Source organism: Alteromonas sp. MMG017, assembly GCF_018100795.1.
Classification (GTDB): domain Bacteria; phylum Pseudomonadota; class Gammaproteobacteria; order Enterobacterales; family Alteromonadaceae; genus Alteromonas.
Genome location: NZ_JAGJDY010000006.1, coordinates 115,344 through 173,014, shown reverse-complemented (window position 1 = coordinate 173,014; position 57,671 = coordinate 115,344). Strand labels below are relative to the sequence as shown.

Below are 57,671 nucleotides of genomic sequence, written 5' to 3'. Positions count from 1 at the left end.
CACTGCATGGCTGAGCAATCAAGTAAAACAACATCAGCTGAGCATTAATGCTGCTGGAATGAAAATGATTGCCGATTTTTGCGAAGGGAATCTATTAGCAGCAAAACAAGAAATTGATAAGCTTGCCCTACTTTACCCGCAGCAGTCTGTGTCTGAAGCGCAAATTGAACGAGCGATGGTCGATCAATCTCGCTACAACGTGTTTCAGTTAGTGGATGTTATGCTAAGCGGCGACGCCAATCGCTGCGTGAAAATGCTTTACCGCCTAGAGAGTGAAGGACTAGAGCCAAATATTATTATTTGGGCGCTCATTCGTGAGTGGGAAGTATTGTGGAAGTTAAAAAGTGCTGCCGCTAATGGTGAAGCAATTCAATGGCAAAAGTTTGGCATTTGGCGTAACAGGCAAGGCTTCTATCAAAGCGCGTTAAATCGCCTTAGCATAGAACAGCTGCTACAAATTCAGGATGCCCTTACCCAGGCCGATTTAGCGTTTAAACAAAACGTTATTTCACGCCCCTTCGTAAAGCTTTGCCATTTATGCATGATGTTTATGGCAATGGGTATTTTTCACCTTCCTTTGATGGAAGCTTAAGTTCTTGGCTATTTGCGCCATTTTAGGGGGCACTTTTAACCCGCCCCATTTAGGCCACGTTTCTCCTGCGCTTCATTTACTGTCAGAATTGAATATTGATGCATTAGGTTTAATGCCCTGTAAGCTTGCGCCGCATAAAGCCGTGGCTGTTAGCGAAAAGCATCGGGTAAACATGGTGAAGCTGTGTTGTGAGCAAGATAAACGCTTGTATCCAGAGCTTATCGAACTCTCGCTTCCCTCGCCGTCTTACACAGTAAAAACCCTTCGTGCATTAAAAGAAAGAGACAATAAGACAATCTGTTTTTTCATTGGCGCCGATTCCCTGTATAATCTTAAGTCTTGGTTTGAGTGGGAGCGTTTGCTTGATTTCTGTCACCTAGTGGTAATGCGTCGCGACAGCGATACGTTTACACCACCCGATGACTTAGTTGAGTGGTTAAAAGCCAACAAAACAGAGGACGTTCTGCAACTTCATGCTCAGCCTAATGGCTTAGTATTTCTTGCAGATACCCCATTACACCCTGTTTCATCAACGCAATTGCGCAGCGCCGTTCAAACGAACGCATCATCGACATTGCAAGAAACACATTTGAACGAAACAGCATTGCATGACGCAAAGTTTCAAGCCACGAAATTAATAGCAAAGTGGCTGCCCACGGCAGTCGCAGACTATATTCATACACATCGGTTATACCAAGAATTATCAAATAAGTGAGGAAACACTTGGAGAGTCAACAACTCAAGCAGTTCGTAAAAGATAAAGTAGACGACATGAAAGGCCGCGATATTATAGAACTGGATGTTCGTGGCAAATCAACCATTACCGACACCATGATTATTTGCTCTGGTAACTCAAAGCGCCATGTTGTTGCTATTGCTGAAAATGTAATAGTAGAAGCTAAAAGCGCAGACGAAGCACCAACAAGCGTTGAAGGCAAAGAAACTGGCGAATGGGTATTAGTAGATTTTGGCGACGTAATTTTGCACGTGATGCAAGATGAAACCCGCGATTTCTATCAGTTAGAGAAGCTGTGGTCATAACAAAGCCAACCGCAGACTTATAAGAAAGGCTGCGGTCAACTTTGTTGGTAGTTTGATGTACTAAAGGATTTACCCACTGTGCGTATACAAATTGTCGCCGTAGGTACAAAAATGCCCGCCTGGGTCACCACAGGGGTAGATGAATTCCTTCGCCGCTTCCCCGCCGATTTGCCGGTAAGTTTCACCGAAATTCCCGCTGGTAAACGGGGCAAAAATGCCGATATTAAACGCATTTTAGAAAAAGAAGGCGAACAAATGCTCGCTGCTATTCCTAAAGGTAACCGAGTAGTGACATTAGAAGTTACCGGTAAACCTTGGGACACCCCAACATTAGCCAAACAGTTAGATAATTGGAAAATGGATGGCCGAGATGTCAGTCTTTTGATAGGTGGGCCTGAAGGTTTAGCGCCTGAATGTATTGCTGTGTCTGAACAAAAATGGTCACTATCGGCACTTACCCTACCTCACCCACTTGTAAGAATTATTCTTTCTGAAAGTTTATATCGCGCTTGGTCTGTTACTCAGAACCACCCATATCATCGCGAGTGAGAGAATAGCCTTTTATGCATCGCAAGCGCCAAGCAATTCGAGACCACTCGGCCGAAGCAAACTTATTTGCAAGACGTGCGTCTATCGCCTTTATTATAGTTGTAATGATGTTAGGCGTGGTGCTGAATAACCTTTATTCCCTGCAAGTTGAACAACACGACGTTTACCAGACCCGTTCAAACGGAAATCGCATCAAGGTCTTACCTGTTGCGCCAAACCGGGGGTTAATTTACGACAGAAACGGTATATTGCTTGCGGAAAACCGTCCCGTGTTTAGCTTAGAGATCACGCCTGAGCAAACCAACGATTTAGACGCCACCTTAGATGGCTTAACCCAATTAATGGGTATCACCCCCGAGGAACGCGAAAGCTTTAATAGCAGCTTAAAAGGCCAACGACGCTTTAAACCCATTGCCCTTCGTACCAAATTATCTGAAGTAGATGTTGCGCTGTTTTCTGCCAGCAAACATTTATACCCAGGGGTACAAATTGAAGCACGTCTAGCGCGTCATTACCCCTATAAAGAAGCCCTTACCCATGTGTTGGGTTATGTGGCTCGCATCAATAAGAAAGACCTTCAAAAGTTAGTAGAAGCGGGCCAAGAAGATAACTATGCCGCCACCCACGACATTGGTAAATTGGGGGTGGAGAAATACCACGAAGAGCTGTTACACGGTTCCGTTGGCTACCAACAAGTGGAAGTAAATAACCAAGGCCGGATAATTCGCGTGTTAAACGTAGACCCTCCTGTGCCCGGTAAAGACATTGTATTAAACATCGACCTTTCGCTACAAATTGCTACCCAGCAAGCACTGGAAGGTCAGCGCGGCGCAGTCATTGTGAGTGATGTAAAAACAGGGGGGGTATTGGCGTTATTTTCAAACCCCAGTTACGACCCGAACTTGTTTGTGCACGGTATCAGCAGAAAGAACTACGCTGCCCTGCTCAACTCCCCTGATCGCCCATTAATAAACCGCGCCACTCAAGGTCAGTATCCGCCAGCATCCACTATTAAACCGCACCTTGGCTTAATTGGACTTGAAGAAGGCATAATTACCGAAGAATATACTATTCAAGATAATGGCCGCTATCAATTACCCAATGTATCGCACACGTGGCGAGACTGGCGAAAGTGGGGCCACGGCGAAGTAGATATTGCCAAAGCAATAGAAGTGTCCTGCGATATCTATTACTACGACTTAGCGTATAAGCTGGGTATAGATAAAATCAGTGAAGCCATGTACGAATTTGGGTTTGGTGATTTTACCGGTATCGATTTATATGAAGAATCTGATGCGAATATGCCTAGCAGGGGCTGGAAGCGTGCGAGATTTAACCAGCCTTGGTATATCGGCGACACCATTCCTGTGGGTATTGGGCAAGGGTTTTGGTCTACTACCCCTATTCAGTTATCGCACTCAGTGAACACCTTGGTTAATCGTGGCGAGCGTATTATTCCGCAAATTATTCGCGGGTTCATGCATGAAGATAGCTCGGTAGAAATTATTCCACTTAAAACCCTTCGGCCTATCGAAATTAAAAATCAGCATAATGTCGATATTGTACTTAATGCCATGCACGACGTGGTGCATGGTAAAGAAGGTGGTGCTCGCCATACCTTTGCCGATGCCCCCTATCAGTCTGCAGGAAAAACCGGTACTGCACAGTTATTTTCTGTGGGGCAAGATGAAAAATACGACGCCGAAAAAATTGATGAGCGTTTGCGAGACAATGCCATGTATGTAGGCTTTGCTCCTTTTGAAAACCCAGAGATTTCAGTGACAGTGGTGCTTGAAAACGCCGGAGGCGGTAGTAAAAATGCCGCTCCTGTAGCCAAAAAAATCATGGACTTCTATTTTCGTGATCGGGTTTTCGACACCGAAATTAGCAAGGTTGACGAATAATGAAAAAGAACACGCTCAACCCAAATAAAACCAGTTTCTTACAGCGTATCCATATTGATGGCTGGCTGTTTTTAAGCCTGTTAGTGCTAATGTCAGTGGGGCTGGTAACGCTATATTCCGCCTCAGGACAAGACACCGGCCAAGTAGAACGCCAAATTACGCGCTTAGCACTGAGTGTGGCCGTTATGTTCGGTATTGCACAAATTCCCCCTGGCGCATTTCGCCGGCTGTCGACTTACGCTTATATTGCCGGGCTGCTAATGCTTATCGCGGTATTGTTATTTGGTGACATGGGTAAAGGCGCCCAGCGCTGGCTCGACTTAAAATTTATACGTTTTCAACCTTCAGAGTTAATGAAGCTTGCCGTGCCTATGATGGTTGCCTGGTATATTAGCCAGTTTACCTTGCCCCCTCGCACCATGAATATTGTGGTGGGCTTTTTAATGGTGGCTATTCCAACGGTGCTTATTGCCAAACAGCCCGATTTAGGGACATCGCTGCTTATCGCTAGCTCGGGGATCTTCGCTATTTTCCTTGCCGGTATGAGTTGGCGGCTTATCGGTTTTGTTGCTCTGTTGCTAGGTGGTTTTGCGCCCATTATGTGGTTCTTTTTAATGGCAGAGTATCAAAAGCAACGGGTGTTAACGTTTTTAAACCCAGAGAGCGATCCACTCGGTTCGGGTTACCATATTATTCAGTCGAAAATTGCCATTGGCTCAGGTGGCGTAGATGGAAAAGGCTGGTTACAGGGCACCCAATCACAATTAGAGTTTTTACCCGAACGACATACCGACTTTATTTTCTCGGTTTTCAGTGAAGAATTTGGCCTTACTGGGGTTATTGTTCTGCTGGTTATTTACCTTTGCGTTATTTTACGTGGGCTTATTATTGCCAGTCGCGCTCAAGACGCCTACTCTAAATTACTGGCAGGCAGTATTACCTTAACCTTCTTTGTTTATGTGTTTGTAAACATGGGAATGGTATCTGGATTACTGCCTGTTGTAGGGGTGCCATTACCTTTAGTGAGTTATGGCGGCACTTCCATGGTGACATTAATGGCCGGCTTTGGCATGCTAATGTCTATTGCCACTCAAAAACGACTAATGTCTCGATAATATGCGCACACTACTGTTGATACTGTTTGCTTCATTCATACTCGCTGCGTGTAAATCAGCGCCTACTGGCCGCTATACTCAACATCAAGATACTGCCCCAAACCATGTGGCAAAAGTGCCTGAAACCTTAGATGCAGTCCCCAAGTATGAAGCTTATAGAATGTTTAACAGCCGCCCTTATAAAGTGCTCGGTAAACATTATACGCCGCTTACATCCGGTAAAGGGTTTGAAGAAGTAGGTTACGCCAGTTGGTATGGTCAGAAGTTTCATGGCCATTTAACCTCAAACGGTGAAACTTATAATATGTTTGCCATGTCAGCAGCCCACAAAACGCTTCCGCTGCCTTCTTATGTGCGTGTGACTAATTTAGATAACAACAAACAAGCCATTGTTCGCGTGAATGATCGTGGCCCATTTCACGATAATCGGATTATCGATTTATCTTATGCTGCGGCGGTAAAATTGGGTTATCACAATAAAGGAACGGCAAAAGTAAAAATTGAAGTCATTCACTTTGACCCAGACAATAATGTTACGGTTGGTATAAGCCCCACCGTGACTTATGATGAATACCTTGGCATTGCACCTCTTCCCTCAGCACCAATACCTTCATCAGAAGTGGCCGCGAATGCGTCTGTACAAAGCGATAACCTTCCACAAACGTCAATGTCATTAAACGGCTACTTTATTCAAGTGGCAGCGCTATCGAATCAGAAAAAAGCCGAGTCTATTTCGAATGTCCTATCTGCGCTTTATCAGGTGCCTACACACATGCCAGTGGTAGGCAATGTGTATAAACTTCAGCTTGGCCCAATTGAAGATGAAGCCCTCGCTCACGAATTACTAGAGCAACTTAAACAAAACGGCTACCCGCAAGCTTACAAGATAAAACAAACCTTATAAGCGCCCGTTCAAAAAAGCACCACAACTATGGCAGCAATGTGGCGAAACGCGTTTCAAATCTGTCATTTATGGCGCTTTTTTGTTGTTTCGTAGCCTAATCTCTATTAACAGCTAAACTTTTTGGTTTAACCCTAGTCGAACTATGCGCCTTACGTTAGAATTCTAAACTAAGTAGTAGTATTAACTGTATAGCGTGCCTGCTGTGCAGTTTTAAACGGATAATAAACGGTCAAAGAAAATAAAATCATGCTCAGAATAATTCAACGCGCTAAACCGTCTTTTCTCTCCTTCGCTTTTATGCTTTTCAGTGTGCTAGCACTGTCAGCTAATGCAGCAGTGGTTACTCCACCCGCTCCATCTGTAGCGGCGGGAGGCTTTCTTTTAACCGACTTTGAAACCGGACACGTAATCGCGTCGAAAAACGCAGACATGCAATTGGCACCTGCCAGCTTGACTAAAATCATGACCATTTATGTTATTGGTAAAGAACTGCAAGCCGGTAACATTAGCCTTTCTGACGAAGTAACCATTTCTGAAAATGCATGGGCCAAAAAATTCCCAGATTCTTCAAAAATGTTCATTGAAGTGGGTACACAAGTTACGGTAAGCGATTTATTACGCGGAATTGTAGTGCAATCAGGTAACGATGCTTGCGTAGCGATGGCCGAGCACGTTGCTGGTTCACAAGCCGCATTTGCCAGCATGATGAATGCCCACGCGCAAGCGCTTGGTATGACAGGCTCACACTTTGTGAATGCACACGGTCTTCACGACCCTGACCATTACACCACACCTCGTGATATGTCATTAGTGTCTCGTGCGCTTATTGCTGAAACCCCTGAAATGTATAAAATTTACAGCGAAAAAGAATTTACATTTAATGGCATCAAGCAATATAACCGTAACAGCCTATTATGGGACAAAAGCTTAAACGTTGATGGTATTAAAACTGGCCATACGTCAGACGCGGGTTACAGCCTTATTACTTCAGCATCACAAGGCGATATGCGCCTAATTTCTGTGGTTATGGGTACCGACAGTGAAAGAGCCCGTAAAGTAGAAAACAAAAAGCTACTTAAATATGGCTTCCGTTTTTATGAAACGCTAACGCCTTACAAAGCTGGCGATAGTTTTGTAGCACACCGCATTTATATGGGCGATAGAGAAACTGTAGACCTTGGAATTAACCAATCTACCCCCATTACCATTCCACGCGGCCAAGCGGCTAACTTGGAAGCCAATTTTGAACTAGATAAAAAACTAGAAGCGCCACTGGCTAAAGGCCAAGTTGTAGGCACACTTTTCCTTCAACTTGAAGGCGAAGATGTTGCTAGCTACCCCCTTGTCACTTTGCAAGAAGTGAAAGAAGGCAGCATGCTAAACCGCATTAAAGATTACATTATGCTGCAACTGGGTTTCGACGAAGCGTAACATTACGCATCGCTACACTAGTTCAAGGGCGGCCTGATTGGTATAATCGGGCCGTTTTTGTATTTAATGATTGTATAAAAAGGATATCGCATGGATACCCGTTTCGATGAACTTCTAGATTTTCCAACAAATCAAACATTTAAAGTAATGGGCATTGCCCATGACGATTTACCTAATCACGTAATTGAGTGCTTACAGCAGCACGCGCCAGGTGATTATTCACCTGCAGTGAAGCCAAGCAGTAAAGGTAATTACCATTCTGTATCGGTAAGTGTACGAGTTACCAGCAAAGAGCATATGGAAACTATTTACACTGAACTGGCTAAGTTAGAACTTGTAAGAGTCGTACTATAAGTGAGCACCCTAACCGACTCTGTCATTATTCGGCAACTTGGCAGACAAAGCTACGAGCCCACATGGGCTGCCATGAAAGCGTTCACGGATGAACGTGACGATACGACTGAAGATGAAATTTGGCTGGTTGAGCACGACCCTGTATTCACACAAGGTCAAGCAGGCAAAGCTGAACATATCTTGATGCCCGGTGACATTCCCGTGGTACAAGTCGACAGAGGCGGTCAGGTAACCTACCACGGCCCAGGCCAGCAGGTTATTTATCTTCTTATTAATATTCGAAGACGCAAGCTAGGTGTACGTCACTTAGTGACTGCGATGGAAGACGCTGTGGTAGGCTTGATGGCTAAATACGGTGTTACCGCCTACCCTAAACCCGATGCACCTGGGGTTTATGTAGATGAGAAAAAAGTCTGCTCATTAGGGTTAAGAATTCGTCACGGTTGCTCATTTCATGGTTTGGCATTAAATGTTAATATGGACTTGTCACCGTTTCAGCGCATTAACCCATGTGGTTATGCAGGTATGGAAATGATTGATACCGCCAGTCTGAATGGCCCTGATTCGATAAGTGTTGCCGGTGAAGTTCTTACCGACTTACTACTTGAAGCGCTTTCCATTACGGAAAAACGACATAAAGAAGGTTTTGATGAGTAACGCACGACCTGTAGCTGGAGTTAAACTCCGCGACGACGAAAAAGTAAAACACATTCCTGTCACCATTATTCCTACTGAAAAGGAAGAAATGCTGCGCAAGCCTTCGTGGATCAAAATTAAGCTGCCACGCAGCACAGATAAAATTGACCACATTAAGAAGACATTAAGAAAGAATAAACTGCATTCTGTGTGCGAGGAAGCCAGCTGCCCTAACTTAGCTGAGTGCTTCAACCATGGTACGGCAACCTTTATGATTCTGGGTGACATTTGCACCCGTCGTTGTCCGTTCTGTGATGTTGCCCACGGTAAACCGCTACCGCCAAGCGCGGAAGAGCCAGAAAAGCTAGCGAAGACCATTGCTGAAATGAATCTTCGTTACGTGGTAATTACCTCGGTAGACCGCGATGATTTGCGTGACGGTGGTGCACAGCATTTCGTTGATTGTATTAACGCTATTCGCGAGCACAGCCCGACTACTACTATTGAAGTGCTAGTACCGGATTTCCGTGGCCGTATGGATCGCGCATTAGAAATTTTCAAAAATGGTGTTCCTGATGTGTTTAACCACAACTTAGAAACCATTCCGCGCTTATACCGCGAATGCCGCCCTGGTGCGAACTACCAGTGGTCTCTAGACTTACTTAAGAAGTTTAAAGCGCAGCATCCTGATATTAAAACCAAATCAGGCTTGATGATGGGCATGGGCGAAGAAAACGTGGAAATTGAAGGCGTGCTTCGTGATTTACGTGCTCATGACGTGGACATGTTGACCCTTGGCCAATACTTGCAGCCAAGTCGCCATCACTTCCCTGTTAAGCGTTACGTTCACCCTGATGAATTTGATGCATTAGGTGCTTACGCCAAAGACATAGGCTTCACTCATGCAGCCAGTGGCCCTATGGTTCGCTCTAGTTACCATGCAGACCAACAGGCAGCAGGTAAAGAAGTAAAATAAATATAAAAAAAGCGGCTTTCACAGCCGCTTTTTTATTTGCCTTTCTTTTTACTTAGCCAGTTATCAACTTACTCGCCTTGGCTTTTAGATTTTACCTCGTCTATCCACATCGACATTTTGTCACTTAAAATAGGCATTGGCATTGCCCCATCGGTCAGTATATTGCTGTGGAACGCTTTGATATCGAAGTCGTCACCTAAGGCTTCAGTGGCTTGATTACGCAAATGTCTAATATGACGCTCACCCACTTTATACGCTAACGCTTGACCGGGGATAGAAATATAACGCTCTACTTCCGCAACCGCATCAGACTCAGCCATAGAAGAATTCTCAAGCATATACGCAATAGCCTTCTCACGGCTCCAGCCCTTGGCATGCAACCCAGTATCGACCACTAAACGCATAGCACGAAGCTGTTCATCGTTTAAGCGCCCGTACCACATGTAAGGGTCGGTAAACATACCTAGCTCTTTTCCTAAGCTTTCAGCATACAAAGCCCAGCCTTCACTAAACACGGTATAGCCGTTGAATTTTCTAAACAAAGGTAAGCCTTCCACTTCTTGCTGAATAGCAATTTGGAAGTGATGACCAGGCGCCGCCTCATGAATACTCAAGGTTTCCAAACTAAATTTAGGTTGGGCTTTAAGGTCACGGGTATTGATATAGAAAATACCAGGTCTGCTGCCATCTGGTGCAGGAGACATATAACTGGCTGCGGCCGAGGACGCTTCACGATACGGCTCTACCGCTTTTACAATATAATCGGCTTTAGGAAATACGCTGAAAAGTTTAGGTAACCGAGCGTCTATATCCGTTTTAACATCGGTATAGGCTTTTATGAGGGCTTCATCAGATTCAAAGTAGAACTTATCGTCAGTACGAAGGTGATCGAAGAACGCCGCTAAGTCGCCTTCAAAGCCTACGGTTTCTTTAACCGCTTTCATTTCACCTAATATGCGCGACACTTCAGATAACCCAAACTCATGCACTTCATCGGCACTTAGCGGCAAGGTAGTGTTGTCTTTAATTTTGTATTCGTACCAGGCCTTTCCATTAGGTAAATCTGAATAGCCTACCGTAGCGCGTGTATGAGGCATATATTCCTCAACCACGAAATCGTGTAGTTTTTGATAAGAAGGTACAATCATTTCCATAATCATGCCTTCGTAAGCTGCGGCTAAGCGCGCTTTCTCATCATCGCTAATATCTTCATTTTGCTCGAGCTGTTTTACAGGTCCGTAGAACACACTCTCAGAGGCTTTCTTCACAACATGAGCGCTTAATTGCGGTACCATTTTTTCGGTGATAGCGGCCGGTAATACTACCCCTTCCTCAATCCCTTTTGTCATATACAGAATTACGCTATCGATAAATTCGACGTAGCCTTTAGTACGTGAAATGAAGTTTTCATAGTCTTTAACTGTCGCGAACGGCTGCGCAGATTGGCCAGAGCCCAGCATGGGGAAAAAAGTATGCACGCCATACATTTGATTAATTGGCATGTACTGGCTACCAAACTGATAACCGGCAATGGCATGTTCTCTGTCACTTTTGAAAATATGATAGCTGATCCAATCTTGCCCAGTAAGTTTAGACGCATCAATAGCATTAATGGCTTCTAAATAAGTTTGCTCATGCGCCTTTGATTTAGCAATAACCGCCTCGCTCATGGGCTCGTTAAACTTATCGTTGTAATCGCTTACGCCATAAAATGTCGCCATCACAGGGTTTCGTTCTAACGACTCGTTGAAATATTTAAGCGTTAGGGCGGCTAATTTTTCTGCCTCTGTTTTCTTTGCCTCAACGTCTGTGATGTCTTTGGCATCACTAACCGCAGACTGCAATTGTGTAGAAACCGCCGTACCATCTTGCTGATGTGCTACGGCTGGTAAAGCCATTAAGGCACTTACGATGGCAGCACTGAGTAAACTTATCTTCATTGTTTTCATTATAAAAAATAACCTGTCGTGTATTTATTATTAATTTACGGCCTAATATTGCCTGTTTCCCCCCATTGATTACAAGGTTTTTGCGCGAACAGGATGACTTTACTTTACGGGCTGTTAGAATGCCGTCATTCTGCCTAAACCCACAAAAGAAGTAAGGTTACGCAATGCGTAAACATATCTATATTGCCTATACAGGCGGCACCATCGGAATGAAGCCATCAGATCATGGTTATATTCCTGCAGCAGGCTTCCTTGGCGATACTTTGAATGACATGCCGGAGTTTCATCGCAGTGAAATGCCATTATTCACACTGCACGAGTACGATAACCTGATAGATTCATCGGATATGGATCCTTCTGACTGGCAGCGCATTGCCGACGACATTGCAGAAAACTACGATAAGTACGACGGTTTCATCATCTTGCATGGCACAGATACCATGGCGTATACCGCTTCGGCACTGAGTTTTATGCTGGAAGATTTAACCAAGCCGGTGATAGTTACGGGGTCGCAAATTCCTCTTGCAGAGCTGCGTTCTGACGGCCAAGTTAATCTGTTAAACGCGCTGTACGTTGCAGCTAACTTCCCTATTGCAGAAGTGGGTTTGTTTTTTAATAACCGCTTATTACGGGGAAATCGCAGTCGCAAGGTAGATGCTGATGGTTTTAGTGCCTTCGACTCACCCAACTTCCCCCCTCTTCTTGAAGCGGGTATTAATATACGCGTTAAAGCAGGTGAACTTGCTACAGAGTCGGATAAACCCCTTAAGGTTTCCAGTGTAACAGCCCAACCCATTGGTATGGTGAGCTTGTACCCTGGTATTTCCTCAGAAGTCCTTAAAAACACCCTACAGCAACCTGTTAATGCACTTATTTTATTAAGCTACGGCGTAGGTAATGCACCACAAAACCCAGCCCTCATTGCTCAATTAGAATATGCGCGAGACCGACAAATCCCCGTGCTTAATTGCACCCAGTGTATGCGCGGTCGCGTGAACATGGGCGGATATGCTACAGGGCATGGTTTGCAGGAAGTGGGCGTGTTATCTGGCAGCGATATGACCCCAGAAGCCGCATTGGCAAAATTGCATTACTTATTAAGTAAGAATCTGCCGTTTGAAACCATTAAAGCCAAGCTTACCCAGAACCTCTGCGGCGAGCTTAGCGAATAGGAATACACCATGACCACATCTTATAGCGGTGCGCTGAGAAAAATGCACACCCATGCTGACGACAACAATACGGTTAACTACCAGCTTCCTATTGGAGAACATAAGGTAGATATAAACCCTGTTATCGGACAGAAGGTTTCCCTTGATTTTACGGGCGACATTAACTGCGTACATTGCAATAGAAAGACCAAGAAAAGTTTTAGCCAAGGTTATTGCTACCCTTGCTTAATTTCATTAGCTCAGTGTGATAGTTGCATTATCAAGCCTGAAAAATGTCACTACCATGAAGGGACATGCCGAGAACCTCAATGGGGCGAAGAGCACTGTTTTAGCGAGCACTTTGTGTACTTGGCTAACACAGGCAATGTAAAAGTGGGGATAACTCGCCACGTTACCGATGGAGTATCGTCACGTTGGATGGATCAGGGCGCTACTCAAGCCACCGTCATGTTACGCGTAACAGACAGGCTCACTAGCGGCCTTGTGGAAATGCTTTGCAAAGAACATATTGGCGATAAAACCAATTGGCGCACTATGCTGAAAAGTGCGCCAGATCAGGTTGATTTACTAGAGCTTAAAGCCACTATATTGTCGAAAATTGCTGATGGTTTAGCAGAAATTCAGCAGACAAAAGGGATACAAGCGGTATCTGAAGCCGATGGTGAAGTGCATAACATTCATTACCCTGTTGATACTTATCCTGAAAAAATAAAATCGATTAACTTAGATAAGACGCCAGAATTTGAAGGTGTACTCACTGGAATCAAAGGGCAATATTGGATGCTAGATGGCGACCGTGTTATCAACATCCGTAAATACGCCGGCTACAATGTAAATCTGCATGTAGGATAAAATCTGGCTTAAAATCTAGGCTGAAATGCAGGTTAAAAAGAGGCTTAAAGTGTAATACATAGCTTTCCCGCTCGATCCGTGCAGATAAAATTATCTTATCTGCACGGTTAGCTTTCTACCTAAGCCTGTAATGAAAAGCCTGAAACGCAAAGTTTGCTACATTAACCATGTAAAACCCTATAACACTGGGCGTGAAGCGGAAGCCCAGCTCTCAAGTGATTAGCACGCCAATACTGAAAGTTAGCGCCAGTATTCGAAGTAGTCAGATGTATCACGCTCTGGTTTTGCTGCTGGTTCAAACGCTGGCGTACCTAAATATAAAAACCCAACAATTTCGTCGTCATCGCTTAAATCAAAACCACGCTTTACCGTATCGCAATGGGCATAACTCCCCGTTCGCCACATGCCATTGAACCCCTGGGCTACCGCAGCCATTTGCATTGCCATCACCCCGCAAGACGCTGAAGCAATTTGCTCTACGCGTGGCACTTTTTCATGCTCAACATGTTTAGCAATGGCCACCACAATCATAGGCGCTCGATGTGGTAACTGCACTGCCCGCTCAATTTCTTTTTCAGATTTATCGTTATCGATAGCTGATTGCTCGTATAAGCTGCCTAGTTTATCTAAGCCTTTCCCTTCACAAACAATAAAACGCCACGGTGTTAAACACGCATGATCGGGGGCACGAAGTGCAGCTTGCATGATGTTTTCAAGCGCATCACCTGACGGCGCAGGTGCATTAAGTCTAGGTTGAGAGCTTCTGTTAAGCAGTAACGTAAGTGCATCCATTTCAGTATCCTATTATCGAACAAAGCGTTATAGGAAGATCCTACGTTCTATAATGAGAAAAGACCAGCATAGCTGGTCTATTTCAAGGCCAAATTACCTAAAGCCGTTATCTTGTAATTTAGGGCGAAAGAAATAATCAATACTTACATAGCGACCACCACCATAGAAAAATAGCACCAGTAACATGACGAAATAGGTAGCACCGAATTCAATACCGTTGTTTAGCACCACCAAACTGCCACTGGAAGTAAGCCAATCATAGTTTCCATAGGTTTGCAGTAGAGATTTTGCAGCACTAAGTTTCTCTGGAGCAGCCATCACACTGTCGTTCATTAAAATAGTGCCATCGGCTAACCAAGAGGATGCATCAGCAATGGCCAACCACCCATTGTCGATGTGTACCGTAAATATGGCCACTAACATGGTTACCATTAACGGAATAGCGACTAAGCGTGTAAGCAAACCAAACAGTAAAAATATTCCGCCGACTAACTCAGCGGCCGTGGCTAAAAAAGCAAGCACGAGCGGGAATGGTAACCCCAGTCCGTAGTCTTCATTACCAAACCAGTCAACGATGGACGAAAAGCTACTGGCTTTGTTCCAACCAGCCTGAATCATTACAGGGGCTAAATAGAGCCGTAACAACAGTAATGGTACGCCATCTGCCACACTGAGTTTTTTAAAGAGGTTCGCGTATAATTGCTTTATCATTATCAAGAGCCTTGTTATTGGGACTTCGTTTTTAACGTCTAGTTATAGGAACGTGATGAAGTGAATAAACTTTCACTTAACAATAGAAAACAACCTCAAAGAACGCAAAAATCATCACCGCTTAAGCGGTTGTTCGTTCGTGGGCACAAAAAAGTAGGTTATAAAAAAACCACTGGCGACTTGATGATGCAGCTAAGCGCGAATGATCATAAGCACATCGCTGAAGTGATTGCACAATGGCTCACAGATGACGAGAATGCCCATAAGTGAGTGACTTTGCGGTACAATCACAAACAATTACAAATAAGTTAGCGATCTAGTTTCGATTCGGTAACATAATAGAGTTAAACAAACAGAAGGTAATGTAATTTATGGCTGCCAAAGGAAACTGGACTAAATCCTTATTTATTGGCCTGTGGACGGTTTTAAACTTCACCCGTAAGCTTTTTTTCAATGTCATTTTTCTGGTGATTTTTGTTGGCATAATCATCGCGATTACCTCTCAAGAAGACGACCAGCTTACGGTAAAAGCGAATAGTGCGCTTTTACTTACCTTGAACGGACAACTCGTTATTGAAAAAGAAAGTGTCGATCCGTTTGAACAGTTTTTACAAGATGCCATGGGTTCAGAGCCTGACAATCCAGAAGTACTTGTGCGTGATGTGGTAAAAGTTATTGAAAACGCTAAGCAAGACCGACGGATTAAAGCATTAGTATTAGACCTTCAAGGTTTATCTGGCGGCGGTTTAGATAAACTTCGCACGGTAGCGCGAGCCATCAACGATTTTAAAACCTCTGAAAAGCCTGTGTATGCCATTGGTGATTATTACACCAAAGAACAGTACTACCTTGCAGCGCATGCGAATAAGGTTTATCTCAATCCTATGGGTTCATTACTGCTAGATGGCTATGGTCGTTATGGCATGTATTTCAAAGATTTCTTGGAAAAGCTTAAAGTGACTACGCACATTTTCCGTGTAGGTACTTATAAGTCTGCCGTAGAACCACTTATTCGCAACGATATGTCTGAAGCAGCTAAAGAAGCTGAGCGTAAATGGTTAGACGGTTACTGGCAGCAATATAAAGAAGACGTTGCCGCTGCCCGTGGCATTCCGCTTTCCAACTTTGATGAAACACTAGAAGGCTTGTTGGCTAAGTTTGAACAAGCTGGCGGTGATTTTGCCAATTACGCTTTACAAAATAATTGGGTAGATGCACTTAAAACCCGTGAAGATGTTCGCGTAGAACTTACTGGTCTTGTGGGCGAAAACGAAGACAATCACGGTGTTAACGTCACTCACTTTAACACCTACTTAAAAGTCGTTAATCCTCCCCTACCTTCTATCAACAGTGACCTCGACCAAGTTGCGATTGTAGTAGCAAAGGGCACTATTTTAAACGGCAATCAAAAAGCCGGCACCATTGGCGGCGACAGTACCGCACGCTTATTGCGTAAAGCACGTTTAGATGAAAACGTGAAAGCAGTAGTACTGCAAATAGATTCGCCAGGGGGCAGCACATTAGGTTCAGAGATTATTCGCCAAGAAGTACTTGAGTTGAAAAACGCAGGTAAACCGGTTGTGGTTTCTATGAGCACGTATGCTGCATCAGGCGGTTACTGGATTGCAGCAAACGCTGACCGCATATTTGCTAGCCCAAGCACTATTACTGGCTCTATCGGGGTATTCGGTATGTTTATGACATACGAAAACTCGCTTGATTACTTAGGCATTCACAGTGATGGCGTTGGCTCGAATGAACTAGCAGGCTTTTCAGCAGTACGCCCTCTTGCGCCAGAATTTGGCCAAATTTTGCAACGTAATGTTGAAACGAGTTACGGCAACTTCCTATCTTTAGTATCGAACGCTCGAGATATGACGGTAGATGAAGTAGATGACGTTGCACAAGGTCGTGTATGGATTGGTACCGACGCCCTAGAGCTTGGATTAGTTGATGAGCTAGGTACGTTAGAAGACGCGGTTAATGCGGCGGCAGAATTCGCTGCACTAGATAACTACGACACTTTCTATGTTCAGCGTACACTTTCAGCACAAGAGCTGTTTTGGAAAGAGTTCTTTGGTCAAGCCTTTACGTTTGTTGGAAAGTGGCAGTTTGCTAATTCAGACTCTGCGTTAATCAATGAATTTAAACGAGTACTTGGCGAGTTCGATATCTTTAACGAACTGAACGATCCCATGGGTACCTATATTCTTTGCTTGCAGTGCCAAGTAGAATAATTAGTAACTCAGTTAAGGTACTACCATAGCAAGCCATGATTTAACCTCTCTACAGCGTCAGCATATTGCTGATGCTGTAGAAGGCTGCTACCAACGCGCTGATAAATATTTTAAGCGTACATTTCCCCGCCCTGCGCTTACCTTTAGACGCTCTGGTAAAAATGCTGGCACCGCGTTTCTACAACAAAATCGCATTAATTTGCACCCCGAATTATTTAAACAGAACGAACAGGAATTCATAGATGATGTTATTCCTCATGAAGTGAGTCATTTGCTTACTTGGCAGTTGTTCAAGAAGGTAAAGCCCCACGGCGTGGAATGGCAAGCCATTATGATTGATGTGTTTAACCGTCCGGCTAACGCTACCCACAGTTTTGATGTTGAAGGCGTTATTGGCAAGCAGTTCAGCTATGCCTGCCTTTGCAGTTCACACCAGCTAACAATAAGACGACATAATAAAATTTTGAAAGGGGCGCAGTACAAGTGCCGAAAATGTAATGGCGTGCTTGTAGAAGAGAAAGTGGTGAGTTAGCTGTTTATTCAGTTAGTCAGTTACTTTGTAAATTAACCCGCTAGCTCTAGCAAACATACCTGGGCACAGCAGAACCTAACGGGATTTTAGCGGAACCAATGTTTAGTAAATACGTTATCTAAATCGTTAAATGCGGTTTTGAGTAACGCTGCTAACTCTTTATATTTCGGTTTCGATTTAACCGACGATACGTTGCAACCTTCCGATCGCATTTTACTGTGAATATCTTGATACCAGCTGTTTAATTGCGGTGGTAGGTATTGGTTTGAACGATGACCCAACCACAATAACCCTTGTAGCGGAAGGCTTAAAAAGAAAGCACCTATGGTGATGGTTTGCGGAATATAGTCTGTGCCCATATTCTGAAGTAACAATGCACACGAAAGTATTGCCACAGGCGGCATGGTTTTAATAGCAAAACGCGTGGCTGCAACTACCCGGCATTCGGGGAAGTAGGCATACAGTTCTTTTTTGACGGGCCAAGTTTTCATATAGTGCTGGCCATCTTTTAGCATTGTAATCACAGACTGTGACATAAACCACCTCGTTTCACTTCAGTAAGTAGCGCACTCTGGATGCCTTATACTTGGTATTCAATAGCCGGTTAGCGCTGCTTTAACGCCGGCCAGTTGGCGCTGTTTTAACGCCGGATTATATCGTGATTATAATAAGTATAAACGTCATGTTTATTTAAACGTTGTTTTTGCAAAAAAGCCCAGTGATAACACTAATGCTTAATTATAACCCCAATATTTGGCGTTAACATACATAGCATTAATATGGTGCCAAACACTGATTTCTAAAGCACAGATTTAACGTATTCCTACAACTTGAATTGTAATACGAATTTCGTCTAATACAACGCAAGTTCGTCGCAATAACGCCGCTTTTCATTATAAATAATTTAAAAACAACATTAATTACCTAATTAATGATAGCCAAGCACATCAGATGGGTGACTTTTCATCATCATGAAGGCATCATAATGCCCTTCTTTCAATGCTATTTTCCGAAGGTATCGTGTTTTTCGAAGGTATTGGCCGATTAGCAGTTGAAAAAGCAAGGTTCAGTCCTTACCTAGCTACCTATAGCGACAGTTGGCTACTGCGACAGACAGTTGGCAAGTTTCGTTTCAAAATTATAGCAGAATTCAGCCCGGATAAATGGGCATTAGTTGGAGATACAAATGGCAGATAACAGACATGTTCGCCTACTTATTTTAGGATCGGGCCCAGCAGGCTACTCAGCAGCGGTATACGCAGCTAGAGCAAATCTAGAACCTGTGCTTTTAACGGGGATCCAGCAAGGCGGACAGCTTACTACGACCACAGAAGTAGAAAACTGGCCAGGCGATCCTGAAGGACTAACGGGTCCTGACCTTATGGTTCGTATGCAAAAGCATGCAGAGAAGTTCGATACTGAAATTATCTTCGACCATATTAACAAGACAGACTTAACTAAGCGTCCTTTCACCCTTTATGGTGACAGTGGCACGTACACGTGTGACGCCTTAATAATTGCTACAGGTGCATCTGCTAAATATCTTGGTATGGAATCTGAGCAAGCGTTTATGGGTAAAGGGGTTTCGGCCTGTGCTACCTGTGACGGCTTTTTCTATCGCAACCAAAAAGTAGCGGTCATTGGCGGTGGTAACACGGCCGTTGAAGAAGCCTTGTATTTATCTAACATTGCATCTGAAGTTCACGTTGTGCATCGTCGTGATACTTTCCGTAGTGAAAAAATCCTTGAGCAGCGTCTTCGCGACAAAGCTGAAAATGGCAATGTGGTATTACACTTAGACCGTACCCTTGATGAAGTCATGGGTGACGAAATGGGTGTGACGAAAATTCGCATTAAAGAAACCGATGGCGAAGCAACTGAAGAACTTGATGTAATGGGTCTTTTCGTGGCAATCGGTCACAAGCCAAATACTGACATTTTTGCTGAACAGCTTGAAATGAAAGACGGCTACATTGTGGTAAATAGCGGCCTTCACGGCAATGCTACACAAACCAGTGTTGAAGGGGTATTTGCGGCCGGTGATGTGAGCGATCATATTTATCGTCAAGCAATAACGTCTGCGGGAACGGGCTGTATGGCCGCGTTAGATGCAGAAAAATTCCTAGATGGCTTTATGCCTGAGCAAGGCTAAGCCTTGTTTGATTTCAAGCCCTGCAATTGCCAGGGCTTGATGTCTTTCCTTTTATGATAGCGCTGCCTTATTTAGACATTGATACACCTTTCCCCCCTGTATCTGAAGCACTTGACGATCCAAACGGCCTATTAGCCTTTGGCGCAGATCTTAGCGCCCAGCGTCTTTTTTCGGCCTATTCTAGCGGTATATTCCCTTGGTTTAGCGATGATGAACCCTTGCTGTGGTGGTCACCTAACCCACGCTCTATTATCGAATTAGATGATTTTGTGTGTTCAAAAAGTTTACGCAAGCTAGCTCGACAAAAGCGCTACAAGGTCACTCTTAATAATACATTCGATTCGGTAATTAATGCCTGTGCCAATATTCCTCGTAAGAACCCGAATTCACAAGCCCCCAGTCAAGACACCTGGATAACCGATGACATGCAAAAAGCCTATAGCTATTTGCATCAGCTTGGTTTAGCACATTCTGTTGAAGTGTGGGACGGTGAAGAGCTGGTAGGAGGTTTATACGGCGTAGGTATAGGGAAAGTGTATTGCGGTGAGTCTATGTTTCACAAACAAAGCAATACCTCTAAATTGGCGATGCTAGCGTTGGTTGAGCACATGAAACGTAATAAGATGGCATTCATTGATTGTCAGTTGCCGACGGACCATCTTAGCTCGTTAGGTGCGAAAACAATTTTCCGTAACGAATTTATTGAAAAACTACAGAGTAGCAACCACACTCTAACCGATGAAGGCTCTTTGACTGATGAATACAAGCATCAGTGGCACCCGCAGGTTATCACACCGTGAGATTTGGAATTACGCAATCTTTTGATTGTAGCTATTTGCCCAATCAACAAGAACAATTACTGGTTTATGCTGAATCAGATAACCAGCTTGCGTGGCGTTACGGTCAACTTATTCAAGTAGGGTTTAGACGCAGTGGCGAGCAAATCTACCGCCCACACTGCCCAGACTGTCATGCCTGTGAATCGGTAAGAATACCTGTAGTTACGTTTCGTCCTTCGAAAAGTCAAAAACGCATTCTTAATCGCAATCAGCATTTTGTGGTAACCAGCGCCAAGAGCGCCAATCATTTATATTACCCGTTGTACGAGAAGTACATTTGCGCCCGTCACACCGATGGCAGCATGTACCCGCCTTCAAGCGAACAGTTTGAAAACTTTATTTTGTGCGAATGGAAACGCCCACAGTTTATTGAAGCCTACGATGGCGATACGTTAATTGCGGTGGCAGTAACAGACACCATCGATAATGGTGAAGAGCATCAAGCCTTATCGGCACTTTATACTTTTTACGATCCTGATTACCATTCATCGTCTCTTGGGACGTGGATGATCATGATGCAAATCGAACAGGCAAAGCAACAAGAACGAGATTTCGTCTACTTGGGATATTACGTAGAAGAATGTCAAAAAATGTCTTATAAGCACAAATTTTACCCTTATGAGCAATTTTCTGGCAACAAATGGCACCGTTTTGATAAAAAACCTGCTTAATCGCTTTACACGCAAGGCAAGATTGGTTAATGTCTGCGCGGCAAAAAATTTGAATTACTGAGGTAACTGCTTTACATGGCAAAAGAAGATTGTATTGAAATGGAAGGTACGGTTCAAGACACCCTACCTAATACTATGTTCCGTGTTGAACTAGAGAATGGTCACGTAGTGACAGCACACATTTCTGGTAAGATGCGTAAAAACTATATCCGAATTCTTACTGGCGATAAGGTCACTGTTGAGATGACTCCTTATGACCTAACAAAAGGTCGTATCATTTATCGCGCCAGATAATGAGCCATTAAGCGGTCAACGCATTCCAAAAAAAAGCCCAATGTAAATCATTGGGCTTTTTTGTATGTGTCTAATTAATACCTGCGATAGTATTTAGCGATGTCCTTACACCTGTTGTTAATGCATGTTGTTAACGCCTAGTTTAGCGTTTAGTACTTAGCATTTGGTATTGAGCATTAGATGCTTGGCGTTGGAAATTGGGCACTTTGCGTCAACATGTAATGAAACGACTTATTAAACGCAAATTTAACGACTTTCGCCTTCAACGTTAAACGCTCGAGAGTTTCATTATAAAAGACACAAAAAAAATGCCGCACCCTTTCAGGTGCAGCATTTTTAAATCGATATTAAACGTTTAGTAAAATAAGTTCACTAGGTGTTAACTAGACTCGGTTTCTTCCTTAACCGCATCAACGCCTGAATATTCAAACTCCAACTTATCGTCGTTCAAATCTACTTTAACGTCGCCGCCTTTGGTTAACTCACCAAACAGCAATTCGTTCGCTAGCTCTTTCTTAATCTCTTCTTTGATTAAGCGAGACATAGGGCGTGCACCCATGGACTTGTCGTAGCCCTTCTCAGCTAAATAAGCTCTAGCTGCAGGGGTAACCTCTAAAGATACACCTTTCACGTCCAGCTGCGCCTGAAGCTCAATAATGAACTTATCGACAACCTGCAAGATAACCTCAGCATCCAGGTGATTAAACCAGATAATGCCATCTAGACGGTTTCTGAATTCAGGGGTAAACACCTTATTGATTTCAGATAGCGCGTCGTGGCTATGATCTTGCTGTTTAAAGCCAATAGACTTGCGCACCGTTTCCTGCACGCCCGCATTGGTTGTCATTACCAATACGACATTTCTGAAGTCTACTTTACGGCCATTGTTGTCGGTAAGCGTACCGTGATCCATTACCTGCAACAGAATGTTGTAGATATCACTGTGCGCTTTCTCGATTTCATCTAGCAGTACCACAGAGTATGGGTTTTTAATTACAGCATCGGTTAACAATCCACCTTGCTCAAAACCCACGTAACCAGGAGGTGCACCAATCAAACGGCTAACCGCGTGGCGCTCCATGTACTCAGACATATCGAAACGAACCAACTCAACGCCCATTATTTTAGCAAGCTGCTGCGTAACTTCAGTTTTACCCACACCGGTAGGCCCTGCAAACAAGAAACTACCAATTGGCTTTTCTTCTGCACCTAAACCAGAACGCGATAGCAAAATAGCGTCGTTAAGCGTCTCTATGGCCTTGTCTTGACCAAACACCATCATTTTAAGGTTACGGCCAAGGTTCTTAAGGACTTCTTTGTCTGACGCTGATACAGACTTTTCAGGAATTCGAGCCATTTTTGCAATAATTTGCTCAATGTCACCTACCCCAATCGTTTTCTTACGCTTCGATTGTGGCAACAAGCGCTGGCTTGCCCCGGCTTCATCCATTACGTCAATCGCCTTATCGGGCAAGTGACGTTCGTTAATGTACTTAGCCGATAGCTCGGCTGCCGCCTGAATAGCTTTTTGCGTGTAGCGTACGTTGTGATGATCTTCATATCGGCTTTTAAGGCCAAGTAGAATTTTGGTGGTATCACTAACGCTTGGCTCAGTCACATCCACTTTTTGGAAACGACGAGCCAAGGCTCTGTCTTTTTCAAAAATACCTTGGTATTCCTGATAAGTTGTTGAGCCAATACAACGAAGTTCACCGCTTGAAAGCTTAGGCTTCAGCAAGTTAGATGCATCCATAACACCGCCAGACGCTGCACCAGCACCAATGATGGTATGAATTTCATCAATAAACAAAATAGCGTCTTCGTCTTTCGACAATTCTTTCAATATCGCTTTTAAGCGTTTCTCGAAATCACCACGGTATTTAGTACCGGCTAGCAGGCCACCTAAATCTAGCGAGTAAACAGTACTGTTACTGATAACCTCAGGCACGTCTTCGTTGACAATGCGATAAGCCAACCCTTCAGCAATAGCGGTTTTACCTACGCCAGCTTCACCCACTAATAGCGGATTATTCTTCCTGCGACGACACAAAATCTGAATGGTGCGCTCTACTTCTTTATCGCGCCCAATCAATGGGTCTACCTTGCCTTCTTTGGCATGGCGATTTAAGTCGGTAGCGTATTTGCTTAATGCCGATCCGCTTTCTTCACCGCCCTCACCCTCTTCACCCGTTTCTGAGTTAAGTGGCGCATCATCTTCAGCTTTGCTTACACCGTGGCTAATAAAGTTAACGATATCTAAGCGAGTTACATCAGACTTTTTGAGGATAAATACAGCTTGAGACTCTTGCTCACTGAAAATAGCCACAAGTACATTGGCACCAGTAACTTCTTCTTTACCAGATGATTGCACATGGAAGACTGCACGTTGGAGCACGCGCTGAAAACCTAAGGTAGGCTGGGTTTCTCGTTCGTTCATTTGCTCGTCAAGAATCAACGGGGTAGTGTCTTTAACGAAAGAGATCAGCTCACTTTTAATTGCTTCAATATCCGCACCACAGGCATGCAGTGCTTCACGGGCTGCCGAGTTATCAAGTAGCGCCAGCAATAAATGCTCGACCGTCATAAACTCATGACGGTGTTCTCTGGCAAATACAAACGCATCATTCAACGTTTGTTCTAATTCTTTATTTAACATATCGCTCGCCCTCTACAAATTGACTTACGCCTGTTCCATAGTACACATAAGCGGATGACTGTGCTTACGTGCATACTGATTCACCTGCATCACCTTGGTTTCTGCTATCTCAGCAGTAAAAATGCCACAAACCGCCTTACCTTGGTAGTGTACTGTTAGCATTATTTGATGCGCTTTCTCAGCATCCATATTAAAAAATTGTATGAGCACTTCAATTACAAAATCCATTGGCGTGTAATCGTCGTTGTTCAACAACACTTTATACATTGGCGGCGGCTGCGTTTTTTGGCGCTGCGCGTCTTTGAGTTTTTCCCTTTCGATGCTAATGGCGTTGTCTCTACTCATAATTAATAATAGTGCTTTGTTGGCAGATGTCTCACTAACTTTAGGATAAAATTAATTTACATTTGCTCTTGACATAATATGGTTAAAAAATCTACATTTTAGAGGTGACGTTGTTGTTTTCAAAACACGTCACACTGCCTTCAATTATATTGTGGGGGCATAATCGTGTTAGTTCAAGGATTAAGAGGAAGTCGAAGTATGGCGATTGGCAAAGTTAAATGGTTTAACAACGCGAAAGGATTTGGTTTTATTGTACCTGAAGATGGTGGCGAAGATATTTTCGCACACTACTCAACTATCCAAATGGAAGGATATCGCTCACTTAAAGCTGGTCAGGAAGTCACATATGACGTGCAACAGGGCCCTAAAGGCCTACACGCCGAAAACATAGGCTTTAAAGAAGAACCAGAGCGTTAAGTAACACCAAAAAAATTCTACAGAAGCCTGTTGTTGCCACCTAAGGCAGCAGTGGGTTTTTTCTTAGGGAGTCGACAATCGTTCACTCTCATAGGAATGTATGGCCTACTCTTTTTATTAAATTTTATTTATTTCCTCTCAACACTTCTTTTAATTATTACTTATTTTTAAATAATCTGAGTTTAATTCAGATAATTTACCTTTTTGCTTATCCATATTTTTAGATTAAATTGCGCTAACCAGTAAAAAACTAAAATTAATAAGCATAAAGCTGAGTAAATATTCTGGAAATTTTCACCAGTAGTTTTTTTGAATTTTAATAAAGATAAAAAAAAAGCGCCCCTGACTATTTGGTCAGGAGCGCTTTTAAAAATTAGCTTACTAAAAAATCAGTAGCCTATTTAGTTTTATTAAGCGTTAAGAATCGCTTTCAACGTTTCACTAGGTGACATAGTCGCTTCTAGTTTCGCTGAATCAGGGTAATAGTAACCACCGATATCTTGAGGCTTACCTTGAGATTCATCAATCTCAGTAATGATAGTATCGATTTTAGCCGATAATTCGTCATATACCGCTTTAAACTGGGCCGCTAAATCAGCGTCTTCAGTTTGATTAGCCACTTCTTCTGCCCAGTACAAACCAAGATAAACGTGGCTACCACGGTTATCTAATTGGCCAGCTTTACGCATTGGTGACTTACCATTGTTAAGCAATGTTTCCGTCGCTTTGTCTAACGCAGTAGCGATAATTTTCGCTTTCTTGTTGTCGTGCTTAATTGCCACGTCTTCAAGTGAAACCGCTAGCGCTAAGAACTCACCCAGTGAATCCCAACGAAGGTGACCTTCTTCAACAAACTGTTGAACGTGCTTAGGTGCACTACCACCAGCGCCAGTTTCATACAAACCGCCGCCTGCCATTAGAGGCACAATTGAAAGCATTTTAGCACTGGTGCCAAGCTCAAGAATTGGGAACAAGTCAGTGAGGTAATCACGTAAAACGTTACCGGTTACTGAAATAGTGTCTAGGCCGCGAATTGCACGTTCCATGCTGAAACGGATAGCGCGTACAGGTGCCATGATTGAAATATCTAAACCTGACGTATCGTGGTCTTTTAAGTAAGTCTCTACTTTAGTGATTAGCTGTGCATCGTGAGCACGCTCATCATCTAACCAAAATACTGCTGGCATACCAGATTGGCGTGCACGAGTAACCGCTAGCTTAACCCAGTCTTGAATAGGTGCGTCTTTCACCTGACACATACGCCAGATATCGCCTTCTTCAACAGCATGTTCCATCAGCACGTTACCGTCTTGATCAACAACTTGTACTGTACCGTCAGCTTCCATTTCAAACGTTTTATCGTGTGAACCGTATTCTTCCGCTTTCTGCGCCATCAAACCAACGTTAGGCACTGTACCCATTGTTGTTGGATCGAATGCACCATGTGTTTTACAGAAGTTAATGACTTCTTGGTAAATAGTGGCATAAGTACTTTCAGGAATAACCGCTTTAGTATCGTGCGACTTTCCATCCGGTCCCCACATTTGACCAGAGTTACGGATCATTGCAGGCATAGAAGCATCTACAATTACATCACTTGGTACATGTAGGTTAGAAATACCTTTGTCTGAGTTCACCATTGCGATAGGTGGACGGTCGGCATAACAAGCATTGATGTCTTTTTGAATTTCAGAACGCTGAGATTCAGGAAGACTAGCAATTTTATCGTAAACGCTACCAAGACCGTTGTTAGCGTTAACGCCTAACTCTTCAAAAAGGTCGCCCCATTTTTCAAACAAGTCTTTGTAGAATACTTTAACGCAGTGACCAAATACGATGGGGTGAGACACCTTCATCATTGTCGCTTTAACGTGTAACGAGAATAAAACGCCGGTGTTTTTCGCATCTTCAATTTGTTCTTCGAAGAATTCACACAGTGCTTTCTTGCTCATGTACATTGCATCGATAACTTCACCAGCCAGCAAATTCACCTTAGGCTTAAGGGTTTTCTTGCTACCGTCACTACCGGTAAATTCAATGCTTACATGGCCTTCTTTTTCTACGGTTACTGATTTTTCACCTGAGTAGAAGTCGCCGCCGCGCATGTGCGCTACGTGAGTGCGAGATGCTTGTGACCACTCGCCCATTGAATGCGGGTGCTTACGGGCAAAGTTCTTAACCGCAGTAGGAGCACGGCGATCTGAGTTACCTTCACGTAATACAGGGTTTACTGCACTACCTAGTACCTTGCCGTAACGCTCACGAATCTCTTGGTCTTCGTCAGTTTTAGGCGAATCTGGGAAAGCAGGTACGTTAAAACCTTTTTCGTTTAATTCAGCGATAGTGGCGCGTAACTGAGGAATAGACGCACTTACATTTGGTAGCTTAATGATGTTAGCTTCAGGGTCTTGCGTCATCTCACCAAGTTCAGATAACGTATCAGTTACACGTTGCTCTTCAGAAAGAAACTCGGGGAAAGTAGCCAAAACACGGGCTGCAAGAGAGATATCACTTAGCTCTACTTCAACATCGGCAGCACTAGCAAACTTCTTAATAATAGGAAGCAACGAGTACGTCGCCAGCATTGGCGCTTCATCTGTTTTAGTATAGATGATCTTAGACTTGGTCATTATGTACCTCAATGTTGTCGGTAGCGTACTACCGTTTTAGTCCATTAGTCGCACTAACACAAAGCATGTGAAAAGCCTTCGGTCACTACGATACGTAATTGATGTTTTATGTTCTGTTGCACATAACAGCAGAACCACTTGTTGTTTTCGTCCTCGTGCTGAGATTAGCGCAACCTTCATGCACTCAACACGAATGGGCAGTCTGTTATTTTTTTAACTGCGAACATTAGTATAAGGTCGAAACTTTTAGTTACAAGTCATACCATTGTCTTAACCGACGACTTGCCTGAATTTCGCCGAATTTCCCGCACATTTTTATGCCCTTTATTGTTTTAGCTATGTCTTACTTGGGCAGTTTTTCGCACATTGTGGTAGGCTTTTGCGATAGAAGGCATCCTAAGAATAAGAGTAATTATTCACACCATGGCAAACGAAAGCAAAATCGTACTTTTCAACAAACCTTTTCAAGTACTGTCTCAATTTACTGATGCAGACGGCCGAGAAACCCTTAAAGATTATATCGATGTACCTGGGGTATATGCTGCCGGTCGACTAGACAGAGATTCCGAAGGGTTATTGGTGCTGACTAACGACGGAAAGCTACAACATAAACTGGCACACCCCGAGGCCAAAACCAGTAAAACCTATTGGGTGCAAGTGGAAGGCATTCCTAACGAGGCAGCGCTAGACGCCTTGCGTAACGGGGTTGAGCTTAAAGACGGCATGACCAAACCAGCCAAAGTTGTGGCTATAGAACCTCCTGAACTATGGGACAGAAACCCGCCAGTTCGTTTCCGCCAAGCTATCCCTACTAGCTGGTTGTCTATCACAATCAGTGAAGGCAGGAACCGCCAAGTCAGGCGTATGACCGCCCACATTGGTTTTCCTACATTGCGTTTGGTGCGCTATCGCGTGGGCAACTGGACCATTGATGGTATCGATAATGGTAAGTACGTGTGTTTCTAACAGTAGCAGTAACACAATGCTAATTTTACCAAACGCTAACTAGTGTATGGCTCATTTTATAGACCGCTATAACGATGAACCTTAATGACTATTGCGTTCATTATTAGTTATAGCTTTTTGGTTTATTGAATATTGAAACTTCACGCTTGAAATACACTTTTAAACGACCAATTTGCTCATCCCGACAATAAAATTTGTCGAGAAAGCAAAACGATTGAACACAATCGCTTTATTATGTGAATTGGTGGGCTTTATCTGGTAAAATCCGCCACCCTGAAATCAACCTAAATGAGTGTTATCTACGTTGTGACTGATATTGAATCAAACGCGAGCAAAAAAGTAATCGTCGGAATGTCCGGCGGCGTCGACTCTTCCGTTTCTGCCTACTTGTTATTACAGCAAGGTTATCAGGTGGAAGGCCTGTTCATGAAGAACTGGGAAGAAGATGATAATGATGAATATTGCTTAGCCGCCGAAGATTTAAAAGATGCACAAGCCGTAGCTGACAAATTAGGTATTGAGCTTCACACCATCAACTTTGCCGCTGAATACTGGGATAACGTATTTGAGTATTTCCTAGAAGAATATAAAGCAGGCAGAACCCCCAACCCCGATATTATGTGCAACAAGGAAATTAAGTTTAAAGCTTTCCTTGAATTTGCTGCTGAAGATTTAGGGGCAGACTATATTGCTACCGGTCATTACGTGCGCCGTCGTCATCAAGATGGCAAGTGGCAGCTATTGCGTGGGTTGGATGAAAACAAAGATCAAAGTTACTTCCTCTATACCCTAGGTGAAGAACACGTGGCGAAAACCTTGTTCCCAGTGGGCGATATTGAAAAGCCCCTAGTGCGTAAAATTGCTGAAGAACAAGGGCTAATCACGCACGATAAAAAAGATTCCACCGGTATCTGTTTTATTGGTGAGCGTAAATTCAAAGACTTTTTAGGCCGCTACTTACCTGCCCAACCCGGTATTATTGAAACCGCGGAAGGGGAAGAAATTGGTAAACACGAAGGCTTGATGTATCACACCTTAGGTCAACGTAAAGGGCTACACATTGGTGGCCACGCGAAATACGGCGAAGAACCTTGGTACGTGGTAGATAAAGACGTAGCCCGCAATGTATTAATTGTAGGCCAAGGTGCCGACCACCCTCGCCTATACTCTAAAGGCTTGGTGGCAAAACAACTGCATTGGGTAGACCGCACTGCTATTACAGAGCCTATGCGCGCTGTGGTTAAAACTCGCTATCGTCAAACTGATATTCCCTGCGCAATCGCGCCAATCAATGATGATATGATTGAAGTCATTTTTGACGAACCGCAAAAAGCGGTTACACCTGGTCAATCTGCCGTTTTCTACCTAGATGAAGTGTGTTTAGGCGGCGGAATTATTGAGAGCTATATTCGTTAATGTTAGATACCGACGTAGAAAATAATTTAGCCTTGGCTGGTGTTTGCCAGTCGGCGGCACTTGTGCAAAGCCTTGCAAGAAAAGGCACGGCAAACGACGAAGCGGTAGAAGCGAGTCTTTCCAGTATATTGGTTACCGACCCTGAAAACCCGCAGCAAGTGTTCGGCAAGTTAAGCAACCTTGAGGTTGGGTATAAAACCTTATTCGCACAATTGTCAGATAAACAACAGAGCAAAGACACCGAGCTGACCCGTTATATTGCCAGCATTCTTGGTCTTGAAAGAAAACTCGCGCGTAAACCTGCCGCCATGAAAGAGCTGGCAGAGCGCATTTCTCACGTGCAGCGACAATTAGCGCATGTAGACTTTCAAAACCCACAAATTGTGTCGTCTTTGGCCAGTATATACAGCGATATTATTAGTCCATTAGCACCGCGCATTCAAATAGCGGGTAATCCGGATCATCTTGGCCAACCGGCTACGCAACACAAAGTTCGCGCTATATTACTTGCAGGCGTGCGCGCCGCGGTAATGTGGCGTCAAATGGGTGGTAAACGTCGGAACATTTTGTTTCGCAGAAAACAAATTTTAAATAGCGCTGTAAAGGCGCTCAGGCTGATAAACTAGTTAAGGAGCTGAAGGTGGAACTGAGTCAGTTAACTGCAATTTCCCCTGTCGATGGTCGATATGCTGGAAAAAGCGTAGAATTACGTAGTATTTTTTCAGAGTACGGCTTACTGAAATACCGTGTTGAAGTGGAAGTACGTTGGCTGCAAATGCTATCGGCGAACACCAAAATTGAAGAAGTTCCTGCGTTTTCTGATACCTCAAACGCATTATTAGATGCTATTGTGGCTAACTTTAGTGTTGATGATGCCATGCGCATTAAAGACATTGAGCGCACCACCAACCACGATGTTAAAGCGGTTGAATACTTCCTAAAAGAGCAAGTGGCTAGCAACAGCGAATTATCTGCTGTAAACGAGTTTATTCACTTTGCATGTACGTCTGAAGATATTAACAACCTTTCTCACGGCCTTATGCTTACCGAAGCCCGTGACACTGTGTTGCTGCCTTACTGCGACAAGCTTATCGATGCCCTTATTGCACTTGCCAAGGAATACCAACATATTCCAATGATGGCACGTACACACGGCCAACCTGCCTCTCCTTCTACCATGGGTAAGGAAATGGCTAACGTGGCAATGCGTTTGAAGCGTCAACGCGCGCAAATTGCCAAGGTTGAAATTTTAGGCAAAATTAATGGTGCTGTAGGTAACTACAATGCCCACTTATCTGCTTACGCTGATGTAGATTGGCACAGTGAGTCTGAAAAGTTTGTCACATCACTAGGCTTATCGTGGAACCCATACACCACGCAAATTGAACCGCATGATTATATTGCTGAGTTGTTCGATGCAGTAGCCCGCTTTAATACCATTCTTATCGATTTCGATCGTGATGTGTGGGGTTACATTGCCCTTGGCCACTTTAAGCAAAAAACCATTGCCGGTGAAATTGGTTCTTCAACCATGCCGCATAAAGTTAACCCTATCGATTTTGAAAACTCGGAAGGTAACTTAGGCCTAGCCAACGCTATCTTCAATCACTTAGCCGCTAAGCTTCCTATTTCCCGCTGGCAACGTGATTTAACCGACTCTACCGTACTTCGTAATTTAGGTGTGGGTGTAGGTTATGCGGTTATCGCTTATCAAGCGACCCTTAAAGGTATTAGCAAGTTGGAAGTTAACGAGCAAAGCTTGTTGAATGAACTTGATAACAACTGGGAATTACTTGCAGAGCCAATTCAAACGGTAATGCGTCGTTACGGTATTGAAAAGCCTTACGAGAAATTGAAAGAGTTAACCCGTGGTAAAAAGGTTAACGCTGAAATCGTGGCTGAATTTATCGATAACTTAGACATGCCAGAAGCAGCAAAAGCTGACCTTAAAGCATTAACACCAGCGAGCTACATTGGTGATGCAATCAGGCTGGTAGATCAGTTATAAAGGCATCGCCTTTTCCATACACTTAAAAACGCGGCTAGTCCGCGTTTTTTTATGGTTGGAATTTAGGCATGCTTACACACAAAACATTTCATTCAAAAGCGGTAATACTTCACACAACCGCGCGCTTTTTTGCTCTGTGCTTATTGTTACAAGCACCGCTATTAATGGCCTATGCTGAACATAGCGCGAATCACATAGCTCTGTGGTGGAATCTGACCTTTCATATTCTATGTGCGTTCACCGTTCTATATCTTTGTAACCAAGGCCAGCCCACCCATGCTCGTACACTGCTGTTTACCAGTTATTACAGCTATATAGTGCTAGCAACTTTTCTGTGGCGTGGTGACGTGTACATTCAGCACTTTTTATTAATTGGCTGCTTATGCTGCGTGGGGCTATTTAGCCAGCATGAACAACGTCCACGACTTTATTGGGGATTGCTTTTCGCCCTAACATTCTGTGTTATTGATGGTCTATTTAGCTATTCGCTGCACGGTTGGCAAGGCGCTATTCGTCGCAGCAACAGTATTACCCTAACCCTAGCCAGCGTGGGACTTATACTGACCTTGCATGCCCATAGCCGGCGCCACCTCCATCACCTTGCAGTGAACTACCGTCATACGCGGCAATTATTGATAAAAGCAACACCTGCCGCCAAGCTGACAAGCGCGTTTACTCGCCCCTTGAGCCATGTTTCGAATACTCCTATGGGTGGGTTTTCAAGTAGTGCATCAACATGCTTTTCGACCGGGCTAATGCGGCAAAGCTTTACCTCGGCCTGTGTGTTATTCGCAGATATAAAAGGCTATCAAACATTGGCTCCCTTGTTTGGGGAACAAAAGGTGATAGAAGCACTGGATGCCTTTTACAGCCAAATTGATGTGCTTGCCGCTGCGCATAATATGTATCCAGTGAAAACAAATGGCGATGAATACATGGCGGTTAGCGAACTGTGTACGTTCTCTCCTTTAAGTGCTTCATGCACTCCAAATGGCGAACAAAAAGGCGAGCAAAAAAGCATACATCACATAAATAACGGCGTGCTGTTTGCGCTTGCCGTTACCGCCACCTTTAAAATCTTTGCGTTAAAAGAAGGTTGGCCGTGCCAAATTCGTATCGGCGTTGCAGCAGGCCCAGTTACTGCTGGCATGCCTAGAAGACAGCACGGCATTTTCGATGTATGGGGTAATACGGTTAATTTGGCGTCTATGCTAGAACAACATTGCAACGGGAATACCGTTACTGTTTGCGATAGCACATTTCCTCATTTAGCCGCTGAAACCCAAGCTAAGTTCTGCCCTATTTTAATTAATAGCAAAATTGGTGAATTGTCTGCCTTCGAACACCAGCTTACGGATACACACTACGCTAGTAACCATTTATAGAATAAACGATAATGCCCCTATAGATGCGTGGAGATCACTTAATGAAAGAATTCGATATAGAACATTTTCTATCTCATTATTGGCAACAAAAGCCTGTTGTATTACGTGGCTTTTTTCAAGATTTTGAAGATCCTATCGATGAGCACGACTTGGCAGGCTTAGCCCAAGAAGAAGAAATAGATAGCCGACTACTAAGCTTTGAAAATACCAGTGGCAACACCGCTGATGGCACAGGCGAATGGAAAGTACATCAAGGGCCAATTCATGATTTTGAAGCCGTTTGTGAAGGGGCATGGACCCTACTTGTTCAAAGTGTAGACAGGTACGTACATGACGTAGCAGACATTCTTGAACCCTTCCGCTTTCTTCCAAACTGGCGTTTAGATGACCTAATGGTAAGTTTTGCCACTAAAAATGCAGGTGTTGGGGCGCATATCGACCAATACGATGTGTTTTTGGTACAAGGTAAAGGTCAGCGTCGTTGGCGAGTGGGTAAGCCAGGAGAGTACAAAGAAGTATTCCCTCACCCTAAACTTCGTCAAATTGAAGGCTTCGACCCTATTATTGATGAAGTACTAAACCCAGGTGACGTACTGTATATTCCGCCGGGTTGGCCACACGATGGCAAAGCGTTGGAAGACTGCTTAACCTACTCTGTGGGCTTTCGTGCCCCTGAAACCGCACAACTCGCCGATAGCCTATCGTTAATGTTAGAAACCAGCGATATTAACGAGCGATTTACCGATGCAGGTAGAAAGTTGTCAATACCTTCGGCAGTGGTTGAACTTAGCGATATCGCGGCGTTGAAAAAGCAGCTCATCACAGCTATTAATTCCGATGACTTCACCCATGCATTGCTTGAATCGCTAAGTGAACAAGGCCTTCCAGAGTATCCACCGGAACATTTATATACTGATAGCCAAATTACCGCAGGCTTTGAAGAAGGTGTGGAGTTTGCAGCCGCCCCAGGAGTACGTGCGCTCATTGCAAAAGATACTGAAAACACGTCATCTTCTCATCATGGCCGCTTCTTTTACGTTAACGGTGAACGTTTCAGTTATAACAAAGAAGATGAGCAATGGGTTCAGCTTTTAGTGAACAACGACGTACTTTTTGCGGATATCCTGCCTGATCTCCCCTCTTTTGCGTTTTTAGCAACATTAACTACACTTATAAACAAAGGGTACTGGGAATGGATAGAAGCATAAAGCAACCATATGGCTTATACGATAGAGAACGTCGATTGGGCTAGGGATAAGCATCGACTTAAAGCAATTAGGGAAGATGTATTCGTTTTGGAATGGCGAGTACCCCAAGACAGTGAATTTGATGAGCGCGATGCCAGCGCTTTTCATGTATTGCTTTTGGAAGACGGTGAAGAAGTTAACCAACCCATTGCAACGGGACGGTTAACTCAGTGTGGAGAAATTGGCAGAGTTGCAGTGAAACGCGGTTACCGAAATATGTCTATTTATCGCGCGCTGTTTGCGGCTTTAATAGAAGTTGCCAATCGCCATAATGTCACTATTTTAAAAGTAAGCTGCAGCCTTGATAGTGTGTCTTACCATCAAGGCTTAGGCTTTAAGCCCGAGGGGCAAGTATTCATGGACGGTGGCGTAGCACGTCAGCGCATGCAATGCCCTGCTGAGCGTTTTCCATTCCCCGATGTTTCACAAATGCATTAGCTAATACATTAGCCATTGCATCATTAAAGGTTAGTTTAAACGCCTTGCCATAGTTCATCTTGGTTTTGTATGGCGTGCAAACCTTCTGCTCTACTCTCTAATAATTCTGCATACTCCAACGATGATGCATCCGCACTGTCTGACTCACGTAAATTTGCCGCCTTTAACTGCCACGCCATTGCGAAATGCTTAATTGCATCGCGAGCAGTAGCCGCCGTAGACTCAGCAATGTAGTCCGTAGGTAAATCGCCACTCATTACCCAATACATCGCATTGTTGGTGTCTTTTATCTTCCATACTGCCAAGTAAGGCACTAAATAGCGGCTTTCATTGGTTACGACTGATTCAAAAAGCACACCATTTTCGGCTAGGTGTTTATTTGCTTTTTGAAATTGCTCACGCACCCATTCACTGCGTTGCTGGTCGGTCATTTCGTTTTGTGGTGTATTGTCTGTCATAGTATTCTCTAATCTATTTCGTTTTATTTTTAGTTTTTACGTAATTGGCTAATGTTGGGTTTAGGCTACTGCGATGATGAAACACAGGCCAACAAACCTTGTAAAGGATGCTTCGGCTTAAATTGCTCTATACGAGCTACCTGACTTCGACAAGAATAGCCTGTGGCAAGAATAGCATCTGCGGGATAGCGTTTGACCGCTTGCTCCCAACTTAACCCATAAATGGCTAACGACTTTTCTTTTTGATCGGCTTCATGACCATAAGTTCCGGCCATGCCGCAACAACCTACGGCAACAATATCAACCGGCTGATTCACTTTAGCAAACAAACCCTGCCATTGCTTTTCAGATGCGGGCAACGCCGTTTTTTCTGTACAGTGACTTAGCAGCGCTAATGGCTGTTTTAAAGGCTCTTTTGAAGAATGTGCTAAAGGCTGTTTTGAAGACTGCGCTGAAGGCTCTGCCGCATTTGCCTTTTCGCTTGTCGCTTGCCATACATCACTGGGTACCGTTTCAAGCCATTCATGCACTGCTAACACATGAAAATCCCCGCGGGCTTTATCTAAGGTTTTGGTGTACTCATCACGATAAACCAATACCAAAGAAGCATCTACACCCACCATAGGAATGTTTAATTGCGCCACTTCATTTAAAAAGGCAGCGGTATTTTTTGCGGTTTTTGCAAATTTGGCTAAAAAGCCTTTTACGTGTTCAGGCTTACCGTTCGGTTTAAACGGCAACATTACCGGTGTAAAGCCAAGGGCATTTACTAAGGCAACAAAATCTTCAACCACACTCGCATCATAGTAACTGGTGAAAGGGTCTTGCACTATCAACACTGTCTTTTGCTTTTCTTCAGCACTTAGCTTCGCTAACTCATCATGGTTATAACTCGCCACTTTTCCTTTTACCCTGTTTGCCAACGTTGGCTCAGATAAAATAGGCGTATCTACATAACCAATGGTTTTCTCAATACCATCTTGCATCCATTTTCGTTTCAAAAACAGATTAACCATAGGCGAGAACTTGGCCATAATCGGCGCCATGCGTTCAATGTTGCCCACAAGGTGGTCTTTCATTGGGCGCATGTAGCGCTGGTAATAAATAGATAAAAACTTCGACCTAAAATCAGGCACGTCTACTTTCACCGGGCATTGGCTTGAGCACGACTTACAGGCTAAACAACCATTCATGGCGTCTAACACTTCGTGAGAAAAATCGTCTTGTTTGTTGCGGCTGTTGCTAAAGCGTTGCCACCAGGATGTGTCGAATTGATCGGCACTCAAGGTTTTCGTATCTACCCCATCTTTAGCAAGCAAGCGTATCCACTCACGAATAAGGCCAGCACGGCCTTTCGGGCTATGACGTCTATCGCGAGTTACCTTACTTGAAGGGCACATGGGTGACGTGGTGTCGTAGTTAAAGCACAAGCCATTACCATTACATTCCATGGCTGGCGCAAAGGCGGCTTTAAAGGTAACCGGAATAGTTCTATCGAATGTTGCCCGTTTGGTATCGCTAACTTTAACCAAGCTTTCAGTGCTATCTAACGGCGTACACACCTTGCCTGGGTTCATTTTATTAAGGGGGTCGAACGCGCTTTTTATTCTGCGTAGTTCAGTAAATAACATGTCGCCGAAAAACGCAGGGCCGTATTCGCTGCGGTAACCTTTACCGTGCTCGCCCCACATTAAGCCGCCATACTTAGCAACTAGCGCTACCACTTCATCTGATATTTGATGCATCAACTTTTCTTGTTCAACATCACACAAATCAAGGGCTGGGCGCACGTGTAACACACCTGCATCTACGTGCCCGAACATACCGTATTTTAAACCATGGCTGTCTAACAGAGCTCTAAATTCCATGATGAAATCGGCCAAGTTTTCAGGCGGTACTGCGGTATCTTCAGCAAAGGCGATAGGCTTTTGCACACCCTTGGTTTTACCCAACAGGCCCACCGACTTTTTACGCATGGCATATATTTTACCAATATCCGCTTTATCAAACGTAACCTGATAACCAATTACCCCACCCTCACCTGTTTCAGCAGCGGCGGTAAGCCTAGCTTCTAGCTCGGCTATACGAGTGCGAATTTCTTCTTCATCGTTGCTGTTGTACTCCACCATGTTTAAGCCCAACATTTCCTTATGCGGAACGTCGGTAATTAAATCGGCGATGGAGTGCCAGATAATGTCGGTTTTGGCCAAATTAAGTACTTTTGAGTCTACCGTTTCAACAGACGTGGCATTCGCTTTTACCATTTCAGGGGCATGACGAAGCGCCGATTCAAAGGTATCGTACTTAATATTAACGAGAGCTTTGTGTTTCGCGATAGGCGTAAGTGAAAGCTTCGCTTCGGCCACCATTGCAAGCGAGCCTTCAGCGCCGGTAATTAAGCGGCTTACATCTATAAGCTGCTCGGTATCGTTATAAGCGTGTTCTAAATCGTAACCGGTTAAAAAGCGGTTTAAACGGGGGAATTTTTCAATAATAGCATCGCGTTTGTCTACACAGGTAGCTAGCACCTGGCGCAGAATACCGGCATAGGCGCTGTTATCTGCGTTTGTATCAGCTATTTCTTTTGCTTCTTGCACACTAATTGGCGTGGTGTTTAATACTTCACCGTTAGCCAGCACCGAGGTTAAGCCTAATACGTGGTCGCTGGTTTTACCATAAACCAACGAGCCCTGCCCAGAAGCATCGGTACTAATCATTCCACCTACGGTAGCGCGATTGCTGGTAGAAAGATCAGGCGAGAAGAAAAAGCCATGTGGACGAAGTGCGTCATTCAGAGCATCTTTCACTACACCAGATTGAACTTTCACCCATTGCTCTTCAACGTTGATTTCCAGAATTTGATTCATGTAGCGCGACATATCAACCACAATGCCGTCGGTTAAGCTTTGGCCGTTTGTGCCTGTGCCGCCACCACGAGCCGAGAACTTCACTAGCGGGTGGTCGTTAACCAGCTTGCCCAATACTTGTAAATCGGCAACGCTTTTAGGAAATACCACAGCTTGAGGGAGTTTTTGGTATACCGAATTATCGGTGGCCACAGCAAGACGGCTGGCATAGCTGTACTCAACATCGCCGGTAAAAGCGGTACTAGCAAGCTGTTCTAGGTATGTCTGATAATGTGTTAAAAGACTCTGCTGGGGCACCACACGTGGCAAACTCAAAGTGCTCAATTGCTGTAAAACCTCTGGAAATGCGATTGTGAGCTAGTATAACCACAGCGCTTGCGAGTCTCTAGACAATTACACATATTTCATGTGGTTTTAATGACTAATTTTGCACTTTATATAACAGGAAGTGTTTTAAAGACGGGTATTCTTATCCAATTAGAATATCTTAGAAAATCACAAGTTAGCCATTCAACCATAAATATTGCACAATGCCCGCTCTTCTATTCTCGATAAAAGGAAAGCAGTTTATGTCTTTTACAGTAAACAGTTATTTTGATGACAAGGTTCGTTCAATTGCATTTGAGTCGGCAAATGGCCCATGCACTTCAGGCGTAATGGCGCCAGGTGAATACACCTTCAACACCAGTCAGCACGAAGTAATGAAAGTAATGGAAGGCGAAATGACCGTTAAGCTTCCTGGCTCAAGCGACTGGCAGTCTTTCAAAACGGGCACAGAATTTACCATAGACGCTAACTTGTCTTTCGATGTAAAAATTGAAACGCCTACAGCTTACCTTTGCTTTTATAGCTAGTATTGCTTTATGGCTTAAGTTTCTAACTAACAATAGTTTATCGCTTAGGCTTGCCTAACGCTGCGCTTGTATTTTTGTGCTAGTGCCAGCGTTGGGTAGATTCGATACTCGTACCTTGAGTGTTGCCTTACCCTTTGTACCCTCTTTCGCTTTGGTAATTTTCTATAAACGATTCCATATCTATCACTGAACTCTGCCACCATCCCGTAGAATAATTAAGTCTACCTCCGGTCAGACAATAATTTTTTTGTTGGCGTACTTTTTAGCCCTATTAGTGCTATGTCGCTTTTACTTCGCTTCCCCGCTTTGTTTTTAAATTCATTTCGTACTTTTAAGCTAGGTTCAACTTATTATAAAAAGAAGCAAATGAGCGAAATGCACCATTACCCCCTAATACACCATTTTAGTACTTTTAACCCATGAGCAAAAAACACCATTCTGATTAATTGTTTTATTTTGGGAAGTTAGCGGGTAATCTGACAATATGGATAAAATTAAAAAACCCATAACAGTGTGTTTAGACAGACCGGATTGGGGTCTAGTTAGCTGTTAGCTTTTTCAAACTTAGGAGTACGTAATGGGAAATGTTGTTGAGGTCATGGATGATGAGTCATCCAACAACATAGTTAGACATGAAGACGTTCAATTGGATTTATACTTAAAAATACATGATAAGGTTAACGCTAGAAGCGAAGAAATTTCTAAATCATACAATGACAATATTTTAGTCTGCTTTGAAGATATTAAAGAATTACATTTCAAAAACCTACAATCGATACGGTCTTTAAATCCAGCCAAAGACAATTTAGGGGTTCAGATTGCGGTTTCTCATCACGAAGGTGAGTCTGAAAAATTTAATTCATTTGAGGAGTTTGAGAAACACAATATAACAAGCCCTAATCCAACTGCCAATATAATACTGCTTTATACATTTACTCTTTATAACACTGAAACAGAAGAATTTGAAAATTATAAAATCATCAATCAAGTACGTTCACGAATTGGAGAATTACAGCAAATTGAAAAAGAAGCTCCTCCATTTATATCGTCGGCATTAATTTCAAGTATGGTTACAACTACTGCAAGAATCACGGTTCATTATTGTGATTATGTTAAAGCTAGGCATTTCACAGCTATGTTTGATGAATGGATTAAAGGTTGTGATGAGTCTAAAAGCTTAAAAATGATTGCTCCATTGCAGCGTATATCTCATTTAGTTCGCAAATTTGGTACGTTAACCATTTATGGATTACTCGCTTTATTTACCGCTTCGGCAATTGACACGCAGCAAATAAGTTCAGATTTAACTCTTAAGTTCTTAGTTATATACGCTTCAACTTTTGTGATAATAGGTAATCTTGCAGATACATTGTTGAGTAAAGTTGAATCAGCTATCGATAGTTATTTAGCCATGTCTTACCTGAAATTGAACAAAGGTGATGCAAAATTAGTTACAGAGTTCTCTCAAAGAAATAAAAAGTCTTTAATTTGGAGTGGGTTAGGGGTAACTGGAACCCTTTTGATAGGTTTGTTTACCAATTATGTCTATGACTTGATCAAGTGGGTGATATAAAAAGCTAACAAGAAAATAAACAAGGACTAAAAACAGTGGGCTGTTCGCTCCGCTCCATTTTAGTCCACAATTTTTAGCCTGTTATTTAAGCGTTAGGTGTTCAAAAGGCCGGTTTAAAGAATGAGTTTCAAAATTAATAGAATTAGCAATAATAGTCTTGGGACGCATTACGGCATTTTTCAAAATGATGAGTTAATCCATCACGAATTTAGTCGCGCAACTGCAGAAAAGGTACTGGGAAAGCTACAGTTTGGAAAATCACTTGAAGAGGTGCTTAAATCTGAGCCTTTACCTAAACCCGAACGAGTTATTGCTCGACTTGTAAAACCTCAAGTTTCATTGGTTAAACAACATAAACCTCTTTTCACTACATCGGTAACTACTGAGAAAAAGTTCGAGTACAATCCGGTGTTATACCGCAAAATTGCGAACTTAAAGGTAAATGAAATCGTTCAGGTGACAAATCGAAAGGGACACCAATCAACAATACATATTACTAATATAGTAAAGTTGAGTTGGCACCAACTTCAATTATTAGTCTCCGGAGGTAGTTCTAAGTTCGAGAAACAGTATTTACTTTACAAGCAGTACAATACAAAGCATCAAGCAAATAGCGTTTTAAAGGGGATGAGTTTAAGTCAAATCGAAAGTTCAGAAATTCAAGAGTACATAAATATCTTTAAGGCAAATGGGTTTTCAAAACACACACAAGTAAATGATTACATAACTAACAATAGCTTGTGGGGACACTTTCCGACAATTCGCTCACTTAACGATCATGGTGACTACAAAGAAATCGAAGGAATCGAGCCTAAATATTTTGAAGTTGTTTGCTGTATTTTAAATATATCGGGTAAAGGTGGCAGAAACTTAGATAACTTCAAGAAGTACTAATTTAGACCACACCTAACAGGGGTTTTCAAATCGGACAAAAAACAGTTGGCTTTTGTTCACTTCGTTCACTATTTTAGCCAACAATTTTTGCCGCTTAAAACGGCGTTAGGTGAAACCGGAATGCTTACCTTTGGATTGAAGAAAAAAGATATAGCATGTTGTTTGCTCTGTTACAGTGAAGCTGAATATGTATTTTCTAAGAGCGTGTGGAACGCGGCTTTGCATATTCTAGTCGTTGCTTATATCGTGGCTTTTTTCTCTGCTATACTTTTTGCCCCATCAGCGTTATATAAAATCATCGCCTTTTTAGTCACTTCAGCATTAGGTATTTTCACTAAGCTTCTCATGGATGTAGAGCTGAAATGTAAAAAGTGCGGTAATTCTCTACTCATCAAACCATAGGTTGTGTTAGCTTTTCACCTAACAATCAAATGTTGGGGACACAAACACGCGGGCTCTGCTTCGCAGTATGAATAAAGGGGTCAGAGTACTTTAACGACTAAAAATGCACTCTACCCTATTCGTTATAGATAAACTTAACTAAAGCTAATTCCCAAATACTTATAAAACTATTCTTTCACCGGTTTCAGTTAGCCGATAAAACTTACCCTTTTCAATCAACAATCCCTCAGAATGTTTTGTTGGAAAGCTTCCGCGATAATCATCAGGATGTTTCACATCAATCGCATACACGTGGCCATCAAACTGTTTATTCACCTTAAACTGTAAGGTATGCCCAACCGTTACTGATAGTGCGTCGAACTTATCTAATGTTTTCTGTACAGAGGTATAACTTACATCATCTTTGAAATACCCTCGATACCACGCCAGACCCCTCTCTGTTGAAATTAACGCTTCCGTTACCTTGTCTGCCACACCGGGAAAATACATTTGTCGGTAATAGGCTTTAGCTTTGGCGTTTATCTGTTGCAAACTTAAATCAAGGTTCGCGATATCTTCATGAATACCGCCATGTACAAACAAATGGCCGTCTATTTTTTCAATAGTATTTTTACTGGCAAGCCAACGCCCTATGTACGAATTGTGGCTAAATAAATCGGCCTGGGTTTTGCCAAGCAACCCCGCAATGGGAATATACTTATTAGCCGCAGATTTAAAATTGCCTTGAAGGTTTTTAAGCTCGTGATTGCCAATAATGTAATGCACCACCCCACCCGCTGTTTGGGCTTCTTGCTCTAGCTTATAAATGAACCAGAGCAATTGGGTAGTAGAAAACCCTCTGTCTACCATGTCGCCCACTAGCACTAAATGGCCTTCACCAAATTGCCACTCAAGGTTTTCATTAATGACGTTATGGGTAATAAGGAAATCACGGAAGGTTTTGTAATTCCCCTCTAAGTCGGATATTGCCAAAATAGGTGCGTTGCTTTCATATACCGACGCTGTATTGGTGTGCAGTGCGTTTAATGGCTTTAAATTGAAAGTAAACGTGGCATCTTCTAAAGCAAAATAAACCTCAAGGGGCTCTGCTGTCTTTTCTGTTAAAGACACGTGGCGTTTTTCTATAAAGAAGTTATCTTCTCGGCTTCCCCGAATGTAATTTATTTCAACAGAAGTATCCCCATTACCAGAGCCTTTAACATCTGCGCCTGCTACATCAGAGCCTGTAACATCAAAACTTATGGGCGTTTCATCCTTGAAAAAGACAAACGGTCCTTCCCCACCTACTTTATAGGCCAATGGCGCATCGCCCATATTGATAGACCCATGCTGGCTTATTAAGACACCCACCCCAATAACCGCCAATACAAAAGAAACAAGCAGAAAATGCCCTAGTGATTTGGCTAAACGTTTCGCTGCACGCTTAAGCATACTGATAGCCAATAGCAAACCGTTTAAGCAAAGCCAGAATGCGATAAGTAAGTAAGCTAATCGCATAGGCACTTACTAAGGCCACCGGCGTTATCCACAAACCTGTGATAGTAGTGTCGCTATGCGCCAGTATGGGGTTACTTAAAAAACCAATAGCAACAGAGTTCCCCTCAGCCTCTACCCAAAAAGCAATACCATTGGGCAACAATAGGTTTGCAAATGCTAATAGAACCAACGCTAAACCTGTACCATAGCCAAAGACTAACATGCCCCAGTACAAGGTTTTCGACAGCCCCTTAGTGACCGATGCTAATGGACGAAATCCTTTTGGTGGCGGCGTACCTTGTTGAATATGACTTACGTAGTCTTCGGCAAGAACCCTAGGCGCACCAAGGCCAGCTAAGATACCTTCAATATCGGCGTCTTTTCCGGCCATTTCCTGTTGATCGATAACGTCATAAATATGAGATTCAATTTCTTTAATCACTTCAGCCGCATCTTCAGAACTTAACGAGGCCAAGTAGCGGTTAAAGCTTTTTAGGTAGTTGCTTATTTGTTCCCTTCCACTCATTGTGCTTATCCTTTTCTTTTTCCTGTTTCTTTGCCGTTGTCTGTGCTGTTATTCGCGCCACTTTTTGAGTCTGCTAACAACGATTCCATATCAACTACCGAACGCTTCCACCGCGCGCGCAGAATATGTAATCGTTCAAGACCGCTTTCTGTTAATGAGTAATACTTGCGTGGGCGCACTTCACCCTCTTGGTGCCATTTTGCATTAAGTACCCCTTCGCGCTTAAGCCTATCTAGCAGTGGGTAAAGCGTACCTTCACTAATCACCATGGTTTCAAAACCATGCAGATAATTAAGGATCGCCAGCCCGTACTTTTCTTCACCCGCAACGGCCGCAAGCACCGCCAGCTCTAAAGTACCTTTGCGTAGTTGAGCATCCCACTTCGCGCTTTGATTTGCAGTTTCTGTCATGACCTTCCAGCTAGGTTAAACTTATTACTATGTAATACATAGTATAATTTATAGCATAGTAAACAACCAAAATACAACTTACGCTTTTAACGGTTCGTTTTGGTCTTTCAATTTGTGAGCGAAGAGCACCAATTTAATTTGTTGTTTAATTTTGATGAGTTGGAGGGTAATCTGAATTTATTGATTAAAGGATTGAACTCAGAATGATGTGTTTAAACGGATCGGTTTAGAGGTCTAGTTGAGGTAAAGTCGTCACCCAACACTTTTCTGATATGGCAGAGAACGGATACGATAAAGCACCATTAGAAGTCGAAGCTTCTGAAGCAAATAATAAATACAGCGCGAGTTGGTAGTCAGGTAGGTTGTGGCGAAGTTAACGCACTGCTCACTACTTATGCGCGACGGCTGAAGCTTGGCTCAGTCTCTATTCGCAACATAAAATTTTAGCCAAGCGTTATCACCCGTAATTGAAAAATTATGTACTTAAATACAATCTTAGGAAATATTCAGTATGTCTACATGGAATAAAATTGCGACCTGGTCAATGTTAGTTATTGCTCTCGCAGTTTTTATAGCAGCTGCATTTGTGCTTGGTTCAACAATTGGCACTATGTATGTACTAGGGTCATTTGAACTATCTATCCTTGAAGTCGGAATCATTTGTGGTGGAATAACATCTATATCTGTTTTTGTACGCTGCGTTAAACAACTGAAAAGTAACTCTGAATTAGCAAGTACATAAGCAAAAAAGTACCCAACGCTGCGCGCTTTGGCATTTACTAAACAAGCAGGATGCTAGAACTACAAGGAGTTATGGATGAGAAAATTAGTTTCATTATCAATTCTAAGCGTTTTTTTGATGTCTTGTGCATCGCATAAGCCCAACGAAGCTACCCAAGCTTTTGCTGAAGAACCAATTCGGTACTTAGATTTAACCGCAGACAGTAAAAAGAATTTAACCGAAAGATATTGGGTAGTAACAAAAAGTGCAGACCCTAAGTACCCCGTTGATGCCGCTAGAAGAGGCTTGTCTGGCTGTGTTGATTTTATTGTAGCAATTGATAGTAACGGAACACTAGGTGGGTTTAAAATTAAAAAGTCATACCCTGAAGGCGTATTTGACAAATCTGCGGCAACAGCATTAAACAGGTGGAAGTGGTCAGCGTCAGAAGACAATATTGAAAACGCACCGGTACTAACCACAATCCAATTGAACTTTATGGTTAGCAATTCTAAAAATAAAGCTGAAACAGAAAAGCAATGCAACTTTTCTCATATATGAACAAGTAGTTTAAATATTAAGAACCACTTACCCATTTAAACTAAGGAACATAGGATGTTTTCAAATTTACGCGCAAAATTTGCGTCAGTCATGTATGTACAAATTTGGGAGCACCGATTAAAAGTCACTGATACTGCAACGCGCGAATCTTTTGATGATTACCCCGCTATAGTCATTAAAACTAACGATAAAGGTGCGAAGCTGATTTCAGGTGTTGGTAAAGAAGCGAGTGAGAGGCTTCAACATAATGAAATTGCCATTAATCCATTTTCCCACCCTAGAGTGCTTTTTTCAGATTTCTATGTAGGCGAAAAATTACTGCAACACACGTTTAGACATTTAGGTAATAGTAAAATGCTACGGCCATGACCTAAGGTTATTATCCACCCGATGGAAAAAACTGAAGGTGGCCTCACTATGATTGAAAAGCGAGCGTTCAAAGAGTTAGCGATTGGTGCAGGTGCAATAGCAGTAAAGATTTATACCGGCTCCGCATTAAGTCTAGAAAAAATAAACTTTGACGAACTAGAAGATGACGATAAACCTACAATTCAAAGTAGTTCACCACCATCAAAGTTGACTAGCTATGGCGTATTTGTCTTTTACCTTGTAATGTTAACTTTAGCTGTTTGGTATTTAGGCAAATGAACTAGATTAATTGGACCAGAGCGGATTGGGATACTTTGATTTTTATTAATTAACACTTATCCCATTCACTAAAGGAAAATGACAACCGGATGCAATATCTCTATTTAGTAGCAATACTTACAACACTAGTTACTTTCTTATTGTTCCGCTCGCCACGCCTGAATAGTCCTGAGCATGTCTTGCAAGAAATCGGGGATGAAGTCCTAATTCTTCATACCCCCTTGGCAAGGCTTTGGCCGTCTCAGGGTAAGCGAATAAGCAAACAAAGCGCAGCACGTATTCAAAAAGCTGGCAGCATTATTACGGTATTTAATCAAAGTTCAAATGCCATTGATATCAACCTTTTGAAAAGATACTCTGCTCAAGTTTTTGAGCGTGCTTGTGTATTATTTCCAAATACTGAGAAAGTCGTTATTTAGTGGCTTAAAAATATATTAAGCTCTATAAAGAGGGCCGAAAAAAGTAGATTGTAGGGTCAAAGTATTTTAAACCGGAAAACAGGACGGGAGACTTTGATAGATTACCTTGGCATTTAAAAAGTACTTGAACCCCATTATTAGTCGATGAGGGTATCATCCCTCAAGCTTGCTTGTTGGTGATGGATGGGTAAGGTTTTGCCATATAGTTGCATAGTGCGCTCTACGTTACCTACCATGCTCGGCTCTTCTACATACGAAAATATGGCCACGTATCTGGGTGTATTTCCTTTTAACGGTGTTACTCGGTGCAAAGAGTAGCGCCCTTTAAATAATTGCAGGTCGCCCGGTTTAAGCTTAAGGTTTACTACTCGATTTGAAGTACCTGATAGCACCTTTGAAACTTCTTCGAAATTTTCACATTCTGTGGTTCTTATCATTGGCGCATACTCGAAATCTCCACCCTCATCGGCGTTTTGAAGCGCCAGTGTCACCGTAAAGTTGTTGGTATCGAAGTGCCATGGAAAACCATTCCCTTCTGTGGCCATATTTACAATTACATCTGCTAATGGGTCGGCGTAGCGAAAAAAACGGTCTTCAGGTATTTGCAAACAACCCCGTATAAAGGCATCGAAACCATTGCAGTCAAAAACGGTACGTAAAGGTGCTTGCTCAAGAAAATTGTCCGCGCTAATAAAAGCACTTGATCGCTCGTAAAATTTTCGCCTAGGGTCATCAGCATTCAGTGATGTATCTTCTGCAGTAAAATACGGGTTGGTGCGAGAATAGCTATGATGTCCATGTGCAGCAACGCTATCTGCTTCGTGAATACAAGCCGCGATGCCTTCTGGCGTAAGAAAATTTTTTAACACTGCGCAGCCATGTTGGTTTAATTCAGCGCTTATTTGCGCAATTAAATCTTTTCTATCTTTACCTATTATACCAATAGGATAACGCGTTAAATTTATCAATCTGTCAGGGTCAAGTGCCATTTTCATTCTTAATTTCGTTGATACCCGAAACGACACCTTGGTGAAGAAGTACACCTAGTATTGGGTAAGTTTTCTATAGAAAAAGTATATGAGAATGAAGCAATGACAGATAATCAATCCCGACATGATTTATTCAAAAGACGTCGTAATGAAAACAAACTAAATTACGTGAAGCTTGCATAAGGCATGATGACTCTAGGGGCCCTGAGGTTTTAGTGCTCCTAAGGTTTAAATGCTCACTATCAAATTATGCTATGCCGCAACGCAGTTAAGAAAATGATGGCACAAGAAGGGTTGGATTTGGGTGCTAAATAAAGATACATTCATAGTTCTTAATAAACATCTGCCCAATCTCAAATATAAAGGTAGTAAGACGTTAGTACATTCAGCCTTAATTGTTTGGTAAAGGAGCTCTCATGAAAGTCTCTGTTGAAATAGTAAATGCATTTATTGACGGTGACACAGGTGGAAATTCTGCCGGTGTGGTTTTAGATGCGAACGCTTTAACCGCGCAGCAGAAGCTACACGTGGCGCAAAAAGTGGGGCTTTCTGAGACTGCTTTTGTTTCTCGCTCAGACGTTGCCACTATAAAGCTGGAGTTTTTCACCCCAGTACAGCAAATTGCGCATTGCGGCCATGCCACCATAGCAACGTTTAGCAGAATGAGTGAGCTTGGCTTGGTGCAAAATGGTCGAATGTCGAAAGAGACCGTAGATGGCGTGAGAGAAATAATTATTGATGGTTCAATGGCATTTATGGAGCAGTCTCGGCCAACCTATACCGATGTATTAGATACCGAAGAAGTACGAGCAGCACTTAATCTTCCAAGCGACGTGCCGCTCGACTCAGTAACCATTGTAAATACTGGGAATGCTTTTTTACTTGCTCCACTTCAAAATGCGTCTTCTGTAGCTGAGATACACCCTAATCAAGCCCTTATTAATGAAATAAGCGAACAATACGATTTGATAGGTTTTTATGTGTTTTCAAGAGAAACCGAAGTTGACGGACGTCACGCTGGCGCTAGAATGTTTGCACCACGCTATGGGATAGACGAAGAATCTGCAACCGGCATGGCTGCTGGCCCTTTAGCTTGCTATCTACATGACCGCCAAGGACTCGAAGATACGACGTTACAGATTGAGCAAGGCCATTTAATGAACCGACCTTCGCCCAGCGTAATAAATGTTAATTTACAGTTGGTTAATGGTAGCATCAGTCGTTTAATGGCTGGTGGCGTTGGCCGCTCCATTCGACAGGTTGAAATAGAAATTTAGTAGCAGAGCAATGTTTGTGCATATTGGTGTATAACCCTCATTGCTTTTAACGAGTTTCAAGGAAGAAAAAAGCATGTTTGATTTATTGTCATATACAGGAATAATCGCTTCAATATGGATTGTAGTGGGTATTTACATTGCGTCGTTATATTACCCAAACTACAGTCACACTAGGCAATTTTGTAGCGAACTTGGCGCCTTTGGTAGCCCAACACAAAGGCTATCACCCGCTATCAACAATTACCCATTAGGGCTTTTATTTGTTCTATTTGGTTACTATCTAATAGCAGCTAATTCTTCGAATCTTCTTTCCACAAGTCTCAATACCACAATTATAGGCATAATGGTTATTGTTCATGGTGTGTGTACGTGGGTATGTGGCTTTTTCCCAATGGATGCAGATCCTTACACCCCCACTCCAACAGCAAGTTGCAAAATTCATACGTGGTCAGGGTTAATTATGCTCATTTCGTTTATTGTCGCGCCTGCCATTGTGATGCTTTCCAGCGTCTACCCAATAGCACTGCGCTTATTTTCGTTTAACTGCATTCTTGGCTGTTTCTTTTATTCTTATAAATTATCAGGTGCACTAAAAGCTAAAACGCATCCTGGGCTATATCAGCGTTTAAGTTATGGCTTTCAAATACTTTGGCTATTTGTTTATTCGCTCTACTTAATAGGGTAAAAACTAGCATCTAGCCGATAATCTTCAGAAAAATATCGAGAAGACATTATGCTGGCGTCACGCTAACCAATACTTAAACCGTTAGCTCTCATTACTCGTCAGCGCTTTTTCTTTCAACGTGTCATCCATAAGATTTTTAGCCGCTATACAGCTCGCTAACGTGCTTATGACGAACGTCATCTCTCTTGCATTCTCTATTCCAGCAACTAGGTACCAAACACAAAACATGATGGCACTTAAAACAAAGTGTGTTACAACAAACTTTAAATATAGCTTTTTCATAGAATTATCAATCAAGGGCTAAGGACTTGGGGATTAGTGAATAAGCGTCAAAATCACTTTAAGCGATAGAATTTACTTTTTGTACTGAACTGAGTATCGGTTTTAATGCACGAAACCAAATTTTTTGCATAAAAAAACTCGGCACTTAATGCCGAGTTCATGTTATTTACGTAAACGTTTATTCAACGTTTTACACCACGACAAACGCTTTTAGTACGTCACGTTTTTCACTTCAAAACTATTGTTGTTTGATTGTATCTTAGGCGTATTGTTCATAGTGACATTTTCAATCAAAGTAATAGGCTCGCCATTGGTTAAATAAAGCGACATAGGGGCGCTATCAACCCACTTTGAATCGCTAACATGTAGGTTCTGTACACCATGAAAATACATCGAAGCGCCCGTTCTATGGGTAGAACCTTTACCTACATTGTGTAGTGTATTGTCAGTTATAATAACGGCTGGGCCGAAGGTACTTTCATCAAATCCGCCACGGTAAATGGTTACTACTTCTTCTTTAATGTCTTTAAACGTATTACCCGATAGGGTTAAGTTTTCTACACTGTAAACCCCTAAGTCGTCCGTTTCTTTATTTAGCGACAGCACTGCGCCCGTGATGTTTTCCATGTGGGAATTCTTAATATCGATGTAGTCGGCAAAAGTACCAGGGTGCGCTTTAAAGAAGTAGAAGTAGCCGTTAATGTCTAAATCGGTCACTTTCACGTTTTCGACCGACAACGCATAGTTAATATTCATAGAAGAACGGCTGGTTCTAATAATGCTATTGCCCAAGATGTGTCTTTACTGGGGTTTGAGGAAATACCCATGGCGGAGTTTTATAAGGTGCCCATTACCGTTATTAAACAGCAACCTTATGAGCTAGGCGGCGAAGCCGCGCGCATGTTAATGAATAAAATTAATAACCCAAAATCGGTGAACACCCGCATGCTGGTGCCCTGCTCTTTGGTGGAGCGTTCATCTTGCGCAGCACCCAAAGCTTAGGCTTTTAAATCTCTCATTTTGAACAAGGCGGCTTAGCCCATCGCACTGAAAATAGTGAAATTTTATTTTCACGTTGCCGCCGCAATCTCGATTAAGTTTGATACAGTATTGCTCATCTACTGAATTTAGTGCATTTATCGATTAACTCCCATGCTTTCATTTATCACCAGTACCCTAGTGCCTGTTTTAATCCTACTTTTAATGGGCTGGGTGTTCTTTCGCATCCGCTGGTTAAATGAAGCCTTTATCGAATCGGGTTCAAAGTTAGTATTCAACGTTGCCCTACCCGCACTCCTGTTTCTATCTATTAGCCAGTCAGACTTTTCAAACGCAGCTAACTTAACCCTTATCGCTATTGGGATAAGTGGCTCGGTACTAATATGCGCGGTATTAATGCTATTAGTGCATTTCACGGTGACCCCTAAAAATGCTCGCGGTGTAGTAGTGCAAGGTGGTTTTAGAGCCAATATGGGGATTATTGGCTTGGCGTATTGCGCAAATACTTACGGGCAAGAAGGCTTAGCGGCGGCATCGGTTTATATGGGCTGTATTACTATTTTGTACAATGTTATGTCGGTGTTTGTACTTAACTTCTATCAGGTCGGTTTTACGGCGCCTATAAACCAAATTAAAGGCATTGCACGCAACCCCCTTATTATTTCGATTGTGGCAGCATTACCATTTTCTTATTTCCAATGGTCGTTACCCGAGGTGGCATTAAGAACTGGCGAATACTTTGCCCAGCTTACCCTGCCCTTGGCACTTATTTGTACTGGCGCGTCGCTGCAGTTTCGTTCTTTTTCTAGCGACCGGTATAACATTGCGTTAGCCACAATAAGTAAATGTATTGTCTACCCCGCCTTACTGGTGGGTATGGCTTATTTAGCAGGCTTTAGAGGCATGGAGCTAGGCATAGTGTTATTACTGTCTATTGCCCCGACAGCCGCAGCCAGTTACGTAATGGTAAGAAACTTAGGTGGCGATCATCGCTTGGCGGCCAGTATCATTGCCCTAAGCACGTTGGTATCGCTTCCTATTACTGCCATTGGTTTCGGCGGCTTGGCCATGCTGGGGCTTGTTTAAGAGTGATAAGTACTAAATAGCGGCGCTAAGCAAACCTTTGCTCATACGAATTTAATCGCGTTATACACTTGTTTACACTTTTCTGGTTGGCAATGTTTAAGATTTGAACCACAATGCAGGTAGTTGTTTCAATTAGCTGGAAAAGTAATCGTGAAAATTGTTCGATTAACCCTTGGTGGCATTCTTTTTATCGGCGGCATTATTTTAACCCTATTACCAGGCTCAATTCTTTTGGTAATAGGTGGTTTGGTATTATTAAGCTACGATTGGCCTCGTGCTCGTGGATGGCTCAAAATAAGTCAAAACATGATGACCTCAAGCGCGAGAAGAATAGACCGCATATTATTAATGCGTAAATTGCGCTAAGCTGTTACTGCGTAATTTGCGCTGTTCCCCCCCTGTCATCGCACATCGTAAACCATTAATCTGAAGTTTCAGTATAACCTTCACAGTCATGTTATTTTTATACGCTAAACTCGTTACGAGTATAGAATTTAACGACACGATTAATAACACCTTATAAAAATCAAAAAAACTTTCATTTATTCAAACAGGCAATGTGAGGTATTCGACTGACCATCGAACACTTACGACAATGGAGACAAGACCATGATTACGTTTACCGTTAACGGTGAAACACGTGAATTTGCGGGCGATCCTACCACTCCCGTACTTTGGTACTTACGTGACGAATTACATCTAACTGGCCCTAAATTTGGCTGCGGCATGGCACAATGTGGCGCTTGCACAGTACATATTAACGGCGTAGCACAGCGCTCTTGCGTATTGCCTGTTTCTGCCGTTTCAGGCAGTAAAATAACCACCATTGAGGGTTTGAGCAAAGACGGTGAACATCCTGTTCAACAAGCATGGGTTGAACATAAGGTTCCTCAATGTGGATACTGTCAGTGCGGCCAAATGATGCAAGCCGCCAGCTTATTAGCAAGCAACCCTACCCCAAGCGATGAAGAAATTGTGCAAGGTATGTCAGGCAATATCTGCCGTTGTGGTACTTACCCCCGTATTCACAAAGCCATAAAGTCAGCAGCAAAAACCATGGCTGGCGTGGAATATTATGTGCCTGATACCCTTGCCTCTGAGACTGCGGGAGAAGAAGCATGAGCAAGTATTTTGACTTAACTCGTCGCAGCTTTTTAAAGTCATCGGCTACCGCGGGCGCCCTTGTTTTAGGCACATACTTTATGGGTGCGGCACCTCGCGCTATGGCTGGTGTGTTAGCTAAACCGTCTGAGTCAGCCAAAATGGCTAACTTATTTGTGTCACTTCGACCCGATGGTATTGTTGAAATTACGTGTCACCGCTCTGAAATGGGTCAACAAATTCGTACCGCACTGGCGCAAATTGTGGCTGATGAGATGGAAGCCTCATGGGATAAAGTGGTGGTTATCCAAGGTAAAGGCGATCCGAAATACGGCGATCAAAATACCGATGGTTCGCGCAGTATTCGTTACAACATGCAGCGTCTTCGTGAAATGGGCGCCAGTGTTCGCCACCTTATGCAGCAAGCAGCTGCAACCCGTTGGGATGTCCCCTTCGATTCTTGTTCAGCAGTACAGCATGTGGTTACCCATACCTCGGGAAAAACCCTTACCTATGCTGAACTGGTAGACGATGCATTAAAAATTACTCCGCCAGAACTCGATCGCATTACCCTAAAAGAACGCAGTGAGTGGCGTTACATCAATACCGCCATGGCGCACATCGATTTAAAAGACATTGTTACCGGCAAAGCGACCTTTGCTGCTGATGTACTTGAGCCTAAAGCATTAATTGCCGTGGTAGTTCGCCCACCTGTTGTTGGCGGAAAAGTAAAAAGCTTCGATGCAAAAGCAGTTAAAGCCATTGATGGCGTGGTAGATGTTGTGGAAATTCCTGCGGCGAAAGGCGCACCACAGTTTCAACCTAAAGGCGGTATTGCCATTATTGCCAACAATACTTGGGCTGCCATCAAAGGCCGCCGCGCCCTTACCGTAAGCTGGGATGATGGTAAAAACGGTGATTATAACTCTGAAGCCTTTAAAGCAAGCTTGCTAGAGACAGTCTCGAAACCACAAAAGTCGGTACGCGCGAAAGGTGATGCAGCCAATGTGCTCGCCAATGCGAGCAACAAACTAGTTGCCGATTACTACGTACCACACTTAGCGCAAGCGCCTATGGAGCCTCCTTGCGCCACGGCAATGTATTATAAAGACCGTGTTGATGTATGGGCTGCTACGCAGAACCCACAGGCCGATATGGAGACTGTGGGTGCCATGATTGGCATGCCAAAAGAGAAAATTAACGTTCATGTCACCATGCTAGGTGGTGGTTTTGGTCGTAAATCGAAACCCGACTTTTCTGCTGAAGCGGCCTACCTTTCAATGAAGACTGGCAAGCCTATTCGCGTGCAATGGACACGTGAAGACGACATTCAGCATGGTTTCTACCATGCTGTATCGGCCCAGCACATTGAAGCCTCTTTAGATGAAGACGGCGGTATTGATGCTTACTTGCACCGTACGGCGTTTTCACCTATTGCGTCTACCTTCCAACAAGACGCTACTACGCCATTTAGCTTCGAGCTTCGTTTAGGCTTTACTGATAATCCTATCAATACCCCTAATATGAAACTTGAAAGTGGTGAAGCGCCAGCAAAAGCGCGTATAGGCTGGATGCGTTCGGTGTCTAATATTTTCCACGCATTCGCTATTCAGTCTTTCATTGCTGAAGCCGCGCACAAAGCCGGGCGCGATCAAAAAGACTACCTGCTAGAAACTATTGGCCCGGATCGCATTGTTGATGTTACTGAGCAAAATGCAGAGTACGACAACTACGGCGCCGATAAAGACGCTTATCCGCTCGATATAGGTCGCCTACGTAAGGCGATTGAGAAAGTGGCTGACATGAGTGGCTGGGGCCGGGAGTTACCAAAAGGTAGAGGCCTTGGTATTGCAGCGCACAGAAGCTTCTTAACCTATGTAGCTACTGTGGTTGAAGTAGAAGTGTCTGATGCAGGCGACCTTAAGATTATCAAATCGTGGGCCAGCATTGATGCAGGTACTGTGGTAAATACCGACACGGTGAAAAACCAGGTACAAGGTGGTTCTATCTTCGGTATTACTGCCGCCATTAGTGACGGTATCACCTTTGATAAAGGCCGTGCTCAGCAAAGTAACTTCCATGACTACCGCGTGCCGCGAATGAGTGATGCGCCGATAGAAATCGACGTTGAGATTATCCCAAGCGATGCACCACCAGCGGGTGTGGGTGAGCCAGCAACGCCGGTTTATGCGCCTGCCTTGTGTAACGCCATTTTTGCTGCTTGCGGTAAGCGCATAAGACAATTACCTATTGGTAACCAGTTAAAAGCCTAAGACGGGCTTATGCTGGTTTAAGGCTAATAGTTTGGTACAGGCGCGATAAAACACAAAAAAGACGTACTAAAAAAGCCCCTTAGATTTTTCAATCTAAGGGGCTTTTTAATGTTTAGGCTTTAATAAATAGCGCATTGAGCGGTTAGCTAGGTTTGCTTATTGGGCAATTCATGCTGTATGCATGAACTGCCTGCAAACTATTTAGCGTCGCTAGTTGGCCTCTTTAGTAACCCTCTTTAGTTACCTTCTTGAGCAAAAAATTTGCGCCAAACAGATTAGCCGTGCTTTTCAGCAAGGTACAACCAGGTTTCAACTACCGTATCTGGGTTAAGCGATACTGAATCGATACCTTCTTCTACCAACCAGGCTGCAAAGTCTTCGTGATCTGATGGGCCTTGACCACAAATACCAACGTATTTGCCACGTTTCTTCGCCGCTTGAATAGCCATTGATAACAAGGCTTTCACCGCAGGATCTCGTTCGTCAAACAAGTGAGCAATAACGCCACTGTCACGGTCTAACCCAAGGGTTAACTGAGTTAAATCGTTTGAACCAATCGAGAAGCCATCGAAAATATCTAAGAACTGGTCAGCTAGTAAGGCATTTGAAGGTAATTCACACATCATGATAACGCGCAAACCGTCTTCGCCTTTCTTAAGCCCCTGCTCTTCTAATAGCTCGATAACCTTGCGGCCTTCTTCAAGGGTACGTACGAAGGGGATCATGATCTCAACGTTGGTTAAGCCCATGTTGTTACGAACCCGTTTAATTGCTTCGCATTCTAGCGCGAAACAGTCGCGGAAATCTTCCGAGATATAACGGCTCGCACCACGGAAACCAAGCATTGGGTTTTCTTCATCTGGCTCGTACTGGTAGCCGCCAACTAAGTTGTAGTATTCGTTAGACTTAAAGTCAGACATACGAACAATCACTTTTTCAGGCGAGAACGCAGCACCGATGGTAGAAATACCCTCAACCAATTTTTCAATATAGAACTCGGTAGGCGACTCGTAACCAGCCATCATGTCGCCAATTTCTTCTTTAAGCTCAGCAGGCTGGCTATCGAAGTTAAGTAGCGCTTTAGGATGTACACCAATCATACGGTTAATAATGAACTCTAAACGCGCAAGACCAACACCTGCGTTAGGCAAACGCGCAAAGTCAAATGCACGGTCTGGGTTACCCACGTTCATCATCACTTTTAATGGTAAATCAGGCATAGAGTCGATACGCGACGTAACAACGTCAAACTCTAGTTCTGCACCATAGATGTAACCTGTATCACCTTCCGCACATGACACGGTAATTTTATCGCCGTTCTCGATGCTGTCAGTGGCGTTTCCGCACCCTACCACCGCTGGGATACCTAACTCACGAGCAATAATGGCTGCGTGGCATGTACGGCCGCCTCGGTTAGTAACAATGGCAGACGCCTTTTTCATGATAGGTTCCCAATCTGGGTCTGTCATGTCAGTCACTAGCACATCACCGGCTTGAATCTTGTCCATTTCTTCAATAGAGCCAAGTACTTTCGCTACGCCTGCACCGATTTTGTGACCAATGGCGCGGCCTTCACATACGATATTGCTTTGGCCTTTAAGTTGGAAACGCTCAATGCTTTGTGAATCTTCACGGCTTCGAACCGTTTCAGGGCGCGCTTGAACAATATAAAGCTTGCCGTCTACGCCATCTTTAGCCCATTCGATATCCATAGGACGATCATAGTGCTTTTCAATAACTTGCGCTTGCTTCGCCAGCTCCATGACTTCTTCGTCGTTCAACGAGAAGGCTTTGCTTTCGGTGCTGTCAATATCAACGATAGACACTTGTTTGCCGTGTGCTTCATCGTCAGAGTAAATCATTTTAACTAGCTTGCTGCCTAGGTTACGGCGAACAATGGCTGGAAGCCCTTTATCAAGCGTTGGTTTGTGTACGTAAAATTCATCTGGGTTTACCGCA

General features: G+C 43.3%; 58 protein-coding genes and 1 pseudogene (2 of these 59 cut by a window edge). 44 read left to right on the top strand and 15 right to left on the bottom strand.

Annotation, left to right across the window (positions count from 1 at the left end):
• The 11 genes from holA to lipA all read left to right on the top strand — a co-directional run.
• On the top strand, positions 1-592 hold the 3' portion of the coding sequence (gene holA / locus J8L84_RS11270) for a DNA polymerase III subunit delta (RefSeq protein WP_211070779.1). The gene continues 437 nt to the left of window position 1, outside the view; only the last 592 of its 1,029 coding nucleotides appear in the window; the start codon falls outside the window, past its left edge; its stop codon occupies positions 590-592.
• 4 nt (positions 593-596) lie between these two features.
• The gene (gene nadD / locus J8L84_RS11265; protein WP_211070778.1) at positions 597-1,307 is read left to right on the top strand and encodes a nicotinate (nicotinamide) nucleotide adenylyltransferase; all 711 of its coding nucleotides are present in this window, start codon (positions 597-599) and stop codon (positions 1,305-1,307) included.
• Between the two features lie 8 nt (positions 1,308-1,315).
• Positions 1,316-1,633: a ribosome silencing factor gene (gene rsfS, locus J8L84_RS11260; RefSeq protein WP_013784368.1), complete on the top strand. Its 318-nt coding sequence runs from the start codon at positions 1,316-1,318 to the stop codon at positions 1,631-1,633.
• A gap of 78 nt (positions 1,634-1,711) precedes the next feature.
• Positions 1,712-2,182 (top strand): 23S rRNA (pseudouridine(1915)-N(3))-methyltransferase RlmH, encoded by a 471-nt coding sequence (rlmH, locus tag J8L84_RS11255; protein ID WP_013784369.1) that lies wholly within the window; start codon positions 1,712-1,714, stop codon positions 2,180-2,182.
• 14 nt (positions 2,183-2,196) lie between these two features.
• Positions 2,197-4,086 carry a penicillin-binding protein 2 gene (mrdA, locus tag J8L84_RS11250; protein ID WP_211070777.1) on the top strand — a complete coding sequence of 630 codons (1,890 nt, stop codon included), beginning with the start codon at positions 2,197-2,199 and terminating at the stop codon, positions 4,084-4,086.
• On the top strand, positions 4,086-5,201 hold the full coding sequence (gene rodA, locus J8L84_RS11245; protein ID WP_211070776.1) for a rod shape-determining protein RodA: 1,116 nt from the start codon (positions 4,086-4,088) through the stop codon (positions 5,199-5,201). Before mrdA ends, rodA begins: the two co-directional genes overlap by 1 nt.
• A gap of 1 nt (position 5,202) precedes the next feature.
• The gene (locus J8L84_RS11240; protein WP_211070775.1) at positions 5,203-6,105 is read left to right on the top strand and encodes a septal ring lytic transglycosylase RlpA family protein; all 903 of its coding nucleotides are present in this window, start codon (positions 5,203-5,205) and stop codon (positions 6,103-6,105) included.
• A 246-nt stretch (positions 6,106-6,351) separates the two neighbouring features.
• Positions 6,352-7,536: a D-alanyl-D-alanine carboxypeptidase family protein gene (locus tag J8L84_RS11235; RefSeq protein ID WP_211070774.1), complete on the top strand. Its 1,185-nt coding sequence runs from the start codon at positions 6,352-6,354 to the stop codon at positions 7,534-7,536.
• Between the two features lie 90 nt (positions 7,537-7,626).
• Positions 7,627-7,890, top strand: coding sequence for a DUF493 family protein YbeD (gene ybeD / locus J8L84_RS11230; RefSeq protein WP_013784374.1), 264 nt, complete (start codon positions 7,627-7,629; stop codon positions 7,888-7,890).
• Positions 7,891-8,547 carry a lipoyl(octanoyl) transferase LipB gene (gene lipB, locus J8L84_RS11225; protein ID WP_211070773.1) on the top strand — a complete coding sequence of 219 codons (657 nt, stop codon included), beginning with the start codon at positions 7,891-7,893 and terminating at the stop codon, positions 8,545-8,547.
• Positions 8,540-9,502 carry a lipoyl synthase gene (lipA, locus tag J8L84_RS11220; protein WP_057792240.1) on the top strand — a complete coding sequence of 321 codons (963 nt, stop codon included), beginning with the start codon at positions 8,540-8,542 and terminating at the stop codon, positions 9,500-9,502. Before lipB ends, lipA begins: the two co-directional genes overlap by 8 nt.
• 68 nt (positions 9,503-9,570) lie before the next feature.
• Here the strand turns inward: lipA and J8L84_RS11215 are convergent, their stop codons facing one another.
• The gene (locus tag J8L84_RS11215; protein WP_211070772.1) at positions 9,571-11,451 is read right to left on the bottom strand and encodes a DUF885 domain-containing protein; all 1,881 of its coding nucleotides are present in this window, start codon (positions 11,449-11,451) and stop codon (positions 9,571-9,573) included.
• A gap of 164 nt (positions 11,452-11,615) precedes the next feature.
• Here J8L84_RS11215 and ansA point away from each other — a divergent pair, with 164 nt between their 5' ends.
• Positions 11,616-12,623, top strand: a complete 1,008-nt coding sequence (ansA, locus tag J8L84_RS11210; RefSeq protein ID WP_211070771.1) for an asparaginase — start codon at positions 11,616-11,618, stop codon at positions 12,621-12,623.
• 9 nt (positions 12,624-12,632) lie between these two features.
• On the top strand, positions 12,633-13,475 hold the full coding sequence (locus J8L84_RS11205) for a DUF2797 domain-containing protein (RefSeq protein WP_211070770.1): 843 nt from the start codon (positions 12,633-12,635) through the stop codon (positions 13,473-13,475).
• A gap of 240 nt (positions 13,476-13,715) precedes the next feature.
• Here the strand turns inward: J8L84_RS11205 and J8L84_RS11200 are convergent, their stop codons facing one another.
• Positions 13,716-14,267, bottom strand: coding sequence for an NAD(P)H nitroreductase (locus J8L84_RS11200; protein ID WP_211070769.1), 552 nt, complete (start codon positions 14,265-14,267; stop codon positions 13,716-13,718).
• 93 nt (positions 14,268-14,360) lie between these two features.
• Complete coding sequence (locus tag J8L84_RS11195; protein ID WP_211070768.1) at positions 14,361-14,978, bottom strand: DoxX family protein; 618 nt, start codon at positions 14,976-14,978, stop codon at positions 14,361-14,363.
• A gap of 60 nt (positions 14,979-15,038) precedes the next feature.
• On the opposite strand from J8L84_RS11195, the gene J8L84_RS11190 reads away from it, so the two are divergent.
• The 3 genes from J8L84_RS11190 to J8L84_RS11180 all read left to right on the top strand — a co-directional run bounded on the left by J8L84_RS11190 (position 15,039) and on the right by J8L84_RS11180 (position 17,747).
• On the top strand, positions 15,039-15,248 hold the full coding sequence (locus tag J8L84_RS11190; protein WP_211070767.1) for a hypothetical protein: 210 nt from the start codon (positions 15,039-15,041) through the stop codon (positions 15,246-15,248).
• 101 nt (positions 15,249-15,349) lie between these two features.
• Positions 15,350-17,215 carry a signal peptide peptidase SppA gene (sppA, locus tag J8L84_RS11185; protein WP_211070766.1) on the top strand — a complete coding sequence of 622 codons (1,866 nt, stop codon included), beginning with the start codon at positions 15,350-15,352 and terminating at the stop codon, positions 17,213-17,215.
• Between the two features lie 25 nt (positions 17,216-17,240).
• The gene (locus tag J8L84_RS11180; RefSeq protein WP_348771833.1) at positions 17,241-17,747 is read left to right on the top strand and encodes a SprT family zinc-dependent metalloprotease; all 507 of its coding nucleotides are present in this window, start codon (positions 17,241-17,243) and stop codon (positions 17,745-17,747) included.
• Between the two features lie 86 nt (positions 17,748-17,833).
• On the opposite strand, the gene yfbV is transcribed toward J8L84_RS11180, so the two are convergent.
• Positions 17,834-18,283 (bottom strand): terminus macrodomain insulation protein YfbV, encoded by a 450-nt coding sequence (gene yfbV, locus J8L84_RS11175; RefSeq protein WP_211070765.1) that lies wholly within the window; start codon positions 18,281-18,283, stop codon positions 17,834-17,836.
• A gap of 650 nt (positions 18,284-18,933) precedes the next feature.
• Here yfbV and trxB point away from each other — a divergent pair.
• The 4 genes from trxB (at position 18,934) to infA (ending at position 21,703) form a co-directional block, all read left to right on the top strand.
• Positions 18,934-19,899, top strand: coding sequence for a thioredoxin-disulfide reductase (trxB, locus tag J8L84_RS11170; RefSeq protein WP_211070764.1), 966 nt, complete (start codon positions 18,934-18,936; stop codon positions 19,897-19,899).
• Between the two features lie 53 nt (positions 19,900-19,952).
• Positions 19,953-20,699 carry a leucyl/phenylalanyl-tRNA--protein transferase gene (gene aat / locus J8L84_RS11165; RefSeq protein WP_211070888.1) on the top strand — a complete coding sequence of 249 codons (747 nt, stop codon included), beginning with the start codon at positions 19,953-19,955 and terminating at the stop codon, positions 20,697-20,699.
• On the top strand, positions 20,696-21,409 hold the full coding sequence (locus J8L84_RS11160) for an arginyltransferase (RefSeq protein ID WP_211070763.1): 714 nt from the start codon (positions 20,696-20,698) through the stop codon (positions 21,407-21,409). The genes aat and J8L84_RS11160 overlap by 4 nt, the downstream gene beginning before the upstream one ends.
• 75 nt (positions 21,410-21,484) lie before the next feature.
• Complete coding sequence (gene infA / locus J8L84_RS11155) at positions 21,485-21,703, top strand: translation initiation factor IF-1 (protein ID WP_013784390.1); 219 nt, start codon at positions 21,485-21,487, stop codon at positions 21,701-21,703.
• A gap of 379 nt (positions 21,704-22,082) precedes the next feature.
• On the opposite strand, the gene clpA is transcribed toward infA, so the two are convergent.
• Both clpA and clpS read right to left on the bottom strand, forming a co-directional pair.
• The gene (gene clpA / locus J8L84_RS11150) at positions 22,083-24,359 is read right to left on the bottom strand and encodes an ATP-dependent Clp protease ATP-binding subunit ClpA (protein ID WP_211070762.1); all 2,277 of its coding nucleotides are present in this window, start codon (positions 24,357-24,359) and stop codon (positions 22,083-22,085) included.
• Positions 24,360-24,383: 24 nt separating this feature from the next.
• Positions 24,384-24,704 (bottom strand): ATP-dependent Clp protease adapter ClpS, encoded by a 321-nt coding sequence (clpS, locus tag J8L84_RS11145; protein WP_057792270.1) that lies wholly within the window; start codon positions 24,702-24,704, stop codon positions 24,384-24,386.
• 198 nt (positions 24,705-24,902) lie between these two features.
• On the opposite strand from clpS, the gene cspD reads away from it, so the two are divergent.
• Positions 24,903-25,121, top strand: a complete 219-nt coding sequence (gene cspD, locus J8L84_RS11140) for a cold shock domain-containing protein CspD (protein ID WP_013784394.1) — start codon at positions 24,903-24,905, stop codon at positions 25,119-25,121.
• A 410-nt stretch (positions 25,122-25,531) separates the two neighbouring features.
• Here cspD and J8L84_RS11135 read toward each other — a convergent pair whose 3' ends face one another.
• Entirely contained in the window at positions 25,532-27,751 is a 2,220-nt protein-coding gene (locus J8L84_RS11135; protein WP_211070761.1) for an NADP-dependent isocitrate dehydrogenase, read from the bottom strand.
• A gap of 423 nt (positions 27,752-28,174) precedes the next feature.
• Between J8L84_RS11135 and J8L84_RS11130 the strand changes: the two genes are divergently transcribed.
• The 7 genes and pseudogenes from J8L84_RS11130 to J8L84_RS11100 all read left to right on the top strand — a co-directional run bounded on the left by J8L84_RS11130 (position 28,175) and on the right by J8L84_RS11100 (position 35,211).
• Positions 28,175-28,717, top strand: coding sequence for an rRNA large subunit pseudouridine synthase E (locus tag J8L84_RS11130; RefSeq protein ID WP_211070760.1), 543 nt, complete (start codon positions 28,175-28,177; stop codon positions 28,715-28,717).
• 288 nt (positions 28,718-29,005) lie between these two features.
• Positions 29,006-30,130: pseudogene (mnmA, locus tag J8L84_RS11125) on the top strand (tRNA 2-thiouridine(34) synthase MnmA); the annotation flags it as partial.
• 2 nt (positions 30,131-30,132) lie between these two features.
• A complete protein-coding gene (hflD, locus tag J8L84_RS11120; RefSeq protein ID WP_013784398.1) occupies positions 30,133-30,759 on the top strand; it encodes a high frequency lysogenization protein HflD in 627 nt (208 codons plus the stop codon).
• Between the two features lie 14 nt (positions 30,760-30,773).
• On the top strand, positions 30,774-32,141 hold the full coding sequence (gene purB, locus J8L84_RS11115) for an adenylosuccinate lyase (protein ID WP_013784399.1): 1,368 nt from the start codon (positions 30,774-30,776) through the stop codon (positions 32,139-32,141).
• Between the two features lie 68 nt (positions 32,142-32,209).
• Positions 32,210-33,526, top strand: coding sequence for an adenylate/guanylate cyclase domain-containing protein (locus tag J8L84_RS11110; RefSeq protein ID WP_211070759.1), 1,317 nt, complete (start codon positions 32,210-32,212; stop codon positions 33,524-33,526).
• 41 nt (positions 33,527-33,567) lie between these two features.
• The gene (locus tag J8L84_RS11105) at positions 33,568-34,734 is read left to right on the top strand and encodes a cupin domain-containing protein (protein ID WP_211070758.1); all 1,167 of its coding nucleotides are present in this window, start codon (positions 33,568-33,570) and stop codon (positions 34,732-34,734) included.
• A 9-nt stretch (positions 34,735-34,743) separates the two neighbouring features.
• On the top strand, positions 34,744-35,211 hold the full coding sequence (locus J8L84_RS11100) for a GNAT family N-acetyltransferase (RefSeq protein ID WP_211070757.1): 468 nt from the start codon (positions 34,744-34,746) through the stop codon (positions 35,209-35,211).
• 35 nt (positions 35,212-35,246) lie between these two features.
• Here the strand turns inward: J8L84_RS11100 and J8L84_RS11095 are convergent, their stop codons facing one another.
• Positions 35,247-35,669: a DUF4826 family protein gene (locus tag J8L84_RS11095; RefSeq protein ID WP_211070756.1), complete on the bottom strand. Its 423-nt coding sequence runs from the start codon at positions 35,667-35,669 to the stop codon at positions 35,247-35,249.
• Between the two features lie 65 nt (positions 35,670-35,734).
• Complete coding sequence (locus tag J8L84_RS11090) at positions 35,735-38,851, bottom strand: FAD-binding and (Fe-S)-binding domain-containing protein (protein WP_211070755.1); 3,117 nt, start codon at positions 38,849-38,851, stop codon at positions 35,735-35,737.
• Between the two features lie 254 nt (positions 38,852-39,105).
• On the opposite strand from J8L84_RS11090, the gene J8L84_RS11085 reads away from it, so the two are divergent.
• The 4 genes from J8L84_RS11085 (at position 39,106) to J8L84_RS11070 (ending at position 42,259) form a co-directional block, all read left to right on the top strand.
• A complete protein-coding gene (locus J8L84_RS11085; RefSeq protein ID WP_126872209.1) occupies positions 39,106-39,390 on the top strand; it encodes a pyrimidine/purine nucleoside phosphorylase in 285 nt (94 codons plus the stop codon).
• A 577-nt stretch (positions 39,391-39,967) separates the two neighbouring features.
• On the top strand, positions 39,968-40,963 hold the full coding sequence (locus J8L84_RS11080; RefSeq protein WP_211070754.1) for a hypothetical protein: 996 nt from the start codon (positions 39,968-39,970) through the stop codon (positions 40,961-40,963).
• A 120-nt stretch (positions 40,964-41,083) separates the two neighbouring features.
• On the top strand, positions 41,084-41,857 hold the full coding sequence (locus tag J8L84_RS11075) for a hypothetical protein (RefSeq protein WP_211070753.1): 774 nt from the start codon (positions 41,084-41,086) through the stop codon (positions 41,855-41,857).
• Positions 41,858-41,977: 120 nt separating this feature from the next.
• Positions 41,978-42,259, top strand: a complete 282-nt coding sequence (locus J8L84_RS11070) for a hypothetical protein (RefSeq protein ID WP_211070752.1) — start codon at positions 41,978-41,980, stop codon at positions 42,257-42,259.
• A gap of 159 nt (positions 42,260-42,418) precedes the next feature.
• Here J8L84_RS11070 and J8L84_RS11065 read toward each other — a convergent pair whose 3' ends face one another.
• Genes J8L84_RS11065 through J8L84_RS11055 form a run of 3 tightly spaced genes read right to left on the bottom strand, consistent with a single transcriptional unit; the run spans position 42,419 to position 44,671 of the window.
• A complete protein-coding gene (locus J8L84_RS11065; RefSeq protein WP_211070751.1) occupies positions 42,419-43,690 on the bottom strand; it encodes a metallophosphoesterase in 1,272 nt (423 codons plus the stop codon).
• Complete coding sequence (locus tag J8L84_RS11060) at positions 43,683-44,261, bottom strand: hypothetical protein (RefSeq protein WP_211070750.1); 579 nt, start codon at positions 44,259-44,261, stop codon at positions 43,683-43,685. The genes J8L84_RS11065 and J8L84_RS11060 overlap by 8 nt, the downstream gene beginning before the upstream one ends.
• 5 nt (positions 44,262-44,266) lie before the next feature.
• On the bottom strand, positions 44,267-44,671 hold the full coding sequence (locus J8L84_RS11055; protein ID WP_211070749.1) for a PadR family transcriptional regulator: 405 nt from the start codon (positions 44,669-44,671) through the stop codon (positions 44,267-44,269).
• Between the two features lie 511 nt (positions 44,672-45,182).
• On the opposite strand from J8L84_RS11055, the gene J8L84_RS11050 reads away from it, so the two are divergent.
• The 5 genes from J8L84_RS11050 to J8L84_RS11035 all read left to right on the top strand — a co-directional run bounded on the left by J8L84_RS11050 (position 45,183) and on the right by J8L84_RS11035 (position 47,020).
• Positions 45,183-45,413 carry a hypothetical protein gene (locus J8L84_RS11050; protein WP_211070748.1) on the top strand — a complete coding sequence of 77 codons (231 nt, stop codon included), beginning with the start codon at positions 45,183-45,185 and terminating at the stop codon, positions 45,411-45,413.
• Positions 45,414-45,488: 75 nt separating this feature from the next.
• Positions 45,489-45,953: an energy transducer TonB gene (locus J8L84_RS11045; protein WP_211070747.1), complete on the top strand. Its 465-nt coding sequence runs from the start codon at positions 45,489-45,491 to the stop codon at positions 45,951-45,953.
• A gap of 54 nt (positions 45,954-46,007) precedes the next feature.
• Positions 46,008-46,322 carry a rod shape-determining protein MreB gene (locus J8L84_RS20460; RefSeq protein ID WP_247670718.1) on the top strand — a complete coding sequence of 105 codons (315 nt, stop codon included), beginning with the start codon at positions 46,008-46,010 and terminating at the stop codon, positions 46,320-46,322.
• Positions 46,323-46,343: 21 nt separating this feature from the next.
• The gene (locus tag J8L84_RS20455; RefSeq protein WP_247670717.1) at positions 46,344-46,601 is read left to right on the top strand and encodes a hypothetical protein; all 258 of its coding nucleotides are present in this window, start codon (positions 46,344-46,346) and stop codon (positions 46,599-46,601) included.
• An 89-nt stretch (positions 46,602-46,690) separates the two neighbouring features.
• Positions 46,691-47,020, top strand: a complete 330-nt coding sequence (locus J8L84_RS11035; protein ID WP_211070746.1) for a hypothetical protein — start codon at positions 46,691-46,693, stop codon at positions 47,018-47,020.
• Between the two features lie 137 nt (positions 47,021-47,157).
• On the opposite strand, the gene J8L84_RS11030 is transcribed toward J8L84_RS11035, so the two are convergent.
• Complete coding sequence (locus J8L84_RS11030) at positions 47,158-48,015, bottom strand: hypothetical protein (RefSeq protein WP_211070745.1); 858 nt, start codon at positions 48,013-48,015, stop codon at positions 47,158-47,160.
• A gap of 410 nt (positions 48,016-48,425) precedes the next feature.
• Here J8L84_RS11030 and J8L84_RS11025 point away from each other — a divergent pair, with 410 nt between their 5' ends.
• Together J8L84_RS11025 and J8L84_RS11020 are read left to right on the top strand one after the other, a co-directional pair.
• On the top strand, positions 48,426-49,286 hold the full coding sequence (locus tag J8L84_RS11025; protein ID WP_211070744.1) for a PhzF family phenazine biosynthesis protein: 861 nt from the start codon (positions 48,426-48,428) through the stop codon (positions 49,284-49,286).
• 73 nt (positions 49,287-49,359) lie between these two features.
• Positions 49,360-49,971 carry a DUF998 domain-containing protein gene (locus J8L84_RS11020; protein WP_211070743.1) on the top strand — a complete coding sequence of 204 codons (612 nt, stop codon included), beginning with the start codon at positions 49,360-49,362 and terminating at the stop codon, positions 49,969-49,971.
• Positions 49,972-50,463: 492 nt separating this feature from the next.
• Here the strand turns inward: J8L84_RS11020 and J8L84_RS11015 are convergent, their stop codons facing one another.
• Positions 50,464-51,009 (bottom strand): hypothetical protein, encoded by a 546-nt coding sequence (locus tag J8L84_RS11015; protein WP_247670716.1) that lies wholly within the window; start codon positions 51,007-51,009, stop codon positions 50,464-50,466.
• A gap of 69 nt (positions 51,010-51,078) precedes the next feature.
• Between J8L84_RS11015 and J8L84_RS11010 the strand changes: the two genes are divergently transcribed.
• From J8L84_RS11010 to J8L84_RS10990, 5 genes are all read left to right on the top strand, one after another.
• Positions 51,079-51,255, top strand: a complete 177-nt coding sequence (locus tag J8L84_RS11010; RefSeq protein WP_247670715.1) for a substrate-binding domain-containing protein — start codon at positions 51,079-51,081, stop codon at positions 51,253-51,255.
• A 150-nt stretch (positions 51,256-51,405) separates the two neighbouring features.
• Entirely contained in the window at positions 51,406-52,338 is a 933-nt protein-coding gene (locus J8L84_RS11005) for an AEC family transporter (RefSeq protein ID WP_211070742.1), read from the top strand.
• A gap of 150 nt (positions 52,339-52,488) precedes the next feature.
• Entirely contained in the window at positions 52,489-52,704 is a 216-nt protein-coding gene (locus J8L84_RS11000) for a tellurium resistance protein TerC (RefSeq protein ID WP_211070741.1), read from the top strand.
• Between the two features lie 243 nt (positions 52,705-52,947).
• On the top strand, positions 52,948-53,460 hold the full coding sequence (locus J8L84_RS10995; protein WP_057792336.1) for a (2Fe-2S)-binding protein: 513 nt from the start codon (positions 52,948-52,950) through the stop codon (positions 53,458-53,460).
• Positions 53,457-55,712: a molybdopterin cofactor-binding domain-containing protein gene (locus J8L84_RS10990; RefSeq protein ID WP_211070740.1), complete on the top strand. Its 2,256-nt coding sequence runs from the start codon at positions 53,457-53,459 to the stop codon at positions 55,710-55,712. Before J8L84_RS10995 ends, J8L84_RS10990 begins: the two co-directional genes overlap by 4 nt.
• A gap of 275 nt (positions 55,713-55,987) precedes the next feature.
• On the opposite strand, the gene ppsA is transcribed toward J8L84_RS10990, so the two are convergent.
• Positions 55,988-57,671 carry the 3' portion of a phosphoenolpyruvate synthase gene (ppsA, locus tag J8L84_RS10985; protein WP_211070739.1) on the bottom strand. It continues 689 nt past the right edge of the window, so the window shows 1,684 of its 2,373 coding nt (coding positions 690-2,373); its start codon lies beyond the right edge, outside the window — the gene reads right to left on this strand; it ends in the stop codon at positions 55,988-55,990.

What these genes read in the sequence shown, in the direction of transcription:
- ybeD (WP_013784374.1), top strand. Translation starts at nt 7,627, where the DNA reads ATGGATACCCGTTTCGATGAACTTCTAGATTTTCCAACAAATCAAACA.
- J8L84_RS11240 (WP_211070775.1), top strand. Translation starts at nt 5,203, where the DNA reads ATGCGCACACTACTGTTGATACTGTTTGCTTCATTCATACTCGCTGCG.
- J8L84_RS11020 (WP_211070743.1), top strand. Translation starts at nt 49,360, where the DNA reads ATGTTTGATTTATTGTCATATACAGGAATAATCGCTTCAATATGGATT.
- J8L84_RS20455 (WP_247670717.1), top strand. Translation starts at nt 46,344, where the DNA reads ATGGAAAAAACTGAAGGTGGCCTCACTATGATTGAAAAGCGAGCGTTC.
- J8L84_RS11050 (WP_211070748.1), top strand. Translation starts at nt 45,183, where the DNA reads ATGTCTACATGGAATAAAATTGCGACCTGGTCAATGTTAGTTATTGCT.
- J8L84_RS11200 (WP_211070769.1), bottom strand. Translation starts at nt 14,267, where the DNA reads ATGGATGCACTTACGTTACTGCTTAACAGAAGCTCTCAACCTAGACTT.
- infA (WP_013784390.1), top strand. Translation starts at nt 21,485, where the DNA reads ATGGCAAAAGAAGATTGTATTGAAATGGAAGGTACGGTTCAAGACACC.
- lipA (WP_057792240.1), top strand. Translation starts at nt 8,540, where the DNA reads ATGAGTAACGCACGACCTGTAGCTGGAGTTAAACTCCGCGACGACGAA.
- sppA (WP_211070766.1), top strand. Translation starts at nt 15,350, where the DNA reads ATGGCTGCCAAAGGAAACTGGACTAAATCCTTATTTATTGGCCTGTGG.
- J8L84_RS11045 (WP_211070747.1), top strand. Translation starts at nt 45,489, where the DNA reads ATGAGAAAATTAGTTTCATTATCAATTCTAAGCGTTTTTTTGATGTCT.
- J8L84_RS11135 (WP_211070761.1), bottom strand. Translation starts at nt 27,751, where the DNA reads ATGACCAAGTCTAAGATCATCTATACTAAAACAGATGAAGCGCCAATG.
- J8L84_RS11055 (WP_211070749.1), bottom strand. Translation starts at nt 44,671, where the DNA reads ATGACAGAAACTGCAAATCAAAGCGCGAAGTGGGATGCTCAACTACGC.
- hflD (WP_013784398.1), top strand. Translation starts at nt 30,133, where the DNA reads ATGTTAGATACCGACGTAGAAAATAATTTAGCCTTGGCTGGTGTTTGC.
- clpA (WP_211070762.1), bottom strand. Translation starts at nt 24,359, where the DNA reads ATGTTAAATAAAGAATTAGAACAAACGTTGAATGATGCGTTTGTATTT.
- J8L84_RS11235 (WP_211070774.1), top strand. Translation starts at nt 6,352, where the DNA reads ATGCTCAGAATAATTCAACGCGCTAAACCGTCTTTTCTCTCCTTCGCT.
- J8L84_RS11080 (WP_211070754.1), top strand. Translation starts at nt 39,968, where the DNA reads ATGGGAAATGTTGTTGAGGTCATGGATGATGAGTCATCCAACAACATA.
- J8L84_RS20460 (WP_247670718.1), top strand. Translation starts at nt 46,008, where the DNA reads ATGTTTTCAAATTTACGCGCAAAATTTGCGTCAGTCATGTATGTACAA.
- J8L84_RS11105 (WP_211070758.1), top strand. Translation starts at nt 33,568, where the DNA reads ATGAAAGAATTCGATATAGAACATTTTCTATCTCATTATTGGCAACAA.
- J8L84_RS11095 (WP_211070756.1), bottom strand. Translation starts at nt 35,669, where the DNA reads ATGACAGACAATACACCACAAAACGAAATGACCGACCAGCAACGCAGT.
- J8L84_RS11075 (WP_211070753.1), top strand. Translation starts at nt 41,084, where the DNA reads ATGAGTTTCAAAATTAATAGAATTAGCAATAATAGTCTTGGGACGCAT.
- J8L84_RS10990 (WP_211070740.1), top strand. Translation starts at nt 53,457, where the DNA reads ATGAGCAAGTATTTTGACTTAACTCGTCGCAGCTTTTTAAAGTCATCG.
- J8L84_RS11015 (WP_247670716.1), bottom strand. Translation starts at nt 51,009, where the DNA reads ATGAATATTAACTATGCGTTGTCGGTCGAAAACGTGAAAGTGACCGAT.
- mrdA (WP_211070777.1), top strand. Translation starts at nt 2,197, where the DNA reads ATGCATCGCAAGCGCCAAGCAATTCGAGACCACTCGGCCGAAGCAAAC.
- J8L84_RS11100 (WP_211070757.1), top strand. Translation starts at nt 34,744, where the DNA reads ATGGCTTATACGATAGAGAACGTCGATTGGGCTAGGGATAAGCATCGA.
- J8L84_RS11070 (WP_211070752.1), top strand. Translation starts at nt 41,978, where the DNA reads ATGCTTACCTTTGGATTGAAGAAAAAAGATATAGCATGTTGTTTGCTC.
- J8L84_RS11005 (WP_211070742.1), top strand. Translation starts at nt 51,406, where the DNA reads ATGCTTTCATTTATCACCAGTACCCTAGTGCCTGTTTTAATCCTACTT.
- J8L84_RS11130 (WP_211070760.1), top strand. Translation starts at nt 28,175, where the DNA reads ATGGCAAACGAAAGCAAAATCGTACTTTTCAACAAACCTTTTCAAGTA.
- J8L84_RS11215 (WP_211070772.1), bottom strand. Translation starts at nt 11,451, where the DNA reads ATGAAAACAATGAAGATAAGTTTACTCAGTGCTGCCATCGTAAGTGCC.
- J8L84_RS11205 (WP_211070770.1), top strand. Translation starts at nt 12,633, where the DNA reads ATGACCACATCTTATAGCGGTGCGCTGAGAAAAATGCACACCCATGCT.
- J8L84_RS11060 (WP_211070750.1), bottom strand. Translation starts at nt 44,261, where the DNA reads ATGAGTGGAAGGGAACAAATAAGCAACTACCTAAAAAGCTTTAACCGC.
- yfbV (WP_211070765.1), bottom strand. Translation starts at nt 18,283, where the DNA reads ATGTCACAGTCTGTGATTACAATGCTAAAAGATGGCCAGCACTATATG.
- J8L84_RS11085 (WP_126872209.1), top strand. Translation starts at nt 39,106, where the DNA reads ATGTCTTTTACAGTAAACAGTTATTTTGATGACAAGGTTCGTTCAATT.
- aat (WP_211070888.1), top strand. Translation starts at nt 19,953, where the DNA reads ATGATAGCGCTGCCTTATTTAGACATTGATACACCTTTCCCCCCTGTA.
- rodA (WP_211070776.1), top strand. Translation starts at nt 4,086, where the DNA reads ATGAAAAAGAACACGCTCAACCCAAATAAAACCAGTTTCTTACAGCGT.
- trxB (WP_211070764.1), top strand. Translation starts at nt 18,934, where the DNA reads ATGGCAGATAACAGACATGTTCGCCTACTTATTTTAGGATCGGGCCCA.
- J8L84_RS11030 (WP_211070745.1), bottom strand. Translation starts at nt 48,015, where the DNA reads ATGAAAATGGCACTTGACCCTGACAGATTGATAAATTTAACGCGTTAT.
- J8L84_RS11025 (WP_211070744.1), top strand. Translation starts at nt 48,426, where the DNA reads ATGAAAGTCTCTGTTGAAATAGTAAATGCATTTATTGACGGTGACACA.
- cspD (WP_013784394.1), top strand. Translation starts at nt 24,903, where the DNA reads ATGGCGATTGGCAAAGTTAAATGGTTTAACAACGCGAAAGGATTTGGT.
- J8L84_RS11010 (WP_247670715.1), top strand. Translation starts at nt 51,079, where the DNA reads ATGGCGGAGTTTTATAAGGTGCCCATTACCGTTATTAAACAGCAACCT.
- J8L84_RS11110 (WP_211070759.1), top strand. Translation starts at nt 32,210, where the DNA reads ATGCTTACACACAAAACATTTCATTCAAAAGCGGTAATACTTCACACA.
- ansA (WP_211070771.1), top strand. Translation starts at nt 11,616, where the DNA reads ATGCGTAAACATATCTATATTGCCTATACAGGCGGCACCATCGGAATG.
- J8L84_RS11065 (WP_211070751.1), bottom strand. Translation starts at nt 43,690, where the DNA reads ATGCTTAAGCGTGCAGCGAAACGTTTAGCCAAATCACTAGGGCATTTT.
- J8L84_RS11195 (WP_211070768.1), bottom strand. Translation starts at nt 14,978, where the DNA reads ATGATAAAGCAATTATACGCGAACCTCTTTAAAAAACTCAGTGTGGCA.
- J8L84_RS10995 (WP_057792336.1), top strand. Translation starts at nt 52,948, where the DNA reads ATGATTACGTTTACCGTTAACGGTGAAACACGTGAATTTGCGGGCGAT.
- clpS (WP_057792270.1), bottom strand. Translation starts at nt 24,704, where the DNA reads ATGAGTAGAGACAACGCCATTAGCATCGAAAGGGAAAAACTCAAAGAC.
- J8L84_RS11035 (WP_211070746.1), top strand. Translation starts at nt 46,691, where the DNA reads ATGCAATATCTCTATTTAGTAGCAATACTTACAACACTAGTTACTTTC.